Below are 57,671 nucleotides of genomic sequence, written 5' to 3' on the forward strand. Positions count from 1 at the left end.
GTCGATCATGCGACACCACCCTGCTCGAGCTTCTCCAAGCGGGTGCGGATATCGGCGATGGCCTCGACCAGCGTCAGGCCGTCCAGTTGCGGCCACCCCGCGAACTGACCGGCATCGCGTTGCCCAGTCCCGCACAGCTGCTCGCGAACGTCCTTGATATCGCTGCCGATCGGCCCGCAGAACGCGGTGATGAATTCTTGGATCTGACTGACTTCCGCCGCACTCATCGGTGCGCCCCCTTCGATGAAACCTTGTACCGCCCGGCGGAACTCGTCCATGTCGAGTCCCGCTGGGTCGATCTTTCCCTCGCTGCTGTACTCACGATGCGCCACGCAATCGCCCGCGTCCCGGCCGATTCGGCGCAGAATCGCCGCCGTCCCGCGCTGATAGGCGTCGATCTGCCGCGGCGTCCAGTCGAACGGTTCGTGCCCGCACGACACCGCTTCGATCCCGATGGTGTGAAAATTCGCGTCATCGGTGGGCCAGCCGGGCCAGCTTCCGGACCCGGCATGCCAGCACACGCCCGCCGCGATCACCCGGTAGGTGCCGTCCTTCTCCAAGACCAGCTGCGCCAGCGGTCCGGGCAGGCCCGGACGCCCGTGCTGCACGACTTGCCAATCATTCGGCCCGCCACCGGCGGTGTGGTGACACAGCACGCCGCGGATATCCCGGAAGTCACCGTGCCCGCGCTCGCGCCACCCGTCGTGTTCGAGCACGCGCAGGCCCTCGGCACGCAAGACGTCCGCGAGCCAGACCGGATCACCGGTCCAGGACATGAGGCTGCCGGGGTATCAAGCCCTGCAATGGAACTGCTGAATTACATCGACGCATTTGCGTACACATCCCCCCGGAAGACTTCGTGTTCTCTGCGGCGTACCGCATCGGTGCAAGTTGTAGCACGAAATATTCACGCGCACATCTCAGTTCACGCATCCGCCCGGCCTGGGCCTTCGACTCGGCTATAACCGTGCACCCGTGCTATGAGTTGTCCTGTGGCGGAAGCGAACAAGGCGCAAACGGTGGGGGCGCCCGGCAATGACGATCCGGTGTGGGCGCGGCTGAACGATCAGCTGACGTGGTACCGCAACAAGTCCCTGCGCGCCCAAAGGTCCTACAAGACAACGAAAGTAGTGCAGCTGCTGGTCGGCGCGACCGTGCCGGTCGTCGCCGCCATCTCCGCACCGGCTCTGCTGACCGCGAGCCTCGCGGCCGTGGTGGTCGTCGCCGAAGGCGCGGAGCAGCTGTTCCAATGGCATGCGAACTGGATGCGATACCGCGCCACCACCGAATCCCTCAAACAGCAGAAGCACTTGTTCCTAGCCGGCACCGGCCCGTACGCCGCCGACGACCGCCGCCTGGTGCTGGCCGAGCGGGTCGAACGCATCCTCTCGCAGGAAACCAGCGCCTGGCTCACCGACACCGAGCGAAGTTCGCAGGCGCCACAGAAATAGTTTCAGCAGGGGAGGGGCAGGCCGATGACGCGAATTTTCCTCAGTCATTCGAGCAAGGACAACGCGGCGGCAATCGCCCTGCGGCAGTGGCTGATCGAGCAGGACCCGGGCTTGGCCGAGGACATCTTCCTCGACCTGACCCGCGAAAGCGGCATCCCCGCCGGCACCCGCTGGAAAGAGGCCCTGGCGCGCGCCAGCGAACGCTGCGAAGCAGTCATCTGCCTGCTCTCCGCGAACTGGCAGGCCTCCCGCGAATGCGTCGTCGAATACCGCACCGCCGAAAACCTCGGCAAACGCATCTTCAGCGCCCGCCTGGAACGCCTCACCGAAACCGACGTCACCCGGGAATGGCAGCGCTGCGACCTGTTCGGCGACGGTCCGCACATCGAAATCGAGGTCGCCGGTTACGATCCCGTCGTCTTCCGGCTCGAGGGTTTGCACCGGCTGCTGGACGGCCTGCGCACGGCGGGGATCGGCGCACAGCACTTTCCATGGCCCCCGCCGAACGATCCTGGCCGCTCCCCGTACCGAGGCTGGCAGCCTTTCGAATCTGTCGATGCGGCAATCTATTTCGGGCGTGACGCGCAAATCGTGCGCGGAATGGACCTACTGCGCGGCATGCGCACCACGGGCCGGCCCTCAGTGTTCGCGATTCTCGGTCCTTCCGGCACCGGGAAGTCCTCCTTCCTGCGTGCGGGCCTGTTGCCGCGCATGTCCCGCGATGACCGCCAGTTCGCCGTGCTCGACATCGTGCGCCCGGAACGGGCGGCGCTGACCGGAGCGCACGGGCTGGCGGCCGCGATGCATGCCACCCGCGCTCGGCTCGGACTCGGCGGCATCTCCCTCGGGGACATCAAATCCGCCCTGCCGCATCGCGTCGACCTCGTCCGGGGATGGCTCGGGGAGATCGCCGAGGCCGCTCACGCCCGGCTGTTCGACTCCGCCGAGGCGCACCCCTACCTGGTTCTGCCCCTCGATCAAACCGAGGAACTGTTCGGCGCCGACGCCGGTGCCGAGGGTGACCAGCTACTCGATCTGCTCGCCCAGCTTCTGACCGGCCCCGACCGGATCCTCCTGATCGTCGTGCTGACCATCCGCACCGATCGCTACGAACTGTTCCAGACCGCGCCACAGCTCGGCGAGGTCGAAACCTTGGTCTTCGACCACCTGAAACCCTTACCCCGCACCCGATTCCGCGAGGTGATCAGCGGCCCCGCCGTCCGGGCCACCGCCGCGGGCCATCGGCTCGACATCGAACCGGCTCTCCTCGACAAGCTCGTCGCCGACTGCACCGACGGCGCCGACACCCTCCCCCTGCTGGCGCTCACTCTTTCCCGCCTGCACCAGGATTATGGCGACGACGGCGTGCTGAGCCTGGATGAGTACATCGCCATGGGCGCGATGAACCGCGTGGTGCGCACGGAAATCGATGCGCTGCTGGCCGGTGATCCGGCCCAGCGCCGTGCGCAGCTGAAAACCCTTCGAACCGCGTTCATTCCCTGGCTGGCAACGATAAACCCGGAGAACGATCAAGCCCTCCGCCGCATCGCCCGCTGGGATGACCTGCCCGCCGAAAGCCACGCTCTGATCGACCGATTCGTCGATGCGCGCCTGATGGTGAAGGACCACCGCAACGGCGAAACCGTCGTCGAAGTCGCCGTGGAAAGCCTGCTGCGCCAATGGGACGAACTCGCCGCATGGCTGCGTGCGGAGGCCGATGCGCTCAAAGACGCCGACACGCTCGAACAGTCGGCCCTCGCCTGGGAACGCAACGAGCGAGACCACGCCTGGCTGCTTCAGGGCACCCGGCTTGTCGAAGCCGAAACACTGACAGCCGCTCCAGGTTTCAGCGAGCGACTGCTGCCGGTTCGTGCCTATGTCGCCGCGTCTCGGTCGCGAGAGAACGAACGCGCCGAAGCGGAAAAGCAACGGCAGCAGGAGGAATTGCGGGTCGCCAAGGAGCGGCAAGACGCCGCGGAGGCGCTCGCGGCCGCCTCGTCGCGGGCAGAACGCGAAGCACAGCAGTACGCGGAGGCAATTCGCAACAGGTCTCGCGGATTACTGGCGCTAGCAGTGATCTCGCTGGTGATCTCCCTGGTCGCGGTGATCGGGTTCGTACAGGCCCGGCAAGCTCGCGAAGAGGTGGAAGCACGCTCCCGCGAAGCAACCGCGCTGCAACTCATCGCGCACAGCAAAGCCATGTTGAGCCAGACCCGGAGCGGGGGATCTGTGCTGGCTTCGCAACTGATCCTCGCCGCGCTCGAATTGTCCTCGCACGATCGAGTGCGGGCTGCTGGGGTCGATGTGCTGTATTCGAATCGGCATCTGGAATGGATGACGGACCTGGCGCGAGTCCACGCCGTGGGGTTCAGTCCCGACGGCGACCGCGTTGTGGCGGGTCTCGGCCATGGCGCGGTCAGTGTTCTCGACGCTGGTTCCGGTCTAGCCGCCGGTGAACAGTGGACCGCCGCACAGGGCGCGGCGATGGCATTCAGCGGCGACGGGGCCCGGGTCGCCGCGCTGGCTTCGGGGTTACGTGTGCTGGATTCCCGAACAGGTCAAACGCTGGGCGGACCATATGCGGACTCGGGTGGGGTCATGGCTGCCGCGCTCAACTCGGACGGAACACTGCTCGCGTACAGCGACTTGGCTAACGGGATACATGTGGTGGAGGTCGGTTCGGGCCGCCTTCTGGGTGTGGCATCACAGTTTTCCGGCTTGGTCAGTGCGATGGCCTTCAGCCCCGATGGCCGGCGCATCGCGCTCGCCGGCCCTGGCCTCCGGGTGTGGGACGTCGGCACCCAAGAACAGATCGTCGAAACGGAGCTTGCGGATTCGGCCCAAGTCACAAGCGTCGCGTTCAATTCGGACGGAAGCCGGCTCGTCTTCGGCGGGTCGGATGGGTCGGTCCAGGGCTGGGACATCGCCAATCATCAAGCCGAGCAGTGGGCAACGTTCGTGCACAAGGGATCTGTCGATGCCGTTGCCTTCAGTCCGGACGGAAGTCGGGTCGTTTCCGGCGGCGAAGACAAGACAGTTCGAGTGTGGCAATTCGTGCGGGACGGCGACCGGATGAGTGTGCGGAAGGCTTCTGAACCACTGACCGGAAATCTCGGGCCGGTCGGAGCAGTGGCGTTCAGCCCGGATGGCGACCGCATTGTGTCCGGTGGCGAGGACGGAACGGTCCGGGTGTGGAAGCCGCCGTTCGAAATGTTCCATATCGAGGGTACGGATACTCTCGAACGAAATATTTGGTCGCTTGCCTTCAGCAGAAACGGCACTCGGCTGGCCATGGGTGCGACGGTGGGAACAGTGCGGATTTGGGACCCGCGCACCGGCAGGCTCGCAGGTCCACCTGTGGGTATTCGAAACGACGGTTTCGGGGGTCGCGCTTCGCGAATGCTGGCAGTCAGTTCGGAGGGCAGCAAAGTTGCCAGCGTATCTACCGACGGCGCTGTCTCTGTGTGGAGCGCCGATACTGGAATCCCTGTCGCGGCGCCAGTGCGCGTTCCCGGGGGGCAGTTGCTGGCCATTTCATACGGGGCGAACGACAGACTCCTCACGGCGGTGGGAGCGGACAGTTCGATCCAAGTGGTCGCGGTCGACACCGGTCAGCCACTCGGCGACCCACTGACTGACCACGCCAACGGTTACGTCTTCGCGGATTTCAGCACGGATGGCAGGTGGATCGCGACAGTCGATGGCGGCGGCATGGTACGGATCTGGGATGCCGAGACCGGTCGCCGTAAGGGCGAGCCGATCGATTCCGACGAGGGTCCGAGCGCCTTGGCGATCAGTTCCGACGGAGAATTGGTTGCACTGGGAGGCTATGGACGAGTGGGGATTTGGCAGGTCGGCACCGGCCGGATCGCACTGGGCCCGATGACCGATCATGTCGGGTCCGTGCATAAGGCCGCTTTCAGCCTGGACGGCAGGTGGCTCGCCACAGTCGGCTCGGACGCAACGGTGCGACTGTGGGACGCGCGCACCGGGTTGTCCGTGGGTAGTTCGCCGGGTGATCCGTTCGAGGCCTCGAAGGTCGTTGCTTTCAGCCCGGACAGCTCCGCGTTCTGGACGGTAACCGGCGACGGGATCGTTCAGACGTGGCCGATATATGAATCGGTGGCAGCTGAGTTGTGCGGAAAGCTCGCGGGGAACATCAGCAGGCGGAACTGGCGTGAATGGATTCCGCCGGATATCGAATACCGGCAAGCGTGCCCCGACCTCCCGATTTCTCCGGACGGAAGTTGAGCAATCGTGCGATTTGAGTGGTCGGCAGCGTAGCTCGACGGGACCTCAACAGTATTCGACTACTCGCACTGGCCGGTGATTACTCGGGCGAATTCGGGTAGCGGTGATTCGGTTGGGGGCGCCGATACTGGATAGGTGGCTCGGACCTAGCTGTATCGAAACCCCTCGGGGAAGGATGTCTGATGACTCGGACTTCGATTGATCTCGATTCTTTGCGTGCGCGGCTCGATGGTGCGCTGGTGGTACCCGGGGATGCCGGATACGACGAGGCACGGCGGGTGTGGAATGGGGCGATCGATCGGCGGCCGCTGGCTGTCGTGCGGTGTGCGAGTGCTGAGGATGTCAGTGCGGCGGTGATCTTCGCGCGGGAGGTGGGCGTGGAGGTCACGGTGCGCGGGGGCGGGCACCATCCGGCGGGGACGTCGGTAGCCGACGGGGCCTTGTTGATCGATCTGCGCGGGCTCGGTGGGGTTCGGGTGGATCCGGGGGAGCGGAAGGCGTGGGTCGGGGGCGGGGCGTTGCTGGCGGATCTGGATCGGGCGACGCAGGAGTATGGGCTGGCGATTCCGTCGGGGGTCGTCAGCCATACCGGGGTGGGCGGGCTCACGCTCGGGGGCGGGATGGGGTGGCTGACCCGGCGGGCCGGGTTGAGCATCGATCATCTGGTCGCGGCCCAGGTGGTGCTCGCCGACGGGCGGATCGTGCGGGCGGACTCGCAGACGCACACCGAACTGTTGTGGGCGTTGCGGGGCGGCGGCGGAAACTTCGGGGTGGTGACCGAATTCGAGTTCACGCTGCACGAGGCGGGCCCGATCGTGGAGTACGCGATGCTGTTCTTCGGGCTCGACCAGCTCGGCGAGATGCTGCGCGTGGTACGGGAACTCGTGCCCGAACTGCCCACGGACGTGAACGTGATCTTCGGTGCGCTCAACGCGCCGCCGGCCCCGTTCGTGCCGGAAGCTGTTCGGCTGCAACCGGGGTGCGCGCTGATGGTCACCGGATTCGGCGGGGTCGAACAGCATCAGGAAGTGCTGGACCTGTTCCGGAAGCGGCTGACGCCGGTGTTCGAGATGGTGACGCCGATGCCGTATGTGGCGCTGCAGCAGATGATCGACGAGCCCAACGAGCACGGCGTGTACGCCTACGAAAAGGGCACGCGCATCGCCGAACTCAGTGACGCCGTGATCGAGCAGTTCCTCGAGCACGTCCCGCGCAAGCAGTCGCCGCTGTCGCTGGCGCTGTGCTACCGGCTCGACGGCGCGTTCAGCGCGGTCGACGATGACGCCACGGCGTTCGGCGGCCCGCGCGCACCGCACTATCAGCTGTTCCTCGTCGGACTCAGTCCGGTGGCCGAAGGTCTTGCTGCTGAACGGGATTGGGTGCGTGACTTCTGGTTCGGGCTGGAGCCGCACAGCGGGCTGGCCGGTAGCTACGTCAACGGGCAGGTCGAAATCGACGGCTCGGAGCTGCGCGCGATCTACGGTGCGAAGCTCGACCGGCTCGCGGCGGTGAAAGCCACCTACGATCCGTACAACGTCTTCCACTACAACGCGAATATCGTTCCGGCGAGTTGACCCGGGGGCGGGTCGGCCCGCCGCGACCGGACCATCCGGTTGCGGCGGGCCGTTGCGCTGCCGGGCACCGTCTGGGACGCTCAGGCCTGTGCGGATACATCATCTCAACTGCGGCACCATGTCGATGGGCGTGGTCGATCACTGCCTGCTGATCGAAACGGACACCGGACTGGTGCTCGTCGATACCGGATACGGTCTGGGCTGTGTGCACGATCCCGGTCGCATGATCGGACCCGCCCGGTTCGCGCTGGGCGCGAAGCTGATCGAGCGGGAGACCGCGATCCGGCAGATCGAAGCGCTCGGCTACGAACCGGCCGACGTGCGCGACATCATCGTCACCCACCTGGATCTGGATCATGCGGGCGGGCTCGCCGACTTTCCCGACGCGACGGTGCACGTGCACGGGCCGGAGTTGCGCGCGGTCACCAAGCCGAAAACGGTGGCGGAGCGGCTGCGGTACCGCAAGCAGCAGTGGTCGCACGAACCGAAGTGGCTGGTCAACGAAAGCGACGGCGGCACAGACTGGTTCGGATTCCGTGCGGTCCGTGACCTGCCCGGGCTGCCTTCGGAGATCCGGGTCATCCCGCTGCCCGGCCACACCCGCGGACATGTGGGCGTCGCCGTGGACACCGGCGCCGGGTGGCTGCTGCACGCGGGGGACGCGTTCTACCTGGGCAGCGAGATCGATCCGGTGCGCCCGCATGCTCCGCTGATCTGGCGGTTGTACGAGACCGGCTCGATCGTTCCCCGCGCGTATCACGCGAATCGGCGCCGGTTGGTCGAGCTCAACCGGGCGCACGGCGGCGAGATCACCATCTTCTCCTCGCACGACCCCGGCGCTTTCCGGCGTTTGTCCGCCTGAAGTCCGTCGACCGCAGAGGTTGCGCACGCGTCGAGGCAGCGGGCACCGTGGAGCAGATGTCGACGGGTGCGCGGCTCGCGCGGATCGAGGGCGACGGCGCGGTGCTGTTCGTCTACGGGACGCTGCTGTTCCCGGAGGTGCTGACCGTGCTGCTCGGGCGGTGCCCGCGGCGGGCGCCGGCGGAACTGCCCGGATGGCGCGTGGCGGTGCTGCCGGATCGCGTCTATCCGGGGCTGGTCGCGGACCCCGCCGGTGTGGCCGCGGGGATGGTCCTGTCCGGGCTCTCGCCGGCGGAGTGGGCGGTGCTCGACCACTTCGAGGACGACGAATACGACCTGCGCCCAGTCGATCTCGCTACCGGACCGGCATGGACCTACGTCTGGACCGCGGCGGCGCTGCCCGAGCTGTGGTGCTCCGCCGATTTCGCCGCCACGCATCTGGCCGCGTTCCTGCCGCGCTGCGAACAGTGGCGGCTCTGAACTGCGCGTTTGAGTTTTGAGACGACCGGTCGTATATTCATGGCATGGCGCGACCCCGACGCAGCGACGACACGCGGCAGCTCCTCGTAGAAGAGGGCGCTGCCGGGTTCCTCGCCAACGGATACCACGGCACCGGCATCAAGCAGGTGCTGGACGCGGTCGGTGTCCCGAAGGGGTCGTTCTACAACTACTTCGACAGCAAGGAAACCTTCGGCCAAGCCGTCATCGACCACCACTCGCTGTGCATCCAGCGGAACCTCGCCGCGACGCTCGGTCCCGCTCCGGACCCGATCACCGGATTGAAGGCCTTCTTCGGCCGGCAGATGGACGAGTTCATCGAATCCGAGTACACGGGTGGATGTTTGATCGCCAACCTCGGCGCGGAGCTGGAGGGGAGCGAGGTGCTGCGCGAGTCGCTGTCGGTCGCGTTCCGGATCTGGCGGGACGGGGTGGCGGAGGCGCTGCGCGAAGCCCAGGAGCTCGGTACCGTGCGCGCCGACATCGACGCCGTCGAGCTGGCCGACCTGCTGATCGAATCCTGGGAGGGGGCGGTGATCCGGATGAAGATCGATCGCACCCTCGAACCGCTGCACAAGTGCCTGCGGCGACTGCTGGACGACTACTTCCGGCCCTGAGTGTCCGGCTCATGCGGGCCGGCTTTCGATTTGCCCATTCCAAGACGACCGGTCGTATCTACTGATGAAGGAGAAGAACATGTCAGCGAAAACGGTCATCGTGACCGGATCCTCGAGCGGGATCGGCCGCGACATCGCCAGGGCGTTCGCCGCCCGCGGTGACAACGTGGTGCTCAACGGGCGTGACGCCGGCAAGCTCGCCGCCGTCGCCGCCGAACTCGGCGCGCCGGAGCGCGTCGCCCAGGTGGTCGGCGACATCGGTTCCACCGCAACCGGATCCGAACTGGTGCAAACCGCCGTCGAACGGTTCGGCCGCGTCGACGTCTTGGTCAACAACGCCGGTATCTTCGGCGCCAAAGCGTTCGTCGACGTCACCGAAGCCGAGCTCGACAGCTATCTCGACGGCAACCTGAAAGGCACCTACCGCACCACTCAGGCGGTCGTCCGCCAGCTCCTGAGTCAGGGCGACGGCGGCAGCGTCGTGAACATCGGCACCGTCCTGATCAACCACGCCCTCGCCTCCCTGCCCGCCTCGGCGGCCCTGGTCAGCAAGGGTGGCGTGCACGCGTTGACCACCAGCCTCGCCGCCGAACTCGCCGTGCACGGTATCCGCGTCAACGCGGTAGCGCCCGGCATCATCCGCACGCCCCTCTTCGGCGACGGCGACGAAACCGGCTCCGGCCGCCTCGCACTGCTCAACCGCATCGGCGAAGTCTCCGAAACCACCTCGGCCGTCCTCTATCTCGCCGACGCCGAGTTCATCACCGGCCACATCCTCCCCGTCGACGGCGGGTACATCTCCGGAAGGGCAGCGTAATGCCGTACGTCAACATCAAAGTCACCGACGAGGGTGTCACCCGCGAGCAGAAAGCTCAGCTGATCAAAGGTGTCACCGATCTCCTCCAAGATGTGCTGGGCAAGGATCCCGACACCACCTTCGTGCTGATCGATGAAGTCGCCCTGAGTGATTGGGGCGTCGGCGGCGTGGACGTGGAGGAGTGGCGGCGGCGCAAGTCCTGAGGTAGGTAGGCGAGTCGTGCATTCTGGCAGTGCACGACTCGCCTGTCGTCTACCCGCCCTGCTCCGTGAGGAGTACCCAATAGCGGCGCGCCGGACCGAGTTCGGTATCGCGGATCCCTTCGAGCGTCCCGCCCCGGCGCTCAATGGTTTTCGCCGACGCGACATTGTCGGCCGCGCACACGATCAGCACGCGACCCATGCCCCTGGCTCGTGCCTCGTCCAGTATTCGCCGCAGCGCCCAGGTGGCCAGGCCCCGTCGGCGCGCCGAGGGGCGAATGCCGTAACCGATGTGTCCAGCGTTCCGCACGAACTCGGTAAAACTGTGCCGCAACGCAATTCCCCCGACAACACGGTCGCCTTCGACAATCCAGCGGTAGGTGCAGCCCTCCACGCCATTCTCGGCGGTCAGCCTCGCTACCCACCTTGCGAATCCGAGCTCGGAAACAACCTCGTCGGTCGGCAACAGTCCGAAGCCATCCTCATGAACCCCCGGCCCCCACTCCCGATGCGCCTCCAACCATGCCGCATGGAGCCGGGTGCTGGGAGCCATCAGTTCGGGCATGCCCGGACGATATCGGCCCCGGGGCCGATCAGGCCAGGCCCAGACGACAGCCTGTGCCGGGTTGCCGACGACGGAGAGTGCTGGATTCTTCCCGGCCAGGCAGAGACGGGTGGTCAGAGTTGTTCGGCGGTGAGCAGGAGGCGCAGGTGGGTGTCGGCCCAGGTTGCGAGGGTGGGTAGGGGTGGGGAGTCGGGGCTGATCGCGGCTCGCAGGGCGTCGAGAGAGGTTGCGGCGGTGGTGAATCCGGCGCGGCGGAGGGTGGCGGCCGATTCGGCGGCGCGGGTGGACCAGCTGGGTGGGAGGTGGCGGGTGCCGCGGTGGATGAGTTCGGCGGTGCAGGAGAGGGCGGAGGTGAGGGCAGCGGATAGGGGATCCGGTTGCGGGAGAGGGGAAGTCGGGGTTTCCAGGGTGGTGGCTTGGGCGAATGCCGGGACGATCACGGTGGTGCCGGCTACGACGGCGGTGGGGGTGACGGTGAGTTGGCCGGCGTGGCGTTCGAGCGGGCCCGCGATGTAGCGGATCGGGCCGTGGATGCCGGAGAAGGCTTGGGTGAGGGCGTCGATGGCGCCCGCTGCGGCGGTGGAGTGGGTGTAGTGGGCGAGGACGCTGCCGACCGGGCCGTGCAGGCGGGCCAGGAGCCGTTGTTCGGCGGGGAGGTAGTGAACGTCCTCGACCGAGTCGACGACCAGGGCGCGGACGGATTCGCCCCGCACTCGCGGGCGAATGAGTGCGGGCGGAAGGGTTGCGAGGCGGGCGGATTCGGCCGTGAGATCGCCGATCAGCAGTTCGGGCGGCAGGTTCTCCCAGTTTCCGGCCGACGGCAGCACCGAGGTGCGGGCGATCCGGTTGTTCGCCAGGCGCACGGTGCGATTCGCCGACCGGGTGGCGCTTTCGGTGACCACGTTTCCGGCCGCGTACTCGGCCAGCCGGGCCGGGCCGGTGCGGCGAGCGCCCAGAACAGTCGCGTCGGGCAGTTCCTGGCCGTCGGTGGCGGTGATCGTGTGCGGCAGGGTCAACACGATGCGGGCCTCGGTATGCGCGAGATAGACCTCCACACTGCGGGATTCGGCGTCACCGCGAACCTGCGCCCCCAAGCCGGTCAGGCGAAGGTGGCGCAGCGGCGTCTGCGCGGGCTCCTCGGTACCCAACGCGGGCACCCAATCCCGCCTGCTGGCACGGTGGCGCGCAACGAGTTCAGCGACCAGAGCCGCGGTGTGAAGCGGATCGTGGCGGGCGCTGCGTGCGGTGTACGCCGCCAACTGATCGAGCAGATCACCGAGTGCGTCATGCGGCCAGCGAGCCCCCGCACGATCCAGATCACGCTGCGCGGCAGCGAAAATCGCCGGAAGCTGCCCCCCGGAATGCACCACACCATCAGCAAGCAGATCACCGAGCGGCCCCAGCACCGACCCCGCCGCCGTCACCGCCGCCACCCCATCCGCAGCCGCCCCAACCGTCACCTCCACCGATTCAGCCCCGCGATCAACCGAATCCGCGACCTGAAACGCCCAAACCGCCAACGCGATCGCATCCGCCCGAGCACCCCGCGCCGCATCGGCCCGCGCATACCCCAAATCGCGCGGAACCAGGAACCGCACCGTCACCGACGCGAGCTCCACCGAAGGCACCGGATCACCGGCAGTCGCCCGCCGCACCCGCGCTCGATACCCATTACGGCGAGCACGAGTCGCGACACCGAAGGGCCTAGCCCCCAACGCCGTCCGCAACTCGCCATCGGTGAACTCCCCCGGCGACCACTCCCGGCCGTTCGAATGCTGGTCGACCACTGCACCTGAAACAACACCGTCCCCATACGCTGCGACGGATTCGGCCGCGATGATGCCAGGCCGTTCGTCCAGGTCAGTTCCGGCAGCGCGCGGAGTGGCACCAGACCATTGACCGGTCCTCGCACCACCCGAAATCGCCGAGGGATTCCGAAATCCGCCTCCGTCGTCAACGGTCGGCGGACTGGAACGACCGTCGGCGCCACCATCAGATTGTGGCTGTGGGTCGAGTCGCCTGGTGCGCTGAGCATCGATCGTCGAGCTGGATTGGCTGCCGCGGTCGGTTCCGTCAGCGGGCAATGAGGTGCTAGGCCACTGATCGGTTGTCGCACCCGCCGGAATTGTCGAGGGATTCCGGAATCCGGCTCTGTCGTCAGTGGTCGGCGGACTGGAATGACTGTCGGCGCCGTCACCAGATTGTGGTTGTGAGTCGGGCCGCCCTGTGCGATGAGCCGGGATCGCCGAGTCGGACTGACCGTCGCCCCCCGACAATGCCTGCGGACGAGCATGTTTGGCGCTTTGAGGAAAGTCACTGCTCAAGGCACGCGGATCGGCGTGCTCGCTATGGGAGGTCGTGGATGGGCTCGGTTGTTCGCTGAGGTCGCTCTCTGATGTCGTGTGCGGAGCAGGTTGTCCGGCCTGGTTGGGGGCGGGTGGGGTGTGGCCACTCGAATCCGGATTTGTTTCCGGTGCCGGTTCATGCGGTACCGGTGTGTGAGATGGCGTGGTCGGCGGCGGATCGGTGGGGTGGGCGAAATTGCGGTAGGCCAGGACTGCCATGACGCGGTGGCGGCACAGGGTTGTGGCGCCGCAGGTGCAATGGGCGGTGTCGATGGTGGTGCCGGTGGGGAGGGTGGCTTGGGTGCCGTCGGGGAAAGTGGCGTGGAGGGTTCCGTCGGGGGATTCGGTGAGTTCGGGTGGGGTGGTGGCGTTTTCCTTGCGGGCGCGTTTGAGGATGCCGCGGTTGGCGAGGGAGATGAGGGAGTCGTCGGTGAGGGCCAGGAGGTCGGGGCGCATGGTTATCCGATGGTTTCGGCGATGAAGGTGGCCAGTTCGCCGGGGGTCATGGCGCCGACGTGGACGCCCACGTCGGCCAGGCGCTGGGCGGTGGCGCGGTCGAAGGCGGGGTCGGCTTGTTCGTCCAGGGCGGCCAGGCCGAGGACGATGGTGCCATCGGCGACCAGTTCGGCGGCGGTGCGGATGAGCCAGGCGGGGTCGCCGCCTTCGTAGAAGTCGCTGATGACGGCAATGATGGTGCGGCGGGGCTGCTGGACGAGCTGGGCGGCGTAGGCGAGGGCGCGGGCGATGTCGGTGCCGCCGCCGAGCTGGACGCGCAGCAAGAGTTCGACGGGGTCGTCTACCTCGGCGGTGAGGTCGACGATGTTGCTGTCGAAGGCGATCAGGTGGGTGTCGATGCCGGGCAGGCCCCAGAGGCAGGCGGCGGTGACGGCGGAGTGGATGACCGATTCGACCATCGAACCGGATTGGTCGACCAGCAGGATCACCTGCCAGCGATCCAGGTGGCGGCGGGTGCGAGACCGGAAATGCGCGGTTTCGACGTAGAGCTTGCGTTCGGCGGGGCGATAGTGGGCGAGGTTGGTGCGCACCGTTTTCGGGAAGTCGAAGTCGGCGGCGCGGGGCATGCGGCTCGGGCGGCGCGAGCGGGAGCCGTGGAAGCTGGTGCGGATCTCGGCGGCGAGCTTCTCCATCAGTTCGCGCACCACCTGCTCGACGATGCGGCGCGCGAGGCGCAGCACCTCCGGGTTCATCAGGTGTTTGGTGCGCAGGACCGCGCCGAGCAGGTACGCGTTCGGTTCCAGCCGCTCCAGGACACCGGGATCGGTGATGACCTCGTGTAACCCATAGCGCTGCACGGCATCTCGTTCCAGCCGTTCGATGGTGGACTTGGGGAACAGCCGGTGGATGCTGTCGAGCCAGTCGACGGCGGTGACCGGCGAGGGGCCGCTGCCCGCGGAGCGGCGCACATCCCGCTGATCCAGTTCGCCGTCGCGTTCGTACAACCAGTCCAGCGCCGCATCCTGCCGGCCTGCGACGGCACCCACCGCACCGCTGTTCAAACCGGCTGCGGCGGCGCCGAGAACCAGCCGCCACCGCTCCAGTACCGGATCGATCTCGGTCACCCGCGCCTCCTCGAAAGTCTGTGGTGTAAGAGTCGGGGGAAAGTTATGCATCGTCGAGTAGGCCGTGGGCGCTGAGGAGTTCGTCGACGCGGGCTTCGACGGCGTGGGATCTCGCCAGGAGGGCGGGGTCGGCGCGCAGGCGGAGCATGGCGTCGCCGGAGCCGGACAGGCCGCGGTGAGCGAGCAGGCGGGTGGCGATGGCGGCGCGTTCGCGGGGTGGGAACCAGGCGAAGGCCAAGCGCAAAGCAGGTAGGGCGGTGAGGAAGTCGTCGGGGTCGTAGCCGGCCATCAGCTCGTCCAGGACGGTGAGCAGGTTCGGATTGCTCTGGATGGCAGCGGAATCCGAGTGGACCTGTTCGCGGGCCACGGCGAACAGCCCGGTCAGGAAATCACCGAGGAGCGTCGGGGGCGAGGCGGACCGGATCGCGCGGGACAGGTCGGCGGCGTCGTTCGGAGCGAGAACAGTCACCATTCCGACGGCAGCGCCGCGCAATGCCGGTGGGCGGTCGTCGGCGGTGCAGCGATGGAATACGCCGACCAGGTCGACTCGCGGCACGGTCAGCACTCGCTCGGCGTGCAGCATCGAGTCGCGGACCGCGATCAGCGCGTGCAGCTGGCCGTCGTCGGCGGGGGCCGGGCCGCCCCGGATGCCTTCGATCAGCCACAGCAGCCGCACGACCGCCGCATCGATCACGACGGCCAGGGTCGCCGCACCACTGGTACCGAAGACACGGTCGTGCCGCCACAATCCGAGGGCCACGCCCAGCAGCTGACCGAGACCCGTGGTATCGCCGAGAGTTTCGATGGAATCCCGGACCGTGGCGACGAGCTGCTCGGCCAGCCCGGACAATCCGCACAGCACGGCGTCGAACAACGCCGTCGCGAGCGCGGCCGGATCCGCGCCGTCGCCGAACTGGTCACCGAGTCGAGTGGCCGCCGCCTCCGAACAGGAGGCGCCGAGCGCCCCGGCCTCGATCAACGCGGGCAGGCGCTGGGGTGATTCGGTGATCTCCCATGTTTCGGTGAGCTGCGGGGCCTGCCCCGGGCGTGGACCGCCGACCCGCTGGAAACCGGGGATCTCCAGCACCCGAAGCTGATTCAGTACTCGGCTCGCGTCCAGCCCGGCGGGAGTGGTCAGGTCGAGATCGAGCCGCCCGCCGTCCGGAATACCGCAGCGTTCCAACTGTCTTGCGGCGTCGTGCACCAGCGGAGGATGTGGGGTGCGGGGATGCAACCGGCCGACGGTGTCACCCGAGAGTGCCGCGACCATCTCGACTACCACCGGGTCGGTGCCTGGTCGCAGCCGGCCTCGCCCGGTCCACGGCAGCGGTCGATCCAACGCCTCGCTGATCAACGCTCCGGCCAGTCCGTCGAGTACATCGGTGCGGGCGGGTGCGGAATGCCCGCGTAGTCGGCTCAATCCGAGTGTCAACGCGCGCGCGCCGATCAGGTCGGCCGTCGATACGGTCTGGCCTCGGCCGCGCAGCCGGGTGACCACCGCCTCCGTGATGGTGTCGGCGGCATGCTCGGCTCCGTCACTCCAGAGGCGCTGATAGTAGGCGGGCGAGGGCATTCCGGATTGGTAGCCCGCGAAGGCATCCAGTCGGCGGAAGCTGAACGGGACGAGATAGCTTCCGCCGACCGCGTTTTGCGGGAACGCCGGTATGACGGGCCACCGGGTGGGAGCGGCTTCGCGATCGCGGCGGGTCTTATCGATACCTGTGCCGCTGGTGTGCCGGCGGAGTAGAGCGGGGCGGTGGAAGCCACCGGTCACGACGACGACATGGCGCTCACCAGCGTCGGCGACGGCCACGTCGATCCATTGGCTCATGTACTCCTCGCGGGCGAGGTCGCTCGGGGAAGCCTCATCGTCGCCGCGGAGCAGGTCGAAGTAGGTGGTGAGGCGGTCGGTGAGATCGGCGGGGGCGGTTTCGAAGAGGTGGTCCCAGAGGGTGTCGATGTTGTCGACCGCGAATTCGCGGCACAGCCGGTCGAGGGCTTGCTCGTAGCGCCGTTCGGCGTCCGCGTAACGGTTTTCGAGTTCGGCGAAGGCGGGATGCCAGGCGGGGAGGTCGATGAAGCGGACCTCCGCGCCGGCCGCGCGGCCCTCGGTGAGGGCTACCCATTCGGGGGAGTAGTCGCACAGCGGCGCCCAGGACAGCTGGCGGGTGTCGTCGTCGCGGTAGCTGGTGAACACCGCCACCGGAAGCTCGTGACCGAGGAGCAGTTCGTCGAGGCGGTCGTTCATGTCGGCGGGGCCCTCGACGAGTACGTGGGCGGGCCGGAGCGTGCGGATGGTGTCGCGAACCAGCCGGGCGCAGGCCGGGCTGTGATGGCGGACGCCGAGGAAGGTGACGGGCATGGCGGCTCAGCCGGGCAGGCCGAATCTGGCGTCGTGCAACGCTTTCCAGGCTGGGCCGCGCTTGCGGGGAACCTGTTGTTCCAGGTAGCGGCGCACCCGGGCGAGATCGTCGGGGTTGTCCTTGGCGGCGGTGCCCGACAGGCAGGCGACGATATCGGCGGCATCGCCCGGCTCGCCGCGCAGATACCAGCCGCGCAGCCCGACCGCGTGCGCCACCGAAACCGCCTCGGCGGTACTCATCACCGCCGACATGCGGTCCAGCGCGTCACCGGAATCGGTCGCGCCCGATCGGAGTTCGCGGAAGGTGGTGACCAGCACCTCGAGCACCTCGCGCGGCGGAGCCTGCGGCACGCCGGAACGCCGCAGCAGCGCGGTGGCCTCGGCTTCGACCAGCGCGAGCTCGGTGCGCAGATCCGGAATCGGGAAGACGGTCTCGAAGTTGAAGCGGCGCTTGAGCGCGGCACTCATCTCGTTGACCCCGCGGTCACGCGTATTGGCGGTGGCGATCACATTGAAACCCTCGACCGCATAAGCCATTTCGCCGAGCTCCGGCACCGCGAGCACTCGATCCGAGAGCAGCGACAGGATCGAATCCTGCACCTCCAGCGGGCATCGGGTGAGCTCCTCGAAGCGCACGATCTTGCCTGCGCGCATACCCCGCAGCATCGGCGCGGGCACCAGCGATCGTTCCGAGGGCCCCTCCGACACCAGCAGTGCGTAGTTCCAGCCGTAGCGGATCTGGTCCTCGGTGGTGGCGGCCCCGCCCTGAATGGTGAGCGTCGAATCGCCGGAGATTGCGGCCGAAAGCAGCTCGGAAAGCAGCGATTTCGCCGTACCCGGCTCACCGGTCAGCAGCAGGCCGCGGGTCGTGGCCAGCGAGACCAGCGCCCGATCGATCAAGGAGGCGTCACCGACGAACTTGCGCTCGATACCCAGCGCCGGATCGCCGACGATGAACCGCTTGGCGGCATCGACCGACAGCTGCCAGCCCGGCGGACGCGGCGCGGCATCCCGCTCGCGCAGCAACGCCAGATCCGCGGCCCACCGCTGTTCGGCGGGCGGTCGTTGCCGGGTTTCGGTCGCGGTCATCGCTGTCCCCTCTGTCTGCTCGACAGCGAACATAGCCGCAGGCACCGACAAGCGCGACGACCCGGCCAAAGCTCAGGGCCCGCACGGCATTCCGTACGGGCCCTGAGAGATAGAGACAGCGCTACTTGCGCAGTGCGTACGGTTCGATCGACCCGCGCAGCAGCGCCCGCGCGTCCATGGTTTCCGGACGGTACGGCAGCGTCGCCAGTCGCGCGGTCATCTGCGCGACCGGATCCGCGATCGGCTTGGCGACACCGAACAGGAAGGTCCACTCGTGCTCGTCGCTGGCGTAGGGCACCACCGTGTCGAACAGCTTGTGGAACCGATCCCAGGAACGCTTCAGCGTCTCGTTGCGCCACATGGTCTGACAGCCGGCCTGTGCGGCGAGCACGCCGCCCTCGGCCAGCAGCGACTTACAGCGCTGCAGGAACTCGTCCTCGTAGAGCCGGTTGTGCTGCGCGTCCTCGACGCGCTCGTCCGGCAGATCGATGATGATCATGTCGTACTCGGTGCCGGCCGCTTCCGCGCGCGCCAGGAAATCCCAGCCGTCGGCGTAGTGCATCTTGATCGGGCCTTCGTGGGCGACCGCCGCGGCCAGATCGGCCTGGGTGTACCCGTAGGGCAGATGCTCGGCGCACAGCTCGACCTCGAGCTGATCGATGTCGACATGGTCGACCAGCGAGGCGCCCGCCGCCGCCGACAACTGCGAGGCGACACCTTCGCCGGACCCGATGATCAGCACCTTGTCCAGCTTCTCGGCCAGCACATACCCGGGCACGAGCATCGCCTCGTGGTAGGTGAGCTGGGAGAACTCGGTGGACTGGCGATCCTCGTCGGAGAACAAGCTGACGCCCTGGTCGGTCTTGGCGATCACCATGTGCTGGTAGGGCGTATTGGTGTCGACGATGACCTCGTTGAGATCCCAGATCCGCGTCAGGCCTTCGCCGACCGGCTCACGGATCTTCTCGGCGCCGTGCCCGCGCTGGATGACCTGCATCCGGACATCTTTGGGCTCGAGCTTGTCTCGTAGTAGTTCGACGGCCTTCGTCGCGCCCGCGCCGATACTGCCGCAGGTGAAGACATCGACGAAAATGTCGCCGGACTCCGGATAAGTGTGAATCGAGGCGTGGGACTCCGACAACAGCGCGAGGACGGTCACCCCCTGCGGATCGAACTTCTTGTGTACGACTTCGCAGATGGTGACGCCCGCCGCGATCAGAGACTCTTTCAACGCCGATTCGAGTCGTTCGAGGTCGTCGCACAGGGTCGCGTCGACACCACCGAACTCGGCCAGCACGTGCCAGCCGGTGAAATCCGCCGTCATAGTAGGCAAACTCACTCTCGCTCAGCGCCCGAGACATGAACGGTCAAGGGCGGAAAACCATTGAAGGACACCGACGAGTAACTCGCGGTATAGGCGCCGGTATCGAGGATCTGGATACGATCACCGGCACGCAACGAGGTCGGGAGTTGGACCTTCGTGCGCTGATACAGCACATCGTCGCCGTCACAGGTCGGACCGGCTACTACCGCGTCGTCGACGGGGTCGCCGTCTCTTTCGGTGACGAATCGGTAGGCGATGTACTCGTTCTCTGTCTCGGCCATACCGTTGTAGCGGCCGATGTCGAGATACACCCAGCGCCGGGCATCCGGCGCGATGCGAATGCCGATGACCTCGGCATGGATGACGCCCGCGTTGCCGACCAGGGCGCGGCCGGGTTCGACCACGAGGCCGGCGCCGGCGGGCAGGAACTCGGCGACCGCGGTCTGCACCACTGTCGCGATCTCGCCGAGTTCAGGGGCCGGAGTGGCGTACGGAATCGGCAGTCCGCCACCGATATTCACCGATCGAACTTCGATACCCTTGTCCGCCAAGGTATTCGAGATCGTCGCCGCCTCCTCGATGCCGATCCGCCAGGCCCGCGGATCGGTCTGCTGCGAGCCGACATGGAAGTACGGCCCCGCGACGATCAGGCCGAGATCGCGCGCCCGCACCAGCAGCCGCAGCGCCTCACCCGGCGCGCAGCCGAACTTGGTGCCGAACGGGGTGGTGGAGGCCGGCGTCGAGGCCAGGAAGCGGCACTCGACCTCGGTGCCCGGCGCGTGCTCGGCGATGCGCAGCAGGTCGTCCTCGGTATCGAAGGCGTAGCGGCGTACCCCGAGCGCATAGGCGCGGGCGATGTCGGCGGACTTCTTGATCGGATTGCCGTAGCACAGGACGGCCGGATCGACCTCTTGCGCGCGGCAGAGCTCGATCTCCCCGATGCTGGCGACGTCGAACTCGGCGCCCTCGTCGTTCAGGAGCCGGATGATCTCCGGCACCGGACTGGCCTTGACGGCGAAGCGAATTCGCGCCGCGGGTAAGGCGGCTCGCAAGGCGCGATAGTTCGCGCGGACCCGGTTCAGCTCGATAACCAGACGGGGTGATTCGAGCACGTTTCGATCGGCCAATCTAAGGGAACTCTTTTCGGTCAGGCACACAGGGCCGGGGGAAGGCAACAGTGCGCGACACTACACAAGGTTGGCCAGGAAAAACCAACCGGACGGCGGTCGCCTGCGTCACGCTCCGGGAGGCGGCTCGGGCGGTCCGGTCCGCAGGGGCCGAAGGTCAGCCTGCCGAGACCGTGACCTCGTCGAATACCACTTCCCCGGCCGCGTCGGACTCGGCCAGATCGACCACCGCCTCCAGCGCCCAGCCGTGGTCGCCGGCGGGATCGTCCAGGGTCTGCCTGACATGCCAGAACCCCGGTCGCGGTTCGACCTGGAACAGTTGCGGGCCGCGGGCGTCGGGGCCGATGCCGATGCGCTCGTACTCCTCGAAGTACGGCGCGAGGTCGGCTGCCCAGCCCGGCCCGGCGCCCAGCGCCTCCAGGTCGTACCAGCGGCGCAGTGACGCCAGTTCGACGCGGCGGAACATCGCGTTGCGGACCATCACGCGGAAGGCGCGTTCGTTGGCGGTGATCGGGCGCACCGACTCCGCGCCGAAGGCGACCTGGTTCGCGTCGGTCTCCGCACCCGGATTGGTCAGCTGCTCCCATTCGTCGAGCAGGCTCGAATCCACTTGGCGGATCAGCTCGCCGAGCCATTCGGTGATGTCGTCGAGCTCCTCGGTGCGCGCGGAATCCGGGACGGTGCGGCGCAGCGCGCGGTAGGCGTCGGCGAGGTAGCGCAGCACGACGCCTTCGGAGCGGGCCAGCTCGTAGTGCGAGATGAGTTCGGCGAAGGTCATCGAACGGTCGATCATGTCGCGCACCACCGATTTCGGCGACGGCGCGTATTCCGAGATCCACGGGTGGCCCGCGCGGTAGGTCTCATAGGCCGGCTCGATCAGCTCGGCCAGCGGTTTCGGCCAGGTGACCTCTTCGAGCAGCTCCATGCGCTCGTCGTACTCGATGCCGTCGGCCTTCATCTCGTTGATCGCCACACCGCGCGCTTTGTGCTGTTGCGCCATCAGCAGCTGACGCGGATCCTCGAGCGTCGATTCGATGAGCGAAATCACATCGAGGGTGTAGGTGGGTGACTCCTTGTCCAGGAGGTCGAAAGCGGCCAGCGCGAACGGGGACAGCGGTTGGTCGAGCGCGAAATCACGTTGCAGGTCGACGGTGAGCCGGGCCCGGCGGCCTTGCGCGTCGGGTTCCGGAAGCTGTTGCACGACACCGGCATCGCGCAACGCCCGATAGAGGCGGATGGCGCGCAGGATGTGCTTGCGCTGCGCCGGACGCGGTTCGTGATTGTCTTCCAGCAGATGCCGCATAGCGTCGAAACAGTTGCCGGGCCGGGCGATCACGTTGAGCAGCATGGCGTTGGTGACATTGAATCGCGACACCATGGGCTCCGGCTGCGCGGCCACGAGACGGTCGAAAGTCTCCTCGCTCCAGGAGACGAAACCGGCGGGCGGCTTGGTGCGCTGCACGCGCTTCTGCTTGACCGGGTCGTTGCCCGCCTTCGCCATGCGTTTGGTGTTCTCCACCTCGTGCTCCGGCGCCTGCACGACGACGGTACCCATGGTGTCGAAGCCGGCGCGGCCCGCGCGTCCGGCGATCTGATGGAACTCGCGGGCCTTCAGGCGGCGGGTGCGGACGCCGTCGTACTTGGTGAGGCCGGTCAGCAGCACCGTGCGGATCGGGACGTTGATGCCGACGCCGAGCGTGTCGGTGCCGCAGACGACCTTGAGCAGACCCTCCTGGGCGAGCCGCTCCACCAGACGGCGGTACTTCGGCAGCATGCCCGCGTGGTGCACGCCGATGCCGTGGCGGATCAGTCGCGAGAGCGTCTTGCCGAAGCCGGAAGCGAAACGGAAATCTCCCAATGCCGTCGCGATCGCGTCCTTTTCGGCGCGAGAGGAGAAGTTGACGCTGGTCAGTGCCTGCGCGCGTTCCAGCGCCGCGGCCTGGGTGAAGTGCACGACATAGACCGGCGACTGGTTGGTGGTGACCAGGTCTTCCAAAGTCTCGGTGATCGGCGTGCGGGCGTAGGAAAAGCTCAGCGGCACCGGGCGTTCGGTGCCCGCGACGATCGCGGTGGCGTTGCCGGTGCGGCGCTCGAGATCCTTCGCGAAGAAGTCGACTTCGCCCAGAGTGGCCGACATCAGCAGGAATTGGGCGTTCGGCAGCTCGATCAGCGGCACCTGCCAGGCCCAGCCGCGATCGGGATCGGCGTAGAAGTGGAATTCGTCCATCACGACCTGGCCGACCTGCGCGGCCGCGCCTTCGCGCAACGCCAGATTCGCCAGGATCTCGGCCGTGGCGCAGATGATGGGCGCGTCGGCGTTGACGGCGGCGTCGCCGGTCACCATGCCGACCTGGTCGGCGCCGAACACCTCGCACAGGGCGAAGAACTTCTCGCTGACCAGGGCTTTGATCGGGGCGGTGTAGTAGGTGCGCAGGCCCCGGGTCAGCGCGAACAGATGCGCGCCGACGGCGACCAGAGACTTACCGGAACCGGTGGGGGTGGCGAGGATGACGTTGGATCCGGAGGCCAGCTCCATGATCGCTTCTTCCTGCGCGGGATAGAGCGGGGTGCCCTGTTCGTCCGCCCAGAGGGCGAAGGATTCATAGAGGGCGTCGGCGTCGGTCCCCGGTATCTCGAGCAGTTCGGTCAGATCCACTCGTTCCACCCTACGGGCCACCCGGCGGGTGGCCCGATCAGGGACGGATCCAGGTTACTTGGCGCTGTCTCCGTCGTAGCCGCCCTGCTCGGCGAGGAACTTCTCGAACTCCGCACCCAGCTCATCACCGCTGGGCAGTTCCTCGTCGCTGGCCAGCAGCGATGTTTGCTGTTCCTGTGCGGACACGAAGCTGTCGTACTGCCGCTCCAGCGCGTTGACCACGGTCTCGACCTCGGAGTTGCCCGAGACATGCTCGTTGACCTGCTCGCGCACCCGCGCGGCCGCCTCGTCTAGCGCGGCCAGCGGAATCGCCAAGCCGGCATTGCCCGCGACGTTCTCCAGCAAGGTTTGCGCGGCCTCCGGGTAGGCGGTCTGCGCCAAGTAATGCGGCACATGCACCGAGAATCCCACCGATTCGTGCCCGTGCTGCGCCATCCGGTACTCCAGCAGCGAGGACGCGCTGCCCGGCACCTGCAACTCGCCCGGCCAGCGCTGATGATCGCTGATCAGCGAACGATCCGAGGAATGCGCGGTGACGCCCAGCGGACGGGTGTGCGGAATCGCCATCGGGATCGCGGACAGGCCGATGCTGCGGCGCACGCCCAGCTGTTCGGCGAGCAGGCGCACCGCGGTGGTGAACTTCTCCCAGCGCAGATCCGGCTCGATGCCGGCCAGCAGCAGGAACGGGGTGCCGTCGGTGTCCTTGACCGCCCACAGATTCAGCTCGGGTTCGGCGTAATCGCTGAAGTGGTCGGTTTTGAACGTCATCAGGGGACGACGCGAGCGGTAATCGAGCAACTCGTCGACGTCGAAGGAGGCGACCAGCTCGCTTTCCAGGCTTTCGCGCAGATGCGTGGTGGCCAGCCGCACCGCGTGCCCGGCGTCGGTGAAACCCTCCAGCCCGTGCACCAGAACCGGGCCGGAGCCGTCGTCGGACGACAGCTGCGGAGCGGGGAACTCCAGTTCGTACATTCGCGACTCGTGCTCCATCGCGTACTCCTTCCTGCGCGGTCCGCTTTCCGGCTTTCCGAGTAGCTCGGACGTCGGTGTCCCAGCGTTACCCGTTGTTGCACTGCGCGGTGCGTCAACCATGTCCATTGTCCCCCATGCCGGTGACAAGCACCGCGCACGGTAGTGGACACCGACCCGTACGTCGAGGCAACAGCGAATTCGCCTGCGGCATTCCCGCGGCACGCAATTGGCGGTGTGCAAGCTACGCCACAACGTGCCCTGGGCGGGGTTTGACTAGGGGAGTGCCCGATCCGGCGGCGGTTCAAGCCTCTGCCGGTGATTCGGCCGCGATCGGGGGCTGTCGCCTCGGTCACGAGTCGGCGTGGCATCGCGGGGCGGGGTGGGGGATTTGGCACAGTGGGCCGGGTGAGTGTGCCGGAGTCGTCACGCGCGGGGTGGCTGGGGGCAGCCGCGGCCGGCTGCGTGCTGCTCACCGGCTGTGGCGCGACTGTCGCCGGGCATCCGGTCGCGGGGGAGGCGGCGACCGTCCAGGCGCATGTGGCCGCGGGCCTCGAAGACCTACTGCCGACCCAAGCGCAGTTCCCGGCCCGGTACTCGGTGGTGGTGCTGCCGCCCGAGGCCGCCGCGCAGGCCGCCGGCGATCTGACCGGGATCGCGCGCGGAGCCGCGGTGCATCCGGCCGGCTGTGCGCCGCCCGAGCAGCGCTTCGGGCCGGATCAAACCGCGATCGCCGTCGGGACCGACGGGGACGCCCGGGCGACGGTCACCGTCCAGCTGGCGCGGACCAGCCAGCAGTTGTCCGCGCTGCGCGAACAAGTCGCCCGTTGCGGCGAGATCCGGGTCAACCAGGGCGGCGCGATCACCACCGTGGCCACCCAGCTCGATCCGGCGCCGCCGGTCGCCGCGGATGACTCGATCGCGTTGCGCCGCACGGTGATTCCCGATATCGGCGGGGTCGGGCTGACCCAGTCCATGCAGACGCTGGTCGGTCAGGTCGGGGATGTGCGAATCACGGTCACCCATATGACTTTCGGGGCGTCGAAGCCGGATACGGCGGCGTTGGACGAGGTGTTCACGACCACCGTGCACCAGGTCCAACAGGGCTGAGCGGGCAAGGCCGCAGAAGGCGCACCACGGTTATAGCAGGCGGCACTGACAGATTCGACGCTGCGCGAAGTCCGGCGGGCCCGGTTATCCCCACGCTGCGGCTTGTCCCCAGGACGGCCGAAAGCCCAGGTCGCCGCGGCGGCCACGGCGCCGGCTGGGCGCATGCTCAGCCCATGACCACTTCAGCCGAACTTCCCACGACCCTCGGGCACAGCGCCCCGAACCCGTACTGCGCCACCGGGCTTCCGCGGCGCCGCCTCCGGCCACCGCTGGCGAACTGCGCCGATCCGACTCCGTTCTATCGGGGCGGGGACTGGGCGCGGTCGCCACTGCGGATCGCCGACCCCGGTGCGTTGATCGTGGCGTTGCCGCCGATGCTCGGATTCGTCCCGCAGCGGTCGCTTGTCGTCGCCGTGCTGCGGGCCGGCCTGCCGCCCGGAGTGCGCCCGGTGATCGATGCCGTCGCGCGGTTCGATCTGGAACCACCGGGCGGCCGACGGGCGATGGCGGCGGGGATCGCGCAGTGCCTGTCCCAGATCTGTGCCGCCGAACAAGCCGAGGAGGTGCTGGCCGTCGTCGTCGACGATCGGGTGGCCGAGCCAGGGCCGCCCGGTGCGGCGCATCCCCGGCGGGAGGCCCGGGCGGTGTCGCACAGCGCGCTGATCGCAGCGCTCGACAAGCGCCTGGCGACGCACGAGGTGCTGCTGGCGGGTGCGTGGGCGGTGCCGGCGATCGATGGCGGCGAGCACTGGTGGCCACTGCTGGGCGGGCCGGACGGGGGCATCCTGCCCGATCCGGCGGAATCGCCGGTAGCGCTGGCGAGCGTGCTCGACGGGCGGCCGGTCCACGCCTCGCGTACCGCGATGACCGCCGTGCTCGCGCCGGATCGCGCGCTCTGCGAGCAGGTGGCCGCCCACCTCGGCGCCGCGTTGGAGCGCACGCGGGACCGCTATGTCCGGGCCGTGCGGCACGGCGAGCTGGACGGTTTCCACCGCGCCCTGCTGGAGAACGTGCTGTGGCAGATCGCGCACACCGCCGCCGGTGCGTTGCCCGAACCGCCCGATATCGCGGAACTCGTTGGCGCGCTGCGGGAACCAGTGGTGCGCGGTGCGCTGTACGCGCTGGCGTTCACCGATCACGCCGCCGCGGCCGAACGGCTGTGGATCCGGATGGTCCAGGCGCTGCCTGGTCCGGACCGCGCCGACGCCGCGGCTCTGCTGGGCTACGGCGCCTATGTGCGCGGCGACGGGCCGTTCGCGGGGATGGCCCTGGACGTGGCGTTGACGGCGGACCCGTGCCACAGCATGGCAGGGCTGCTGGAATCCGGTCTGCGCTCGGGAATGCGGCCGGAACCGCTGCGCCGGGTAGGGCGCAGCGGTCACACGATGGCCGCCGACCTCGGCATCGATCTCGGACCGCTGGTCCGATGAAGCCGTTACTTCGCGCTGTGCGCTCGTGCACCCAGCGACTGGGTGAACTTCCAAGCGTCGCCGACGATTTCGTCGAGATCGTTGTGCTCCGGGCGCCAGCCGAGCTCGGCGACGGCTCGCTCGCTGGAGGCGATGAGCACCGCCGGGTCACCGGCGCGGCGCGGCGCGTCCACGGCCGCGATGGGCAATCCGGTGACGCGCTCGCAGGCCGAGATCACTTCGCGCACCGAGAAACCGGTGCCACTGCCCAGGTTGTAGATGCGGTGCGCACCGGACTCGGCGGAGGCCAGGGCCAGCACGTGCGCCTGGGCCAGATCGCGGATGTGGATGTAATCGCGCACCGCGGTGCCGTCGTGGGTGGGCCAGTCGGTGCCGAACACCGCGATGGACTCCCGGTGCCCGAGCGCGACCTGCAGCACCAGCGGAATGAGATGGGTTTCCACGACGCGGTTCTCACCGAGCCCGCCGTAGGCGCCGGCGACATTGAAGTAGCGCAGGCTGGTCGCGGCCAGCCCGTGCGCGATGGCGTAGGAGGTGATGGCGTGATCGATGGCCAGCTTGGAGGCGCCGTACGGGTTCGTCGGCCGGGCCGGCGCGTCCTCGGTGATCGGCACCTGCTCGGGCTCGCCGTACACGGCGGCGGTGGAGGAGAACACCAGGCGGCCGGTACCGGTCTCGCGCATCGCCTCCAGCAGTTGCAGCGTCTTCACGACATTGCCGTGCCAGTACTTCTCCGGCTTCTGCACCGACTCGCCGACCAGCGACTGGGCGGCGAAATGCAGGACACCGTCGAAGGATTCGGCGCGCAGCAGCCGTGCGCCGGCCTCGGCGATATCGCCCTCGACGAACCGCGCCTCCGACGGCACGCCGTCGGCGTTGCCGGTGCTCAGATCGTCGAGGACGACCACGTCGTGGCCTTGCTCGAGCAGTACCTGCGCGCAGACGCCACCCACGTATCCGGCTCCGCCGGTTACCAAGAGTTTCACTCGTCAGACCAGCTTCACCTGGACGGCGTGGGCCATTTCATCGGAGAGCTCGAAACCGGCGTGACCGGGCACGGTGATGATCACCGAGCCGGGCCGGGTCTCGACCGTGACGCGCGCGTCCGGCACCACGCCGGCCTCGCGGAGCTGGCTGATTACCTCCGGATCGGTCTGGATGTGCTCGGCGAGCCGGCGCACCACCACCGCGTGGCCTTGGCCGTGCGGCAGGTCCGACAGGCGCACCAGCGTCTCCTCCGTGACCGGGGGAGCGGTGATGCCCAGTTCGTCCAGGCCCGGGATCGGGTTGCCGTAGGGCGAGGTGGTCGGGTGGTTGAGCACCTCGACCAGGCGCCGCTCCACCTCCTCGCTCATCACGTGCTCCCAGCGACAGGCCTCGGCGTGCACGTTCTGCCAGTCCAGGCCGATGATGTCGACGAGCAGGCGTTCGGCCAGGCGATGCTTGCGCATCACCGCGATGGCCATGCCGCGGCCCTTGTCGGTCAGTTCGAGATGGCGGTCACCGGCGACCAGCAGCAAACCGTCGCGCTCCATGCGCGCGACAGTCTGGCTCACCGTCGGACCACTCTGCTCGAGGCGCTCGGCGATGCGGGCGCGCAGGGGCACCACGCCCTCCTCCTCGAGGTCGTAAATGGTACGGAGGTACATCTCCGTGGTGTCGACCAGATCCTTCACCTGTTACCCCTTCGTCGGCACGAATTCTACCCACGCACGGCAGCCGCACCGTGGCCGCCGTCACGTGGTGTGGCACGGACACGATGCGATGCCGGATTTGTGGGAATCGGCTTCGGCGCACGGCGTCTGGCCGTGATCGCACTTGCTTTATTTCTACTGCATAGGAACGTCACACGGGTGCCCCAGCTTCCCGCGTACCGTGGCGATCATGGCCACACCCGTCACTCGGGCATCGGGAACCGTTGTCTGGACCGAGAAGTTCCTGGACTACGCCTGGACGCCGGAGCACCCCATGAAACCGGCGCGCCTGAAGTTCACCATGGCTTTGGCCGAAAGTCTGGGATTGCTCGAAGGTGTCGAACCGGTGCGCCCGGCGCCCGCGGCCACCGGGGACCTGCTGCGGGTGCACACGGCGGCCTACATCGAGGCGGTCGAGCACGCGGTGCAACCGCCGGGCGCGCCGCTCGCCCCGCCGCACGGACTCGGGTCGCCGGACAATCCGGTCTTCCCGCGGATGCATCAGGCGGCGTCGGTGATCGTGGGCGGCACGCTGGCCGCGGCCCAGGCGATCGCCGAGGGGCGGACCCGCCGCGCGGTGAGCATCGGCGGCGGTATGCACCACGCCATGCCGGACGCGGCCTCGGGCTTCTGTATCTACAACGATGCCGCCATCGCCATTTCCTGGTTGCTCGACCATGGCTTCGACCGGATCGCCTATCTGGACGTGGATGTGCACCACGGCGACGGCGTGCAGCGCGCCTTCTACGGCGATCCGCGGGTGCTCACCCTCTCCGTGCACCAGCATCCGGCGACCCTGTGGCCCAACACCGGGTGGCCGGAGGAGACCGGAATGGGTGCGGCCGAGGGCACCTCGATCAATCTCGCGATGCTGCCCGGCACCCGGGACGCGCAGTGGCTGCGCGGGTTCCACGCGGTGGCGCCGGGCGCGCTCGCGGCGTTCCGGCCGCAGATCGTGGTCAGCCAGTGCGGTGTCGACACGCACCGGGAGGATCCGCTGGCGGATCTGGAACTCACCGTCGACGGGCAGCGGGCGGCGTTCCTGGCCATGCGGGAGCTGGCCGACCGCTACGCCGAAGGCCGCTGGCTGGCCGTCGGTGGCGGCGGGTACGGCCTGGTCCGGGTAGTGCCGCGGGCCTGGACACACCTGCTTGCCGCCGCGCTGGACCGGGAGATCGCTCCGGAAACCGCGATTCCGCAGGACTGGATCGACAAGATTCGCGCCGAAGCGCCCACCGCCGAACCGCCCGGCACCATGGGCGATGGGGGCGATGTCACATTCTCGCCGTGGGACGGACCGGGCGGCACGGGGGAGACTGGAGACGCGCACACAGACCGCGCCCAGCGTGCCGTCGACACGGCCGTATTGGCCACGCGCCGGGCTACTTTCGGGTTGCTCGGCCTGGATCCGGAGGACCCCCGTGACTGAGCCGACGCCCCTCCCGGATACACCCAGCACGCCCGCGGTGCCGCCGCCTCCGCCGCAGCACTGGTTCGCCGACGTGCTCGCCGCCGACGGCGGCGTGGTGCGGCTGCGCCCCGTCACGCCCGACGACGCGGAGCGCATGCAGGAGTTCCACGCCGCGCTGTCCGACCGCACCCGCTACCTGCGTTACTTCGGCCCCTACCCGCGCATATCGCCCAAGGACCTGTACCGGACCACACACGTCGACTACCACGATCGGGTCGGACTGGTGGTCGAGCTGGGTGAGGCGATCATCGGGGTGGGACGCTACGAACTGCTCGACCGTTCCGGGCCGCGCGCGGCGGAGGTCGCGTTCGTCGTCGCCGACGAGCATCAGGGCCGCGGGCTCGGCTCGATCCTGCTCGAACACCTGGCAGGGGCCGCCGCCGAGAACAAGATCGAGACATTCGTGGCCGAGGTGCTCGCCGAGAACTCGGCGATGGTCACGGTGTTCCGGGACGCCGGCTATCAGGTCGAGCGCAGCCGCGACGGATCGGTGCTGCACCTGGAATTCGCCATCGACCCCACCGAAGCGCTTGTCTCGGTGCGGGATTCCCGGGAACGCGCCTCCGAGGCGCGCAGCGTGGGCAATCTGCTCGCGCCGCGCTCGGTCGCCGTCATCGGGGCCACGGTGGGTACCCGGGTCGGCGGGGTGGCGCTGGCGAACCTGTTGTCCGGGGGATTCCAGGGCCCGGTGTTCCCGGTGAATCCGAACCGGCAGGCGGTTCGCGGAGTGCGGGCCTATCCGACGGTGCGCGATATCCCGGACGAGGTCGACCTCGCGGTGGTCGCGGTGCCCGCGGCGGCGATCGACTCGGTGCTCGACGACTGTATGGCCAAGGGCGTCAAGGGGTTGGTCGTGCTGACCGCCGGATTCGCGGAGACCGGCGCCGACGGTGTGGCGGCGGAACGCGCGCTCGTCGCGGCGGCGCGTGGGCACGGTATGCGGGTGGTCGGGCCGAGCGCGCTCGGCATCGCCAATACCGACTCGGCGGTGTCGATGAACGCCACCCTGGCCTCGGTGCTGCCCGGGCGGGGACGCATCGGATTCTTCTGTCAGTCCGGGCCTTTGGGCGCGGCGATCCTGGGTGAGGCGGCCGGGCGCAATCTGGGGTTGTCCACTTTCGTCTCGGCCGGCAATCGTGCCGACGTGTCGGGCAACGACCTGCTGCAGTACTGGGACACCGATCCGGCCACCGACGTGATCCTGCTGTACCTGGAGAGTTTCGGTAATCCGCGCAAGTTCTCCCGGATCGCCCGGCGGGTGGCGCGCACCAAACCGATTGTCGCCGTGAGCAGTGGCCGGTTGGCCGCGCGGACCCAGCCCAGCGGCGATATGGACCGCTCCATCGTGCGGGATCTGTTCGCCCAGGCGGGCATCGTTCAGGTCGACTCCATTTCGGAACTGTTCGACTGCGCCGCCCTGCTCGGTTATCAGCCGCTGCCCGCGGGGCGGCGGGTCGCGGTGATCGGCAACAGCGCCGCCTTGAACTGGCTGGCCGTCGACGCGGCCCATGGTGAGGGCCTGGAGGTGCGCCGCCCGGCGGCGATTCCGGTTCCCGGCGTGCGGCAGCCGCGTCCGACCGAGCGTGCGGTGGACGAGCTTCCGGTCGGGGAGCCGGTGGATCTTGGTCCGGAATCGACGCCCGGTGCGTACCTGGACGCTGTCGTCGCGGCGCTGCGGTCGGACGAAATCGACTCGGTCATCGTGATCTTCGCCCCGCCGGTGCCGCTGCCGATGGCCGGTTTCGCCGACGCCATCCGGGAAGCCGCGCTGGCGGTGCCCGACTCCGGCAAACCCATCCTCACCACATTCATTGCCGAACAAGGGATTCCGAACCTGCTGGCGATCCGGGGCGCCGGCGGCACGGCCGCGCGCGGCTCGATCCCGTCCTATCCCGATCCCGAACGGGCCGCGCGGGCGCTGGCCCGGGTGCAGCGGTACGCGCAGTGGCGTACCACGCCGGCTTCGACGGTGGTGCGGCCCGAGGGCATCGATACCGAACGCGCGCGACGCTTGATCGCCGAATGGTCGAGCGCCGGTGACGGGCGCTGGCTGACCGACCTGGAAGCTGTGGAACTACTGGACTGCTACGGCATTCGCGTCGTCGAATTCCGTGAAGTCCGCAGCGCCGACGAAGCCGTCGCCGCCGCCGAGGAACTCGGCTACCCGGTCGCGGCCAAGGCCACCGGTGAAATGTGGCGCCGCCGCCCCGACCTCAGCGGCGTCCGCCTGGACCTGTGGCGGCCGGAGGCCGTCCGTCAGGCCTACACCCACCTGGTGGACCTGTGCGGCGATCCCGCCGTGCATATCCAGAAGATGGCCACCCCCGGCGTCGGCTGCGTCCTGCGCGTCCAGGACGACCCGTCCTTCGGCTCGGTCATCGAATTCGGCCTCTCCGGCATGATCATCGAACTCCTCGGCGATCGCGCCTACCGCGCCCTCCCGCTGACCGCCGCCGAAGCCACCGCCCTGATCGATGCCCCACGCGCCGCCCCGCTGCTCTCCGGCACTCCGGCCAGCCCGCGCGTCGACAAAGCCGCCCTCGCCGAACTGGCCCAGCGTGTCTCGGCCATGTTCGACGATCACACCGAGATCCGCGAACTCACCTGCGACCCGGTCCTGGCCTCACCCACCGCCGCCGCCATCCTCTACGCCCGAGCCCGAATCGGCCCCGAACCCAGCCGCTTCGACATCGGCCCCCGCCGATTGGCTTGACGCCCAGCACAAGCCGACCCCAAGCAACCGCCAAGCCCTCATACCTACCGTCCGGGTATGAAAGCCACACTCGTAGCCGCTGCACCCCTTCTCCTCGTCCTCGCCGCCGGATGCACCTACACCCCGACGATCGAGGAAGCCGACCTGGAGAAGTCGGTCCAGCAAACCTTGTCCGAGAAGGTCGGCCGAACCCCGGACGCCATCGACTGCCCAGGCGACCTGAAAGGCCACATAGGCACCACTATGCGCTGCACCCTGACCTCAGCGGGCACCCAACTGGGCCTGACCGTCAAGGTCACCAACGTCGTCGACAAGAAGGTCGAATACGAGGTCGAAGTAGACCAGGCCTGACCAATCCTGGTTTGTCCCACCGCCGTCACCGGCCGCTACGCTCGAGCCGAATCGGCCGCGAGCCGAGCCGCCCCGACATCGGACTCGCCGATTGCCCGGAGCGGCACAGCGTTTGGAACCAGACCGGGGGCGGCAGTGGCGAGATATGGGCTTGTCGGGGACGACGACAGTGAATCGTGGGGCAACTGCTCGGACGTCGCTGGAATGTTCAGCGGATGGCGGCCGGAAACGGATTGGTATTCGTGCGAGCAGTCGGCGAACTGGTCGTGGTCTGATGAGCACCGCTTGGTCGAGTTCATCGGGCTCTCACCGACAGGCGCATTGACCGACTACGCGGCGAATATGGAAACCGGGCGGGCGTTCGCTGACCGCGCGTCCGTCAATCTCCTGGACGCCACAACCGGCGTGCAGATCGGCTCGTATTTCGTCAACGACCTCAGGCTGCTGACCGCACGGCCGTCCGAAGCCGGGCTGGGCTTGGTGGACCTGACTGCGCAATTGATCACGGATGCGCCGTCCGATGCCGCAGTGCTCTGGGATCTGGTCAGATCCGGGCAGCTCGATCAGCTGGACCTGTGGCGACGCTACGACCACCACGCCTGGCTGGAGGTGGCCCTCAACCGCCGCTGCCACGGTCCTGCACCGCTGCCGGACAAGCCGCCCGGTGCGACCTATGTGCTCGACGCGACCGGTGTCAACGACGAGGGCAGCCTCTACTGCGCACTGGGGGAGGCGGTGAACGGTCCCGGCGGATACTTCGGCTGGAACCTCGATGCCGTAGACGACTGCCTGCGCGGACGATGGGGCGCTGCGGCGCCATTCACGCTGATCCTTCGTAATGTGGACCCGATTCTGTGGGAGCGCCGCGCCTTCCCGATTTTCCTGGAGATCCTCAGCGACCATGGCGTGGGTGTCCGGCTCTAGCCCGGCCCGAGGGGATAAAAAGGCCGACCGGTTCGCGCGAACCCGGAGGGGACAGGACGCGCGTTCACCGGTCGGCGCTACAAGGTGCCCCGTCGACTGGGGTACCCGAGATGGTGCTGCCGAGGCAGCTGTGGGGTGGGTCAGCTGGCGTAGGCGCGCAGGCGATCGGCCCGCTCACCCTTGCGCAGCTTGGACATGACTTCGCGTTCGATCTGGCGGACCCGCTCGCGGGACAGGCCGAACAGCTTGCCGATCTGGTCGAGGGTGCGCGGCTGGCCGTCGTCCAGGCCGAAGCGCAGGCGGATGACCTGTTGTTCGCGTTCGTCCAGGGTGGCGAGCACGCTGCGCACATCGTGATGCAGCAGGCCGGCGATCACCGCGGATTCGGCCGAGGTGGCCTCGGAATCCTCGATGAAATCGCCCAGCGGAGCCTCTTCGTCGTTGCCGACCGGCATATCCAGGCTGACCGGGTCGCGGCTGTGATCGAGCAGATCGGAGATCTTCTCGACCGGGATGCCGGACTCGTTGGCGAGCTCGTCGTCGGTGGCCTCGCGACCCAGCTGCTGGTGCAGTTCCCGCTTGATCCGGGCCAGCTTGTTGACCTGCTCCACCAGATGCACTGGTAGGCGGATCGTGCGGCTCTGATCGGCCATGCCACGAGTGATGGCCTGACGGATCCACCAGGTGGCGTAGGTGGAGAACTTGAATCCCTTGGCGTAGTCGAACTTCTCCATGGCGCGGATGAGTCCGAGGTTGCCTTCCTGGATCAGATCCAGCAGCGGCATGCCGCGGCCGGTGTAGCGCTTGGCGAGGGAGACCACGAGGCGCAGGTTGGCTTCGAGCAGATGCGAGCGGGCGGCTTGGCCTTCGCGAACAATGATGGCCAGATCGCGCTTACGGGTGGCCGACAGACGTTTGCCGGTCTCCAGTAAATGCTGCGCATAGAGGCCCGCCTCGATGCGCTTGGCCAGCTCGACCTCGTCGGCGGCCGTGAGCAGGGCCGTCCGGCCGATGCCGTTCAGGTACACGCGTACCAAGTCGGCGGCGGGGCTCTGGGCGTCGAGGTCGGAATCGCTGGGGCGCACACGAGTGGTGGCGGGGCTGGTCATGACTTGCCTCCTGTCGGTGGTGTCTCATCCCGAACAACGGACCCGACATAGAGAAAGTTCCCGTTTGAGCCTGCGGTAAACCGTTCTGAGCTGCGGTTTTGCCGACCAACGGCTGAGAAGTTCCTGAGAAGGATCCGCGTTCGGAACACCCGTCTTCTGATCCCGCCGCCGACGCCTGCCCGTGGCCGAATGGCTATACGGGCCGCACCAATCCGTGACGCACCAGGCCGGCCACCACGGAAAGCGCCTCGCCCGCGAACTCCGGTGAAACGTCATCGGATCCGTGAGCCAGCGCCAGCAGCTCGATCAGCTCGTACAACGGCAAACCGTCGGCACGCATTCCCGCGACCAGGGAGATCGTGGACTCATCCACCTCGTGCTGCCAGCGCGGACCGTCACCGCGATGCAACCGTGCCACCCGCTGATTCCAGCCCTCCTCGCCGGGCAGATAGACCCGTTCCAGCGCGGTCGCGGGGTCGACGACGAAACGGGCGTTCCAGGCCAGATCGTTATCGGCCGCCGCGGCGCGCAGCCACGCCGAGCGCTCGAAATATTTGGTGGCCTCGTCGCCGAGCGGGTCCTCGAAACCGTGGGTGAGGTCCTCGGCCAGGAGTTCGGTGGGGCCGTCGATCGCGCGCAGATAGACGAAACCGAAACCGATGCCTTCGACCTCCGCGGACTCGAACGCGTCGAGCCACTGCTCGGCGCGAGCTTGCGCGGCCCGATCGCGCGGATCCAATCCGGCGTCGCGCAACCAGGTTCCGACGTAGAGGCCGGGGTCGGCGACGTCGCGCTGGACCACCCACGCGTCGATGCCCTCGGCGGGGAGCCAGGACGAGACGCGCTGCCGCCAGTCGCCGTCGGCGGTGTGGATCCAGGCGGCGAGCATCGCGGCGGTGCCGCCGGGAGCGAGGAGATCGGGAGCCTGTGAGATGACCAGTTCGCTGGCCCCGTCCAGGGCGAGCCCGGAATCGCGGTAGGTGTGTTCGACGCGCGCGGGTCCGACGACGAACGGCGGATTCGCGACGACCTGATCGAAGCGTCGCCCCGCGACCGGTTCGAACCAGGACCCTTCGAGCAGTTCGATATCGAGTCCGTTCAACGCCGCAGTGGCCTCGGCCAGCCACAGGGCGCGGGAGTTCACATCCGTCGCGGTGACGCTGCGCGCGTAGGACGCCGCGTGCACGGCTTGGACGCCGCACCCGGTGCCGAGATCGAGCACGGTGCCGACGGGCCGGGTCGGAGTGGCGCGCAGCAATGACAGCGACGCGTGCCCCACACCGAGCACGTGCTCCTCGGTCAACGTGCGCCGCTGCATCGAATCGTCCAGATCCGACAGGATCCACCGGGTCCCCGCGCCTGCGTCCAACGGACGCAGATCCAGCGCCGCGCGAATATCGCCGCCGTCTCGCGCCAGCAGCCCGGCCGCGATCGCCTGATCGATCCGCACCGGCGCCAACGCCGCCGCGACTTCCCGTTCCGGCATGGCGTCACCGAGCAGCAACAGCCGGACCAGCGTCCCCAACCCGCCGAGATCCCGCGCGGCCCGCCGAACCGGCACAGGCTCCGAACGACCTAGCGCCGCATGCGCATCCACACCCAGCGCATCGATCAGGGTGTCGGCGTCATAACCCACCCGGGTCAGCGCACCCCGCAGCTCAGGGCACAGCGCGGTCAGCAGCGATTCTGTCGTCGTCGGGTTCATAGGCACCCGCATACTCTGCCACCGCATCTCCCCGCCGCCCCACCCACTCCACCGTGTCACCCCGGCCGCATCAAGTGCGCCACAGAGTCGCGACCCCCAAGCCGTACCCGCTGTGTTGCGCCCGCAAGCAGTGCCGGTTCGTGGTGACAGCAAGCTGTGCCTGCTGTGTTGTGGCGGTGAGCTGTGCCTGCTGTGTTGTGGCGGTGAGCTGTGCCTGCTGTGTTGTGGCGGTGAGCTGTGCCTGCTGAGTTGCGCCCGCAAGCTGTGCCGGTTCGTGGTGACAGCGGGCTGTGCCCGTTTAATTGCGCCAGCAGCTATTTCGCCCCGCTGAGTACAGGAGTGCCACAGGTCCGGATTCACTCCGTGGTGGTGTGCTCACGGCGAGACGACAAGGTGCAGTATCGAAATCGTTGAGTGCGGTCCTTCGGGCCGAACAGCCGGGCTGCCACCACACAGCGGTGATCGAGCGGGTGCAGTCACCCTCCGGGCTGTAACCAGCTCCGCCGCAGCGTTGCTCGCGACTATCGAACCGGTGCCAGCGCGGCGTCGCACACTGCGGCACTGGCGCTAGCTGTGCTGACGACGGGACTACTAGTGCGTTGTGGCGACATTTGAGGGCAGCTGTTCGCGGCTGCACTGGCTGGGCTGTCTCGACACAGTGGTGATTGCATGGGTGCAGTCGCGTTTCGAGCTGTGACCAGCTCCGCCGCAGCGCTGTTCGCGACTACCGAACCGGTACCCAGCACCGCATCGCGCACTGCGCACGGGCCGACCTGTGCTGACGACGAGACAACAAGTGGGGGTGTCGGAACATTCGAGGGTGGCTGTTCGCGGCCGCACAGTCGGGCTGTGACCACACGGTGGTGATTGCATGGTTGCAGTCGCTCTTCGAGCTGTGACCAGCTCCGCTACAGCGCTGTTCGCGACTACCGAACCGGTGCCAGCACCGCGTCCGGGGCTTGCGACGCTGGCCTTGGCTGTGCAGGCGACAGGCGGGCTACGGCGTGGTGTGGGCTGGCTGTTCGGTCGGGTGTTCAGGTTGTCGCGCTGTGGGGGTCGCGGGCGGTGACGCAGTAGTAGGCGGCGGCGGGGTCGTTCATGACGATCCAGTGTGGCTGGCGGTCGATGATGGTGGCGCCGAGGGATTCGTGCCAGGTGGCGGTGGCTTCGATGTCGGAGGAGGCCAGGTCGATGTGGGCGGTGGTGGGGCGGTCGTCGCCGAGGTGCTGGAGTAGAAATTGCACGGGGAGTGGCTCTTTGGGGCGCAGGCGGGAGAATTCGGGGCGGGTGCCCTGGGTGTGGTCCCAGCCGGTGAGGGTGGTCCAGAAGCGGGATTCGGTGCTGTGGTCTGAGGCGCCGATGTCGAGGCAGACCTGGTCGAGGCGGGAGAGGGTGCCGTCGGGCGCGGTGTGAGCGGGGGCCGGGTGGCTCTTGGCGGGGCCGGCGGGGGTGAAGCAGAACAATTGACCGGAGGGGGAGCGCAGGACGGCGTAGCCGGGGTGGTTGGCGACGAGCTCGGCGCCGAGGTCGAGGGCGAAACGGACCGCGGACGGGATGTCCTCCACGTCGAAGTCGAGGTGGACGCCGCCGAGGCCGGTGACGGACTGCATCTTGATGCCCGCGGCGGCGAACAGCGCCGGATCCGGGAGCAGGGTGAGGAACTGCCCGTCTTCGCCGCGGCGGGCCGAAGGCTCGGTGCCGGTGATGGTGGACCAGAAGGTCACACACTCGTCGAAACGCGCCGCGGGACGGTCGAGGAACGCCCAGACCCACCTGATCATGTTGTCTCCTGAGTACTGCGGGAAGCGGGCCCCGCATCCCGGCGCGCCGCTCGGGGCGGGTGGTCCGTCCCCGGCCGCGCTTGTCGGTTCCCGGCACACAGTAAGGGGCGCCGGTAAGGCTGTCGAGCATATTCCGGGCCTCCGGAATCAGGGGCCGATCGGCGGGAAATTCGGCCGCGTACTCGGTCTCGGCCGCCGCACGCGATGCGGAACCAGTTGCGGTGATAGGGAATTCAACGCCACTCACAGCTCGGGCTCCACCATTAACGCTGCAATGGGATCCCCCAGCGGAACTCGTGCTCCCGGCCTCGGTGGTGAACCCTGGACCGGGCGTCGGTGTGCCGCCGGACAGCGTCTTAGGCGAGGTCGACGTTCTGAGCGACGCGACCGATATCGGGGACACGCCAGGAATTCGTCCGCCCGGGCACTCAGCGCCTGTGGTGAACCCATGGACAGGCCCCTGCGGTGAACTCGTGCTCCGGGTGTCTGTGGTGAGCGTGGATCGGGCCCTGCGGTGACTCGTGCTCCGGGCATCTGCGGTGAACCGTGCTCCGGGCCTCGGCGGCGGACTCGTGGACCCGGCCTCGATGCTGGTCACGGCCTCGTGGCCGCGGATTGTGTTGGTGGCCATCGCGTTTGGAAGCGGGTCGAGATCGTGGTGGTTCTCAGCCTGCGGAAACCGCTGTGAGAGAGGTTGATTCGGTGGGGCGGGCGCGGAAAGTGCGGCGGTAGGCCGTTGGTGCGATGCCGAGTTCGCCGCGCATGTGGTGGCGTAGGGCGTGGGCGGTGCCGAGGCCGGCGGCGTGGGCGACCGCGTCGACCGGGAGGTCGGTGGTTTCCAGGAGGTGGCGGGCGTGGCGCAGGCGCTGTTGCAGGATCCAGGTGCCCGGGGCTACGCCGGTTTCGGCTTTGAAGCGACGGGTGAAGGTGCGCACGCTCATTCGGGCGTGCGCTGCCAGGGTCGCCAGGTCCAGTTCGGCGTCGAGGTGGTGCAGGGCCCACGCGCGGGTCGGGGCGGTGCCGTCGGAGCCGGGGTCGGGCACCTGGCGGTCGATGAACTGGGATTGCCCACCTTCACGCCACGGCGGGACGACGCAGTAGCGGGCGGCGCGGTTGGCGATCTCGCTGCCGTGATCGGTGCGCAGGATGTGCAGGCACAGGTCGATGCCCGACGCGAGTCCGGCCGCGGTGCAGAGCTTTTCGTCGTCGGCGATGAAGAGCTGGTTGTCGTCGAGGTCGACGCGGGGGTAGAGGGCGCGGAAGTTCTCGGCGAAATGCCAGTGCGTGGTGGCGCGGCGGCCGTCGAGATAGCCGGCGGCGGCGAGGACGAACGCGCCGGTGCAGATCGAGATGATCCTCGTGCCGGGGCGGATCAGCGCGAGCGCGGCCGCGAGCTCGCCGGGCAGGGTGCCTTCGAAGCGCGGGCCGGGGATCTGGGTGCCGGGGATGATCACGGTGTCGGCGACGGCCAGCAGATCCGGGCCGTGCTCCGGCGTGATGGCGAAGCCGCCGGTCGACCGGACCGGATCGGTGGACAACCCGCACACCCGCACGTCGTAGAGCTTGGCGCCGTCCGCGGTTTTCGCGGAGCCCAGCACCATCGTCGGGATGCACATGTCGAACCCGACGACCGGTTCGAGCGCGAGTACGGCGACCAGATGCGGCACGGCCATGAGCCCCTCCAAGCGTTGGCTAGATATTTACGTATTGTGGCATTCAGGCCACTCGTTCGGAACCCGCAGTTCCCGCACTCTGTTCCGGTGACCGAATTACGCACCCCCTCCGACGCGCGAGACCCTGAAATTCCGTCTGCTGCGCGCTCGGCCCGCCAGGCGTCGCCGCTGGGTGTTCCGCCCCGCCGCGGCCTGCACCCGGCCTGGCTGGTCGCCGCGGTGACCTTCTGCACGCTGATCGGCGCGGCCGCCTTCCGGTCGGTCCCGAGCGTGCTGATGACCCCGCTGCACGAGGAGTTCGGCTGGTCACACGGCACGATCGGCACCGCCGTCTCGCTGAATCTGCTGCTGTTCGGCCTGATCTCACCGTTCGCGGCCGCGCTGATGGAGCGGCTCGGCATCCGCAAGGTGGTCGCCTCCGCGCTGGTCCTGGTCGCGGCGGGCAGCGGGCTGACGGTGTTCATGACCCAGGCCTGGCAGCTGGTGGCGACCTGGGGCCTGATGGTCGGCGTCGGCACCGGATCGATGTCGATGGCGCTGGTGGCGACGGTGACCGGGCGCTGGTTCGTGCGCCAGCGCGGCCTGGTCACCGGCGTGCTGACCGCGGCGGGCGCGACCGGGCAACTGATCTTCCTGCCGCTGGTCGCCGCGCTCGCCCATGATCACGGCTGGCGGCTGCCGTCGCTGATCGTGGCCGGCACGGCGCTGCTGGTCGTCCCGCTGGTCCTGCTGTTCCTCCGGGATTTCCCGAGCGATGCCGGGGTCACCGCCTATGGCGCGGAACCGGGCAGCAAGGTGGGCGTGCGTACGCCGCCGGTCGGCGGGGCGTTCCGCGCGCTGACGGTGCTCGGCCAGGTCGCGCGCACCCCCGGATTCTGGCTGCTGGCAGGCGGTTTCGCGGTGTGCGGCATGTCGACGAACGGTTTGGTCGGGACGCACTTCGTCAGCGCCGCCCACGATCACGGGATGCCGCAGACGATGGCAGCGGGCCTGCTCGCGCTGATCGGCATTTTCGACGTGGCGGGCACCATCTTCTCCGGCTGGCTGACCGACCGGGTCGATCCGCGCTACCTGCTGCTGGGCTACTACTCGCTGCGCGGGCTGTCGCTGCTGATCCTGCCCTCGCTGTTCGCGCCCGACACCGAGCCCAGCATGTGGGTGTTCATCATCTTCTACGGCCTGGACTGGATCGCCACGGTCCCGCCGACGGTGATGCTGTGCCGGGAGCTGTTCGGCGACGACGGCCCGATCGCCTTCGGCTGGGTCTTCGCCTCGCACCAGGTCGGCGCCGCGATCGCGGCCACCGGCGCGGGCGTGATCCGGGACGTGCAGGGGACGTACGACCTGGCCTGGTACCTCGCGGGCGGGCTGTGCGGTATCGCGGCGCTCATGTCGTTCGTGATCCGCAGGCCCAAGCCCGCGGTCTAACCGTCGATCACGTTGCGCTGACGTGCTTCCAGGGCGAGCTGATCGCGGCGGCCATCCCAGCGGCTGGGCTCGTCCTTGCGGCGCGGCGGGCGATCGTTGGCGATGAGCACCGCGATCCAGGGCAGCGGAATGGAGACGCCGATGATGAGCAGCGAGATGACCCAGTTCTCCCACATGCTGTAGGCGACCGCGGCCAGCACCAGGCAGGGAATGCGAAAAGCCATGATGATGGTGTAGCGGCGGACCCGGGCGCGATGCTGGTCCTCCAGCGAGGGCGCCGCCTCGGTGATCAGCACCGGGTCGGGTCGATCGCTGCCGGGAAAGAAGCCGCGCGAACCGTTTTCCTGCATAGGAACGAGTCTTCCACTCTCCCGATCCGATCGCACACCCCATGGTCGGCTCGTGATGGAGAAGTCACAGTGCGCGACTCGGCGCCGCCGCCGATCCCGAACCGTGGCAAAATGGACCGGGTGAGTACCGACACCCTGGCTCGTCCGGATACGACGACCGACGAGACGACGGACGACGACACCCCGAAGTTCTTCCACTACGTGAAGAAGAACAAGATCGCGGAAAGCGCCGTCATGGGCACCCACGTGGTCGCCCTGTGTGGCGAGGTCTTCCCGGTGACGCGCTCGGCCAAGCCCGGTTCGCCGGTGTGCCCCGCGTGCGAGGAGATCTACAAAAACCTGCGCAAGGGCGACTGAGCCCCGATATCTGGACCCTGAGCACGGCCCACGCCCGCACCGGCGTGGCCGTGCTCAGTGCTGTGCGGGGACCTCGGGAGCGCGCCACTGCTCGGTGGGCTCGACCTCGCCGTTGGCGCTCGGGCCGGCTTCGCCTTCGGCGTCCTCCGGGTCGTCGTCCCCGCGCACCTGGTTGGAGATCCATTCCTTCATCTGTTCGAGCCGGGTCGCCCGGGCCGGCCAGAACTCCTGCACCGTCGCGTTGAACTCGGCGCCGAGGATCACCGCGAACCCGAGGAAGTACGTGAACAGCAGGAACGCGATCGGCGTCGCGAGCGCGCCGTAGGTGACGCCGGTCGCGTTGATCCAGGACAGGTACCGACGCAGGCCTTCACTGGCGGCCATGAAGAACACGCCCGCTACTACCGCGCCCCAGAACAACCGGTGCCACGGCAGCGTCCGGTGCAGCGCGAGCTTGTAGAGCGTGGCCAGCACGATGACCAGCAGCAGGCCGACGCCGGGGTAATAGAAGCCGTCGAGCAGACGCATGCCGATTTCGGTCCAGGCGTCGGGCAACACCCGGCCGGCCAGTCGCGGGCCCAGCGCGACCAGCGGCAGCAGGAAAACCGAGGCGATCAGAAACCCGACGTAGAGCAGCAGCGCGAAGATGCGCTGCCACACCGGGTGTCGCGCGTCCTGCTGGCCGTGGGCTTCGACGATCGCGTCGACGAAGGTCGCCATCGCCGAGGACCCGGCCCACAGCGACAGCACGAAACCGAACGAGACCACCGCGCCGCGCCCGCGGCCCAGCACGTCGTTGACCGTCGGTTCGATCAGGTCGCTGACCACGGTCGGACTGAACAGTTCCCGGCTGAAGCTGAGGATCTTCGATTCGACGACGGCGACGGTGTCCGGCCCGAACAGGCCGCCGACATAGCCGAGGCTGCCGAGGACACCCAGCAGCAGCGGCGCCAGCGACAGCGTTTGCCAGAAGGCGGCGGCGGCGGACTTGGCGAAGATCGAGTTGTCCCAGGACTTTCGCGCCACCCGGGAGATCAGCCGCCAGCCGTGCCGGGCCGAGCGCTGCAGCCGGCGCGACAGCAAGGTCGTGCGGGACAGACGCGCGCCACCGCCGCCGCTGTGGATCGGCGGCGGTTCACTCTCGTCGGACTGGACGTCGTTCATGGTGCCTACAGCATCGCGCATGAGTCGCCGCAGCACCGCTTTGTCGCGCGCGCCACGCGACCCGCAGGTGTCAGACACGCCGTGCCGACCGGCGGAACAGGGATGTTGTGGCCGGTCGGCATGTGATGCCCGTCGCCCCCGTCGCGTCGGTTTGGCAACACGCCGAGTCGGCCCGCTAGGGTCTTCTGCGTGACTGGGTCGGGTGGCGCTGCGGCGGGAACTGAAGCTTCGCCGGGCGATTCGGGAGCGTCAGGCAGAGGCGGCGCCCAGCTGCGCGCATGGCAGCGACGGGCGCTGACGAAATACCTTGCGACCAAACCGCGGGACTTCCTCGCCGTCGCGACACCCGGCGCGGGTAAGACCACCTTCGCGCTCCGTGTGGCCGCCGAATTGCTGGCCGACCGCACCGTGGATCAGATCACCGTGGTCGCGCCGACCGAGCACCTCAAGCATCAGTGGGCTCAATCCGCGGCCCGGGCCGGGATCGCGCTGGACTCGCGTTTCTCCAACGCCACCGGTGGCACCTCCGGCGACTATCACGGCGTCGTCGTCACCTACGCGCAGATCGCCTCACATCCCTCGCGACATCGGGTACGCACCGAAAACCGGCGCACCCTGGTGATTCTCGACGAGATCCACCACGCGGGCGACGCGAAGAGCTGGGGTGACGCGACCGCCGAGGCGTTCGGCGACGCGACCCGGCGGCTGGCGCTGACCGGTACGCCGTTCCGGTCCGACGACAGCCAGATACCATTCGTCACCTACGAACCCGGCGACGGCGGGCTGCCGCAGTCGCGCGCCGACCACACCTACGGCTACTCCGAAGCGCTCGCCGACGGCGTCGTCCGGCCCGTGGTGTTCCTGGCCTACTCCGGGGAGGCGCACTGGCGGGACAGCGCGGGCGAGGAATACACCGCCCGCCTCGGTGAACCGCTGAGCGCCGAGCACACCGCCCGCGCCTGGCGTACCGCGCTCGACCCGGCCGGGGATTGGATTTCCGCGGTGCTGCGCGCGGCCGACACCCGCCTGCGTCAGCTACGTGCCACCGGTATGCCCGATGCGGGCGGCCTGGTCATCGCCACCGACCAGGAACGCGCCCGCGATTACGCCGAACTGCTGGAACATATTTCGGGGGAGCGGCCCGCGGTGGTGCTCTCCGACGATCCGTCCTCCTCGGACCGGATCGGCGAGTTCGCCAACAGCACCCAGCCGTGGATGGTCGCGGTCCGCATGGTGTCCGAAGGCGTCGACGTGCCGCGTCTCGCGGTCGGTGTGTACGCGACCAGCGCCTCGACGCCGCTGTATTTCGCGCAGGCCATCGGTCGTTTCGTGCGTGCCCGCAAGGCCGGTGAGACGGCGAGCGTGTTCCTGCCCTCGGTGCCGGTGCTGCTGGATCTGGCCGCGCAGCTGGAAGTGCAGCGCGATCACATCATCGGCAAACCGCACCGGGAGAAGAACGCGCTCGACGACGAGCTGCTCATCGACGCGAACAAGCAGAAGGACGAACCCGGCGAAGAGGAACGCGCGTTCGTCGCCCTCGCCGCCGACGCCGAACTCGATCAGCTGATCTACGACGGCAATTCCTTCGGCACCGCCACCATCGCCGGCAGCGCCGAAGAGGCCGACTACCTCGGCATCCCCGGGTTGCTCGACGCCGATCAGATGCGGGCGCTGCTGCGTGAACGCCAGTCCAAGCAGGTCTCCGATCGCAGCGCGGCAGCCGCCGCCGAGCCGTCCGCGCATGTGGCGACCGCGACCGAACGTGTCGCGACCGCGGACAAACTGGGCGAGCTACGCCGGGAACTGAACAGCCTCGTCGCCATGCATCACCACCGCACCGGCAAGCCGCACGGCGTCATCCACGGCGAGCTCCGGCGCGAATGCGGTGGTCCCCCCACCGCACTGGCCACCGCCGACCAGCTCGCCGAGCGCATTACGGCGCTACGTAGCCGCTGAGGTCAATTGTCGTCTGGCGGGTGTGCTGGGCGATCAGCTCGGCCAGGTGTTTCGCGGTCCGTTCCAGCGGGGCCTCGGAGCGTTCCGCGAGTGACAGTACGACCGCGCCCTCGACGGCGGCGATGATGGTGGTCGCCAAGGAGCGGGCGGTATCGGGGTCGACCTGTTCGGCGCGCAGCCGTTCGGCGAGGATTTCCTCCCACTCCGCGAAGGTGCGCTGGGCCGCGTCCGCGGCGGCGGGCGCTTCGGCGCGACTGAGCGCGGCGTGCACGATCGGGCAGCCGGCCGTGAAGTTGCTGGCGAGCATGGTTTCTCGCCACATGGCGGGGTAGGCGGCTACGCAGGTGGCAACGTCGGCGCCGGCGGTGACGGTGCGCATGAGTGCGCTGTACGCCTCGCCCGCGACTCGGGTGGCCTCCGCGACCAATTCGGCTTTGCCGCCCGGAAAGCTCAGGTAGACCGAGCGACGGGAGACGCCGCTGGCCTCGAGCAATTGCGCGATACCCGTGCCCGCGATGCCGTGGCGGCGCATGAGGTCGATAGCGCTGGCCACGAGTTTGTCCCGGGCTCCCATGGCGCACCCCTTTCCCGCGTCGGCTTGATCCGGATCAGTCTACGGTTGTTGTATACCGATCGGTGTACTACCGTCACACTACACCGATCGGTTTACCTGAAACCGACCTCGACGAACGGGGCCCAGCGATGCCGACCCTGCCCGATCAACTGCCGCTCGCCTGCGGCCAGGTGCTACCCAACCGGATCATGAAGTCCGCCCTCAGCGAGGGGCTGGGCAACTCCGAACTCGCGCCCGACGAGCGCCTGGAACGCCTCTACCGCCGCTGGGGCGCGGGCGGCTTCGGGCTCGTCGTCACCGGCAATGTGATGGTGGACAGTCGTCATCTGGGCGAGCCGGGAAACGTCGCCATCGAGGACGAACGCCATCTCGACGCGCTCACCCGGTGGGCGAAGGCCGGCAAGGAGGGCGGTACGCCGGTCTGGGTGCAGCTCAATCATCCAGGCCGCCAAGCCAATCCGATCGCCACCCGGCATCGCCCGGTCGCGCCCTCGGCGATCGCGCTGACCATTCCGGGGCTGCCCGCCCCGCGCGCGCTCACCGAGGACGAGATCCTCGACATCGTCCGGCGTTTCGGCGCCGCGGCCCGGGTGGTGGAAGCCGCCGGGTTCGACGGCGTGCAGATCCACGGCGCCCACGGATACCTGGTGTCGCAGTTCCTCTCGCCGATCTCGAACCAGCGCACCGACGCCTGGGGCGGCGATCCGGAGCGCCGGGCGCGGTTCGTGCTCGAGGTCGTGAAATCCATTCGGGCACAGGTCAGTCCCGGCTTCGCGCTCGGAATCAAGCTGAACTCGGCGGACTTCCAGCGCGGCGGTTTCACCGAGGAGGAGTCGCGGGACGTGGTAGCCCGGCTGGCCGCCGAAGCCGTGGACCTGATCGAGATCAGCGGCGGCAGTTACGAATCGCCCGCCATGATGGGCCGCCCGCGGACGGTCGCGGCCAGCACTCGCGCGCGGGAAGCGTATTTCCTGGACTACGCCGAAACCGTGCGCCGCGTCGCCGGATCCACCCCGCTCGCGGTGACGGGCGGTTTCCGCACCGAAGCGGGCATGTCCGACGCGGTCGGCTCCGGCCTGTGCGACGTGGTCGGCCTCGGCCGCCCGTCCGCCGTGTTCCCCACGGCCGCGGGCGATCTGCTGACCGGCCGCACCGAGGCGCTGCGCCCGCCACACATCTCCCTGGGTCTGCCGCCCCGCCTGGCCGCCAACGGCAATCTGAAGGCCTTCGACGGCGCGCTCGACTTGCAGTGGCACACCGACCAGTTGCATCTGATCGGCGCGGGATCCGATCCGGATCCGGCGCGCGCGCCGTGGCGCACCGCGGTACAGATGGTCCGCCACCACGGCGTGGACGCCTTCCGCGCCAAGCGATCCGCGGCACCGGCCGCCGAGGACAAGGCCGCCCGCAAATTCCGCCGCGAGCGCGTCCTGGGCCGCTATGTCATGAACCCGGCGGTGCGTGCGCTGAGCCGGGTCGGCGTCCGCACCACGCTGGCTACCGAGATCGAGACCATCGGCCGCAAATCCGGTCAGCCGCGCCGGGTTCCGGTCTCGGTGCTGTTCGACGACGACGGCGCGTGGATCATCTGCCAGCACGGCATGCGCTCGGGCTGGGGCCTGAATATCGCCGCGAACCCGAAGGTCGTTGTCCGCCAAGGCGACCGGTGGCGCACGGGCGTCGCCGAGTTCCTTCCAGACGACGACGTGGTCGCCCGCGCCGCCACGTTCGCACCGCATCCCGCGCTCGCGCCCTTCACCCGATCGATGTTCGCCGTCCTGGAGACCGCGCCGGTCACCGTGCGGGTCACCTTCGCCGCGGACTAGCTCGGCAGGTTGCCGTCGCCGCCGAGATTGGCCACCACGCGACGCAGGACGTTGATGGTGGTCACGAAGTCGTCGATATCGATTCCAGCGCGCATCTGGTTGTGCGCCAGCAGGTTCCGGTTCCGGGCGCGTTCGAGTGCGGACTGCCCGGCGTCGGTCAGCGTGAACGCGCCCGCACTCTCGATCATCCACTCGCGCCGGATCAGGTCGTCGAACACCTCGTTGAAGTCCAGGCCCAGGTCTTCGTAGGGTGTCAGGCGTTCGATGAGTGCGGCGCGCTGCCAGTGGTCCGGGTGGCCCGCGACATGGTTGAGGGTCCACCAGTGCGGTTGGGTCAGCCCCTCGACGGCTAGCTGTGCCCGGAGCGCGCCGACCACCAATCGATAGGCCTGGCCGGTCCAGGCCCCGATCGGCTGGGCGGCGAGCTCGTCACGGGGGTATTCCTTGATCGTCATGCGATCACGGTAAAACCTGAATATTACTTCAGGTCAATGATCGTCTGGCGCGTCAAGCCGGTTCGAAGTAGGCGGCTGGGTCGAGGGTGTTGATGGGGGTCCAGCGGGGGGATTCCACGAGGGCGGCCGGATCCTGGTGGGCCGCTTCGAAAAAGCCCTGGAGTTCGAGGGCTACGCGGGGGTTCTCGTCGACCCGGCGGGTCAGGTCGTAGAGGACGGAGAGCAGGTGGACACAGCGCGGGTTGCGGGCCGAGCAGGAGCAATCGGTCGCCGCCAGCACGGGTGTGGGGGTCAGGCCCGCGCCGACGAGGGTTCGGTGCATGTCGTCGGTGAGGACGGTCGCGTCGGGAATCAGCTCGGCGATGGCGGTGACCGCGGAACGAGTCAGCGGGGCCACCTCGATGTGCGTGACCGAGGCCTGGCCGCCGCGATGGATCGCCGCGCGGATATTGCGGCCATCGATGGTGGCCTGCACGCCGTCGTTGCGGGCGATGCTGCGGGCCCGGGGGAGCAGCGGGTCGGGGCGGGTTTGCTTCAGGGGTTCGGCCAGGCGGAGCCAGTCCTTGCCCCAGGCGGTGTATCCGAAGTCGTTGTCCGGCATCAGTTCTCTCGCTTCCGGCGCAGGATTTCCACGAGCTGGTCGTCGTCGAGGCGAGCCAGGGCGGCGATGCCCGCGGTGTCGGACAGGTCGGTGAGGGCGGATTTGCGGTCGTGCATGCCCGCGATGTGTTCCTCCACGGTGGTGCCGGAGGTGAGGGTGGTGACGGTGACGGTGCGGGTTTGGCCGATGCGGTGGGCGCGGTCGGAAGCCTGGGCTTCCACGGCCGGATTCCACCAGCGGTCGAAGTGGATCACATCGGCGGCGCGGGTCAGGGTGAGGCCGGTGCCGGCGGCACGCAGGCTCAGGATCAGCACGGGAGGTCCGTCCGGGGATTGGAAGTCCGAGACGAGCGCGGCGCGCTGGTCCTGATTCAGGCTGCCGTGGAAGAACGGAGCGGTGACGCCGAACTGTTCGGCCAGATGCCGGACCAGCAGTTCACCGGTCTGCCGGTACTGGGTGAAGATCAAGGTGGGGGAGTCGGTTTCGAGGTTGGTGCCGACGATGTCGGTGCACAGATCGAGCTTGCCGGAGCGGCCGGTGAGTTCGCCGAGTTCGCCGGTGATCAGTCCCGGGTGGTTGCAGACCTGCTTGAGTGCGGTGAGTGCGGCCAGCACCCGGGCCTGGCGTTGCACACCGTCGCCGAAGCCGTCGTCGATGGCTCGATCGAGCAACTGGTCGTAGAGCTTCTCCTGCTCGGCGGTGAGGTCGCACAGCAGGTCGGTGTGGATCTTCGCGGGTAGCGACGCGGCGACCTGAATCTTCTTGCGCGCCAGCACGACGGGTTCGGTGGCGGCACGCAACCGGGCCGCGGCGGTAGCCGAACCCGCCTCGATCGGGCGGACGAACCGCCGGCGGAACTGGGTGCGATGCGCGAACAAGGTCGGCGCGACCAGATTGAGCAGCGCGAACAGTTCCTCGAGATGGTTCTCCACCGGTGTACCGGTGAGCGCGACCTTGGCCGCGGCGGGCAGCGCTCGCGCCGCCTTCGACACCTGAGTGCGCGGGTTCTTCAGGGCCTGCGCCTCGTCGAAAACGACCGTCGCCCAGGTGGTCCCGGTCAGGTGCTGCCCGTGCAGGCGCAGCGTCGGGTATCCGGCCACGACGACGGTGCCCGGCTCCGCGGTCACCTCCCCGCCGCGCCACACCACCGGCCGCAGCTCCGGCGCGAACCGCGTGATCTCGTGCGCCCAGTTGCCGACCAGCGAGGTCGGGCACACGACGAGCTGCGGGCCCTCGCCCGCGCGCCCGACCAGGAACCCGATGGTCTGCACCGTCTTGCCGAGACCCATCTCATCGGCCAGCACCGCCCCGCCGAAAGCCTCGACGGTCTCGCGCAGCCAGCTGACGCCGCGGGCCTGGTAGGGCCGCAGATCCGCCTTCAGCGTCGAGGCCAATTCGGTGGAAACCGACAGGGTTTCGCGCAGCACCCGCATCGCACGCTCCGCTGCGACGATCGAGGTGCCGACCGCGTCGGGGACGGCATGCGCGGCTAGCGGCAGCGCGACTTCACCGCCCTCGCGCAGCACGACTTGCCACGTGCGCAGCGATACCGCCGGAAGCTCGACGGAGCGGTCCTGCGATTCCTGCGGCATGTCGCTGTTGGCCGGGTCGCCAGGTCCCGCGCCCACAGCGCCCGGAATGCGCAGTTCGGCAAGTTCTTCCGGAGTGACGAGCGCGCAGTCGACGTTCACGATCTCGAGCGCGTCCAGCGTGCTCACCGGCACGGCCAGCGGCAGCGTTTCCCGCTCACCGACTCCGGTGGGCGCCCGCCCGGTCGTGCGCCCGCTCCATGTCCACAGCGCGAACATGTGCCGGTCGGGTAGGTAGGTGGCCTGGGTGGAAGACAGATCGATCCCCTCACTTGCAATGTGTTGTGCGGCACAAAAATTGTCCAGGGACGCCGACAGCGGGCGACTGGTGTCGCCCGCTGCCGGTGAAGACTGTGTTCTGTTGTTCGATGCTGTTGTGTCGGGACGCGAGGTCTGAACTGGTGCTTACAACGCGGGAGCGGACTCCGTGTCGATCACGGCTTCCAACTCACGCAAGCGATCCATGTGCTCGTTCGCGTGGTGCTGGCAGAAGAGCAACTCTCCACCTGCGGGAAGGGTGGCGCGCACGCGCGCTGCCGCCCCGCAGCGGTCGCAACGATCGACCGCGGTCAGTGGGGTGCTTGTCAGGGTTCCTGGCATGACTCCTCCGTCCTGGCTCCCGGCACTACAGTCCGTTCACCTGGTGTGGGGCCCGTGGTCACTCCGCGGGCTCGCTACCGCTACTTCCCAGCAGTGGTATGACTACTCTGTCAGACGTTCGGGACGGGGGCTTTGTTCCCGTAAACGATTCAGTGTGTTTTCCCTAACATGACCTGGTATTTCGCTACAGGCGAACAGCTCAGCTCAGGTTTCGCACCCGTTCTCGTTCACTTCTCGAACTCGCCTATCCAGTTGTCTACCGGGAGATTACCCGTGATCCACGACACTCACACACTCGTTCACATTTGTGACCTAGCAGACTGGTCGAACGCTCGGCAAATCGGCGAGTATCGCCCGGCGTCGCTGGCCGAGGCGGGATTCATCCACCTGTCCACGCCCCAGCAAGCGCACCTCCCGGCCAACCGGCTGTTCCGGGGCAAGCAGGATCTGGTGCTGCTGTGGATCGACCCGGATCAGGTCGGGTCGGAGGTGAAGTGGGAGCCCGGTGTGCCGTCGGATCCGGAGTCGATGCTCTTCCCGCACCTCTACGGTCCGCTGCCGGTGGCCGCGGTCACTTCGGTGCAGGAGTACCGGCCCGGGGCGGACGGCGGCTTCGCGCCCTTGGCGCGCTGATCACGGCTCCCGGGCTTCGCGGGCCAAGATGGCGGCCTGCACCCGGGAACGCACGCCGAGCTTGGTAAGCACCCGGGAGACATGGGTTTTCACGGTGGTCTCCCCGATGAACAGCCGGCCCGCGATCTGCGCGTTGGACAGGCCGTCGCCCAGGCAGTCCAGGACCTCGCGTTCCCGTTCGGTGAGATCGGCCAGGCCCACCGGAGCCGGCGCCTGGGTCTCGGTGGCCGAGGCGGCGAACGCGGTGATGACCGCCTTGGTCACCTCCGGCGCCAGCACGCCGTCTCCGGCCGCGACCGCGCGCACCGAATCCACAAGCGCCGCACCGGAGGTGGACTTCAGCACGAATCCCGCCGCGCCCGCCCGCAAGGTCCGGAAGACGTACTCGTCCAAGTCGAAGGTGGTCAGGATGAGCACGCGGGCGAGCCCGTCGGCGGTGATCCGCTCGGTCGCGGTGATGCCGTCGACGCCGGGCATGCGCACGTCCATCAGCACCACGTCCGGCCGCAGCGCCTTGGCCTGCGCGACCGCGACGTCGCCGTCGGCGGCCTCGCCGACCACCTCGATGCCGTCGGCGCTGTCCAAGATCATCCGCAGCCCGGCCCGGATGGCGCCGTGGTCGTCGGCGATGAGCACGCGAATCGTCACGGCCTCATCAGAACACAGGCCCGTCGCCGCGCGGATCCGTCGAAGGAAGGACCGGCGCGCCTACGGACTGACCGCGAGAAACACGAACGCCGCGAACAACACCAGGTGCACGCCGCCCTGTAACAAGGTCGCGCGACCGGGCACCACGGTGAGCGCGCCCACCACCACCGTCAGCGCCAGCAGCACCATCTGGGTCGCGCCCAGGCCGAGGGTGAGCGGCCCGGAGATCCAGATCGAGGCCAGGGCGATCGCGGGGATCGTCAGGCCGATGCTGGCCATCGCCGAACCCAGCGCCAGGTTCAGGCTGATCTGGACGCGGTCGCGGCGGGCCACCCGCACGGCGGCCAAGGTCTCCGGCAGCAGCACCAGCATCGCGATGACCACGCCGACCGCCGAGCGGGGCAGCCCGGCCGCGTGCACGCCGTTCTCGATGGCGGGGGACACCATCTTCGCCAGTCCGACCACGCCGACCAGGGCGACGACCAGCAGGGCCAGGCTCAGCACGGTGGACCGGACCGACGGGGGTTCGTGCTGCTCGTCGTCGGCGTCGCCCACCTCGACCGGGAGGAAGTCGTCGGGGTGCCGGATGGTCTGCACGGCCACGAACAAGCCGTAGAGCAGCAGCGAGGCCACGGCCGCGAAGGCCAGCTGCGACCCCGAGAACTCCGGACCGGGCTTGCTCGTGGTGAAGGTCGGCAGTACCAGGCTCAGCGTGGCCAGGGTCGCCACCGTCGCCAGCGCGGCGCCCGTGCCCTCGGCGTTGAACACCGCTACCCGCCGCCGTAGCGCCCCGACCAGCAGCGACAACCCGAAGATGCCGTTGCAGGTGATCATCACCGCCGCGAACACGGTGTCGCGCGCCAGCGACGAGGCGTCCGGGCCGCCGGACGCCATCAACGTCAAGATCAATCCGACTTCGATCACGGTGACGGCCACCGCCAGCACCAGCGACCCGAACGGTTCACCGACCCGATGCGCCACCACCTCGGCATGCTGCACGGCCGAGAGCGTCGCGCCGGCCAGCGCCAGGACCAGCACGATGACGACCGGACCGGAGGGGTGGGTGAACCATGCGATTGCCAAGACCACGATGGCGAGCAGCGGAACAACGGTCGTCCAGTGTCGGGTCAGCAATCGCATCATGCCCTCCATAATTCCAGCGAATCGGCAGCGTCCGGGCATTGGAGACCAGGGTCGCCCTCTGGCGGGGGTGGAATCACTCCGCCGAGTGGCGCGATCGGTGCGGACCCGCGATAATGAAAAGTTAGCGCTCGAGCCGGATTACGGGGGATTCATGTCGAAAAGACTGTTGTGCGTTGTCGCTGTCGCCGCGGCGCTGGTGGCCGCGGGATGCGGGACGTCGAAGGACACGAGCAGCCGCGCGACAACAAGTCCGCAAACCAGCCGGGCGGTGGCCTCGACCACCAAGTCGACGGCCCCGCCGGCGCCGCTGCTGAATCGCCGGGCCGGCAACGGCGAGGTCGTGCAGCAGGCTGGGCTGGTGGGCGCGGGGAATCTGACCGTCATCAACGACGACAAGTCCGATGTCGCGGTGGTGGTGACCAACGGCGACCCCAAGGCCCCGCAGGCGACGATGTACATCCAGGCCAATTCCAGGGCCACGCTCAGCGGCATCGCCGGCACCTACTACGTGTATCTGAAATCCGGCACCGACTGGGATCAGGCGGCTCTCGCCTTCACCCGCGACCGCCAGTTCCAGAAGTTCGACGACTCCTTCGACGAATCCAGTGACTGGGAGGTCACCCTGAAGCCGTCGATCGGCGGGAACGCCAGCACCAGCGACGTACCCGCCTTCTGAGCACCGGGATCAAGTCGCCGAGATAGGCAGCTGGGCAAGGATTTCCCAGCGGCCTTCCTGCGGCTCGGCGGTGAACGTCCCGCCCAGTGCTGCCGCGCGTTCGCGCATGTTCATCAGACCGCGCCCCGCCGCGTCGTCCAGTGGCGCGCCGGGGCGATGGCCGGCCGTCGGGTTGCGCACTGTCAGAACCAGACTCGCTTCCTGCTCGCGCACATCGATGCTGACCGGCTGGCCGGGCGCGTGCTTCATCGCGTTGGTCAGCGCCTCCTGGATGATCCGGTACGCGGCCTGGTCGACGGCGCTCGGCAGCGCCGTTCCATTCAGCGAATCCTGGACGCGCACACTGATTCCGGCGGCGCGGGCGGCGTCGACCAGAATGGGAAGCTGAGCGAGTGTGCGGGGAGCGGCGATGTCCTCCTCGGCGCCGTCGTCGCGGAGCAAGCCGATCATGGTGCGCATTTCCTGTAGGGCGCTGACGCTGTTGGAACGGATCGAGGCGAGGATGCCGGAGACCTTCGGGTCGATATCGGACCTGCTCAGGACGCCCAGGGCGGCTTCGGATTGGATGGCGATGGCGGAGAGGTGGCCGGCGATGACGTCGTGCAGGTCGCGGGCCATGGTTTTGCGTTCGTCGGCGATGGCGGCGCGGCGGTCGAGTTCGGCGACGAGGGTCATGGCTTGGGCGCGGGTGTGTTCGGCGGCGGCGATCTCCTTGTGCTGGCGGACCTGCAAGGCCCACCAGACCGGCGTGCCGATGAAGGCGAAGGCCGCGGCGATGGCGATGGCGAAGGCGTGCCAGTCGCCGACGCCGACCCAGACCGCGATCGCGAGCCCCAGCGACAGCACTCCGCTCGCGATGGCGGTCACTTTGGAGATCCTTCGCGACCCGTATAGGACCGCCGCGTAGACCAGGTCCGAATAGAGCAGCCAGACCGGCACGGTCGAGCCGAGAAGTGTGTCGGCGACCAGCGGTAGCACCCCGACCGCCAGCGCGGTGCCAGGCATCCGGCGGCGCAGCAGGGACGCCCCGCACAAAGCGGCCAGAATCGTGAAGCGCACCGTCAGCGGGGCCTCGGTGCTCGCCTGGCCGCCCAAGGGGTAGAGCCCGGACAGATACAGCACCGCGCCGAGACTGAACAGGAACAGCGCGATCAACACGTCCTGTGTCGTCGCCGACAACGCGTGCCACTGCTTCACCGAACCATCACAGCACACGCCCGCCGGACCGGGGTCCGCCGAAGTGATGACCCGCGATCGATCCGAAGGCCGACGCCGTTCGCGGCCCGGTCGCGCGAGGCTCATCGGGTGATACTGATACCGGCCCTGATCGGATTGGCCCTGGTGGACTCCACCAGCATCGGCACCCTGGTCCTGCCGATCTGGCTGCTGATGGCCCCGGAACGTCCGCCCGTGCGGCGCATGCTCGCCTACCTCGGCGCGATCACCGTCTTCTATTTCCTGGTCGGCGTGGCGCTGCTGACCGTGGTCGGCTCGGCGCTGGACCGCTTCGGCGACCTGGCCCGCAGCCCGATCGTCCTGGTCCCGCAGCTGCTGCTCGGCATCGCGCTGTTCGCGGTGTCCTGGCGGTTCGACTCCAAGAAGCGCCGGGAACGCGGCGAACCCGACCGGACCGCGGCTTGGCGCACCCGCGCCCTGAACTCGCAATCCACCACTACCGGTCTGGCGGTGCTCGCGGTGAGCGCGGGCACCCTGGAATTGTTCACGATGCTGCCGTACCTGGCGGCGATCGGACTGCTGGTGTCCAGTGACCTGTCCACCCTCACCTCGATCGCCCTGCTGGCGGGCTACTGCCTGGTCATGGTCGCGCCCGCGCTGGTGCTCATCGCCGCGCGAAAGCTGTTGCACGCCAGGATCGAACCGCTACTGGCCCGCATCGACGCGTTCCTGTCCCGGCACGCGGACAGCGCGACCGGCTGGGCGCTGGCCATCGCGGGCATTCTGCTGGTGCGCGGCGCCGTTCCCGGGTTGTTCGGAAACTGAGTTCGACTCGATGCAATCCAGAACTCCGATACCGGGGAGTGCGCTCGGTCAAGCGCTAGGGTGTACCGGTGAACATCGATGTCACCGCCCTCCCAGGTATCGGGGTACGCAAGGATTTCCAGGCGCGCTCCGGGCGCCGCATCGGTGTGGTGGACCACCGTGACGGTGGAATCGACCTGATCGTCTCCAAGCTCTCCGATCCGGACGCGTGCGCGGCCCAGGTGCCGCTGAGCACCGACGAGGCGGCCGTGCTGGCCAACCTGCTCGGGGCGCCGCAACTGGTGGCGCAGCTCGAGGAAGACCACCGGGACCTGCCCGGCATCACGACCCGGCAGCTGCCGATCGACGAGGACTCGCCGTACGCGGAGCGCACGCTCGGCGAGACCGCGATGCGCACCCGCACCAAGGTGTCCATCGTCGCGGTGATGCGCGCCGGTCAGCTGCATCCCTCGCCGGGACCGGATTTCACCTTCACGACCGACGATGTGCTCGTGGTCGTCGGCACCCCCGACGGCCTGGACGCGGCCGCGAAGATTCTCTCGCACGGTTGAGGACGTGACGACTACCGCGCTCGCGCTGGTAGAACTCGGAGCGGTGCTGTTCGCCCTGGGGATGCTGGGGCGGGTGGCGGTCCACTTCGGGATGTCACCGATCCCGCTGTATCTGCTGGGCGGGCTGGTTTTCGGGCACGGCGGATTCATCGAACTGCACGCGGCCATCGAATTCGGCCATGTGGCAGGCGAAATCGGCGTCGTGCTGCTGTTGTTGCTGCTCGGCTTGGAGTACACCGCCGCCGAACTGGTGACCGGGCTGCGCCGGTCCTGGGCGGCGGGGCTCTTCGATCTGGTCGCCAACGCCACGCCCGGGGTGGTGGTCGCGTTGCTGCTCGGGTGGGGCGCGGTCGGCGCGGTCACCATGGGCGGCGTCACCTACATCTCCTCCTCCGGGATCGTCGCGAAGGTGCTCAACGATCTCGGCCGCCTGGGTAACCGGGAGACGCCGGTGATCCTGTCCATCCTGGTGTTCGAGGATCTGGCGATGGCGGTGTACCTGCCGATCCTCACCACCATGCTGGCCGGACTGAGCCTGCTGGCCGGAATGAAGGCGCTCGCCATCGCTTTGGTGACGGTCACCGTGGTGCTCGTGGTCGCGCTGCGCTACGGCCGCTACGTCTCGGCGCTGATCGACAGTCCCGACAACGAGGTGTTCCTGCTCAAACTGCTCGGCGCGGCGCTGCTGGTGGCGGGGGCGGCGTCCTCGCTGAACGTGTCGGCGGCGGTCGGCGCGTTCCTGCTCGGCATCGCGATCTCCGGGTCCACCGCGCACGAGGCCGCGAAACTGCTGGAGCCGCTGCGGGATCTGTTCGCCGCGATGTTCTTCGTCGCCTTCGGCCTGAACACCGATCCGACCGCGATTCCGCCGG

50 protein-coding genes and 1 pseudogene (2 of these 51 running past the window's edge) are annotated in these 57,671 nt (G+C 68.3%); 24 read left to right on the forward strand and 27 right to left on the reverse strand.

Going from position 1 to position 57,671, the window contains the following annotated elements:
• A protein-coding gene (locus tag AB0M14_RS12975; RefSeq protein WP_364993214.1) for a PE-PPE domain-containing protein crosses the window boundary here: on the reverse strand, positions 1-9 show its start. Its footprint begins 720 nt before the window's first position; 9 of the gene's 729 nt are visible here — the first part of the coding sequence; its start codon is at positions 7-9; the stop codon falls past the left edge of the window.
• On the reverse strand, positions 6-776 hold the full coding sequence (locus tag AB0M14_RS12980) for an N-acetylmuramoyl-L-alanine amidase (RefSeq protein ID WP_364993216.1): 771 nt from the start codon (positions 774-776) through the stop codon (positions 6-8). The genes AB0M14_RS12975 and AB0M14_RS12980 overlap by 4 nt, the downstream gene beginning before the upstream one ends.
• A gap of 216 nt (positions 777-992) precedes the next feature.
• Between AB0M14_RS12980 and AB0M14_RS12985 the strand changes: the two genes are divergently transcribed.
• From AB0M14_RS12985 to AB0M14_RS13025, 9 genes and pseudogenes are all read left to right on the forward strand, one after another.
• Positions 993-1,451: a DUF4231 domain-containing protein gene (locus tag AB0M14_RS12985; protein WP_364993220.1), complete on the forward strand. Its 459-nt coding sequence runs from the start codon at positions 993-995 to the stop codon at positions 1,449-1,451.
• Between the two features lie 24 nt (positions 1,452-1,475).
• Positions 1,476-1,811, forward strand: a pseudogene (locus tag AB0M14_RS12990) (toll/interleukin-1 receptor domain-containing protein); the annotation flags it as partial.
• A gap of 75 nt (positions 1,812-1,886) precedes the next feature.
• Complete coding sequence (locus tag AB0M14_RS12995) at positions 1,887-5,702, forward strand: hypothetical protein (protein WP_364995723.1); 3,816 nt, start codon at positions 1,887-1,889, stop codon at positions 5,700-5,702.
• 182 nt (positions 5,703-5,884) lie between these two features.
• Entirely contained in the window at positions 5,885-7,276 is a 1,392-nt protein-coding gene (locus AB0M14_RS13000; protein WP_364993224.1) for an FAD-binding oxidoreductase, read from the forward strand.
• A gap of 88 nt (positions 7,277-7,364) precedes the next feature.
• Positions 7,365-8,138: an MBL fold metallo-hydrolase gene (locus AB0M14_RS13005; protein ID WP_364993227.1), complete on the forward strand. Its 774-nt coding sequence runs from the start codon at positions 7,365-7,367 to the stop codon at positions 8,136-8,138.
• 56 nt (positions 8,139-8,194) lie between these two features.
• Complete coding sequence (locus AB0M14_RS13010; protein ID WP_364993231.1) at positions 8,195-8,617, forward strand: gamma-glutamylcyclotransferase family protein; 423 nt, start codon at positions 8,195-8,197, stop codon at positions 8,615-8,617.
• 44 nt (positions 8,618-8,661) lie between these two features.
• A complete protein-coding gene (locus AB0M14_RS13015) occupies positions 8,662-9,252 on the forward strand; it encodes a TetR family transcriptional regulator C-terminal domain-containing protein (RefSeq protein WP_364993234.1) in 591 nt (196 codons plus the stop codon).
• A 79-nt stretch (positions 9,253-9,331) separates the two neighbouring features.
• A complete protein-coding gene (locus AB0M14_RS13020) occupies positions 9,332-10,069 on the forward strand; it encodes an SDR family oxidoreductase (protein WP_364993237.1) in 738 nt (245 codons plus the stop codon).
• Positions 10,069-10,272, forward strand: a complete 204-nt coding sequence (locus AB0M14_RS13025; protein WP_364993240.1) for a 4-oxalocrotonate tautomerase family protein — start codon at positions 10,069-10,071, stop codon at positions 10,270-10,272. The genes AB0M14_RS13020 and AB0M14_RS13025 overlap by 1 nt, the downstream gene beginning before the upstream one ends.
• A 49-nt stretch (positions 10,273-10,321) precedes the next feature.
• On the opposite strand, the gene AB0M14_RS13030 is transcribed toward AB0M14_RS13025, so the two are convergent.
• The 9 genes from AB0M14_RS13030 to AB0M14_RS13070 all read right to left on the reverse strand — a co-directional run bounded on the left by AB0M14_RS13030 (position 10,322) and on the right by AB0M14_RS13070 (position 24,307).
• Complete coding sequence (locus tag AB0M14_RS13030; protein ID WP_364993242.1) at positions 10,322-10,834, reverse strand: GNAT family N-acetyltransferase; 513 nt, start codon at positions 10,832-10,834, stop codon at positions 10,322-10,324.
• 113 nt (positions 10,835-10,947) lie between these two features.
• The gene (locus AB0M14_RS13035) at positions 10,948-12,489 is read right to left on the reverse strand and encodes a hypothetical protein (protein WP_364993246.1); all 1,542 of its coding nucleotides are present in this window, start codon (positions 12,487-12,489) and stop codon (positions 10,948-10,950) included.
• Between the two features lie 1,148 nt (positions 12,490-13,637).
• On the reverse strand, positions 13,638-14,759 hold the full coding sequence (locus AB0M14_RS13040) for a VWA domain-containing protein (protein WP_364993249.1): 1,122 nt from the start codon (positions 14,757-14,759) through the stop codon (positions 13,638-13,640).
• Positions 14,760-14,802: 43 nt separating this feature from the next.
• Complete coding sequence (locus AB0M14_RS13045; RefSeq protein ID WP_364993252.1) at positions 14,803-17,121, reverse strand: DUF5682 family protein; 2,319 nt, start codon at positions 17,119-17,121, stop codon at positions 14,803-14,805.
• 6 nt (positions 17,122-17,127) lie between these two features.
• Positions 17,128-18,210, reverse strand: coding sequence for an AAA family ATPase (locus tag AB0M14_RS13050; protein ID WP_364993255.1), 1,083 nt, complete (start codon positions 18,208-18,210; stop codon positions 17,128-17,130).
• 121 nt (positions 18,211-18,331) lie between these two features.
• Positions 18,332-19,534, reverse strand: a complete 1,203-nt coding sequence (speD, locus tag AB0M14_RS13055; protein ID WP_364995725.1) for an adenosylmethionine decarboxylase — start codon at positions 19,532-19,534, stop codon at positions 18,332-18,334.
• An 11-nt stretch (positions 19,535-19,545) separates the two neighbouring features.
• Positions 19,546-20,646, reverse strand: a complete 1,101-nt coding sequence (locus tag AB0M14_RS13060) for a type III PLP-dependent enzyme (RefSeq protein WP_364993257.1) — start codon at positions 20,644-20,646, stop codon at positions 19,546-19,548.
• Between the two features lie 172 nt (positions 20,647-20,818).
• Complete coding sequence (locus AB0M14_RS13065; protein WP_364993260.1) at positions 20,819-23,317, reverse strand: DUF3516 domain-containing protein; 2,499 nt, start codon at positions 23,315-23,317, stop codon at positions 20,819-20,821.
• A 54-nt stretch (positions 23,318-23,371) separates the two neighbouring features.
• Positions 23,372-24,307, reverse strand: a complete 936-nt coding sequence (locus AB0M14_RS13070; RefSeq protein ID WP_364993262.1) for a PAC2 family protein — start codon at positions 24,305-24,307, stop codon at positions 23,372-23,374.
• A 387-nt stretch (positions 24,308-24,694) separates the two neighbouring features.
• On the opposite strand from AB0M14_RS13070, the gene AB0M14_RS13075 reads away from it, so the two are divergent.
• Positions 24,695-25,396 carry a sensor domain-containing protein gene (locus AB0M14_RS13075; protein ID WP_364993266.1) on the forward strand — a complete coding sequence of 234 codons (702 nt, stop codon included), beginning with the start codon at positions 24,695-24,697 and terminating at the stop codon, positions 25,394-25,396.
• Between the two features lie 173 nt (positions 25,397-25,569).
• Entirely contained in the window at positions 25,570-26,826 is a 1,257-nt protein-coding gene (locus tag AB0M14_RS13080; RefSeq protein ID WP_364993268.1) for a DUF4192 domain-containing protein, read from the forward strand.
• Between the two features lie 5 nt (positions 26,827-26,831).
• On the opposite strand, the gene galE is transcribed toward AB0M14_RS13080, so the two are convergent.
• Positions 26,832-27,812, reverse strand: coding sequence for a UDP-glucose 4-epimerase GalE (gene galE, locus AB0M14_RS13085; RefSeq protein WP_364993271.1), 981 nt, complete (start codon positions 27,810-27,812; stop codon positions 26,832-26,834).
• A gap of 3 nt (positions 27,813-27,815) precedes the next feature.
• On the reverse strand, positions 27,816-28,502 hold the full coding sequence (locus AB0M14_RS13090; RefSeq protein WP_364993274.1) for an iron dependent repressor, metal binding and dimerization domain protein: 687 nt from the start codon (positions 28,500-28,502) through the stop codon (positions 27,816-27,818).
• A 208-nt stretch (positions 28,503-28,710) separates the two neighbouring features.
• On the opposite strand from AB0M14_RS13090, the gene AB0M14_RS13095 reads away from it, so the two are divergent.
• The 4 genes from AB0M14_RS13095 to AB0M14_RS13110 all read left to right on the forward strand — a co-directional run bounded on the left by AB0M14_RS13095 (position 28,711) and on the right by AB0M14_RS13110 (position 33,979).
• Entirely contained in the window at positions 28,711-29,949 is a 1,239-nt protein-coding gene (locus AB0M14_RS13095) for an acetoin utilization protein AcuC (RefSeq protein WP_364993276.1), read from the forward strand.
• A complete protein-coding gene (locus AB0M14_RS13100; protein WP_364993280.1) occupies positions 29,942-32,704 on the forward strand; it encodes a GNAT family N-acetyltransferase in 2,763 nt (920 codons plus the stop codon). Before AB0M14_RS13095 ends, AB0M14_RS13100 begins: the two co-directional genes overlap by 8 nt.
• Before the next feature lie 57 nt (positions 32,705-32,761).
• Positions 32,762-33,055 carry a DUF4333 domain-containing protein gene (locus AB0M14_RS13105; protein ID WP_364993283.1) on the forward strand — a complete coding sequence of 98 codons (294 nt, stop codon included), beginning with the start codon at positions 32,762-32,764 and terminating at the stop codon, positions 33,053-33,055.
• A 342-nt stretch (positions 33,056-33,397) separates the two neighbouring features.
• Positions 33,398-33,979 (forward strand): barstar family protein, encoded by a 582-nt coding sequence (locus AB0M14_RS13110; RefSeq protein ID WP_364995728.1) that lies wholly within the window; start codon positions 33,398-33,400, stop codon positions 33,977-33,979.
• Between the two features lie 140 nt (positions 33,980-34,119).
• Here AB0M14_RS13110 and AB0M14_RS13115 read toward each other — a convergent pair whose 3' ends face one another.
• The 4 genes from AB0M14_RS13115 to AB0M14_RS13130 form a co-directional block, all read right to left on the reverse strand.
• Positions 34,120-35,088 carry a sigma-70 family RNA polymerase sigma factor gene (locus AB0M14_RS13115; protein WP_364993286.1) on the reverse strand — a complete coding sequence of 323 codons (969 nt, stop codon included), beginning with the start codon at positions 35,086-35,088 and terminating at the stop codon, positions 34,120-34,122.
• A 193-nt stretch (positions 35,089-35,281) separates the two neighbouring features.
• A complete protein-coding gene (locus AB0M14_RS13120; RefSeq protein ID WP_364993289.1) occupies positions 35,282-36,793 on the reverse strand; it encodes a methyltransferase in 1,512 nt (503 codons plus the stop codon).
• A 1,034-nt stretch (positions 36,794-37,827) separates the two neighbouring features.
• On the reverse strand, positions 37,828-38,574 hold the full coding sequence (locus AB0M14_RS13125; protein ID WP_364993292.1) for a VOC family protein: 747 nt from the start codon (positions 38,572-38,574) through the stop codon (positions 37,828-37,830).
• Between the two features lie 665 nt (positions 38,575-39,239).
• Entirely contained in the window at positions 39,240-40,247 is a 1,008-nt protein-coding gene (locus AB0M14_RS13130; protein ID WP_364993296.1) for a helix-turn-helix domain-containing protein, read from the reverse strand.
• A 168-nt stretch (positions 40,248-40,415) separates the two neighbouring features.
• Between AB0M14_RS13130 and AB0M14_RS13135 the strand changes: the two genes are divergently transcribed.
• Positions 40,416-41,675: an MFS transporter gene (locus tag AB0M14_RS13135; RefSeq protein ID WP_364995731.1), complete on the forward strand. Its 1,260-nt coding sequence runs from the start codon at positions 40,416-40,418 to the stop codon at positions 41,673-41,675.
• On the opposite strand, the gene AB0M14_RS13140 is transcribed toward AB0M14_RS13135, so the two are convergent.
• A complete protein-coding gene (locus AB0M14_RS13140) occupies positions 41,672-42,025 on the reverse strand; it encodes a DUF3099 domain-containing protein (RefSeq protein ID WP_364993299.1) in 354 nt (117 codons plus the stop codon). The genes AB0M14_RS13135 and AB0M14_RS13140 overlap by 4 nt on opposite strands.
• Before the next feature lie 120 nt (positions 42,026-42,145).
• On the opposite strand from AB0M14_RS13140, the gene AB0M14_RS13145 reads away from it, so the two are divergent.
• On the forward strand, positions 42,146-42,382 hold the full coding sequence (locus AB0M14_RS13145; RefSeq protein ID WP_364993301.1) for a DUF3039 domain-containing protein: 237 nt from the start codon (positions 42,146-42,148) through the stop codon (positions 42,380-42,382).
• A 54-nt stretch (positions 42,383-42,436) separates the two neighbouring features.
• Here the strand turns inward: AB0M14_RS13145 and AB0M14_RS13150 are convergent, their stop codons facing one another.
• Positions 42,437-43,546 carry a YihY/virulence factor BrkB family protein gene (locus AB0M14_RS13150; protein ID WP_364993304.1) on the reverse strand — a complete coding sequence of 370 codons (1,110 nt, stop codon included), beginning with the start codon at positions 43,544-43,546 and terminating at the stop codon, positions 42,437-42,439.
• A 270-nt stretch (positions 43,547-43,816) separates the two neighbouring features.
• On the opposite strand from AB0M14_RS13150, the gene AB0M14_RS13155 reads away from it, so the two are divergent.
• On the forward strand, positions 43,817-45,502 hold the full coding sequence (locus tag AB0M14_RS13155) for a DEAD/DEAH box helicase (protein ID WP_364995734.1): 1,686 nt from the start codon (positions 43,817-43,819) through the stop codon (positions 45,500-45,502).
• On the opposite strand, the gene AB0M14_RS13160 is transcribed toward AB0M14_RS13155, so the two are convergent.
• A complete protein-coding gene (locus AB0M14_RS13160; RefSeq protein WP_364993308.1) occupies positions 45,480-46,076 on the reverse strand; it encodes a TetR/AcrR family transcriptional regulator in 597 nt (198 codons plus the stop codon). The two genes, AB0M14_RS13155 and AB0M14_RS13160, sit on opposite strands and share 23 nt — an antisense overlap.
• 128 nt (positions 46,077-46,204) lie before the next feature.
• On the opposite strand from AB0M14_RS13160, the gene AB0M14_RS13165 reads away from it, so the two are divergent.
• Positions 46,205-47,902, forward strand: a complete 1,698-nt coding sequence (locus AB0M14_RS13165; protein WP_364993311.1) for a nitroreductase family deazaflavin-dependent oxidoreductase — start codon at positions 46,205-46,207, stop codon at positions 47,900-47,902.
• Here the strand turns inward: AB0M14_RS13165 and AB0M14_RS13170 are convergent.
• The 4 genes from AB0M14_RS13170 to AB0M14_RS13185 all read right to left on the reverse strand — a co-directional run bounded on the left by AB0M14_RS13170 (position 47,899) and on the right by AB0M14_RS13185 (position 51,147).
• Complete coding sequence (locus tag AB0M14_RS13170) at positions 47,899-48,357, reverse strand: hypothetical protein (protein WP_364993313.1); 459 nt, start codon at positions 48,355-48,357, stop codon at positions 47,899-47,901. The genes AB0M14_RS13165 and AB0M14_RS13170 overlap by 4 nt on opposite strands.
• Positions 48,358-48,409: 52 nt before the next feature.
• Positions 48,410-48,958, reverse strand: coding sequence for a hypothetical protein (locus AB0M14_RS13175; protein ID WP_364993316.1), 549 nt, complete (start codon positions 48,956-48,958; stop codon positions 48,410-48,412).
• On the reverse strand, positions 48,958-50,766 hold the full coding sequence (locus AB0M14_RS13180) for a DEAD/DEAH box helicase (protein WP_364993319.1): 1,809 nt from the start codon (positions 50,764-50,766) through the stop codon (positions 48,958-48,960). Before AB0M14_RS13180 ends, AB0M14_RS13175 begins: the two co-directional genes overlap by 1 nt.
• A gap of 186 nt (positions 50,767-50,952) precedes the next feature.
• Entirely contained in the window at positions 50,953-51,147 is a 195-nt protein-coding gene (locus AB0M14_RS13185; protein WP_033087939.1) for a hypothetical protein, read from the reverse strand.
• A gap of 273 nt (positions 51,148-51,420) precedes the next feature.
• Here AB0M14_RS13185 and AB0M14_RS13190 point away from each other — a divergent pair, with 273 nt between their 5' ends.
• Positions 51,421-51,780, forward strand: coding sequence for a DUF952 domain-containing protein (locus AB0M14_RS13190; RefSeq protein WP_364993322.1), 360 nt, complete (start codon positions 51,421-51,423; stop codon positions 51,778-51,780).
• Here AB0M14_RS13190 and AB0M14_RS13195 read toward each other — a convergent pair whose 3' ends face one another.
• On the reverse strand, positions 51,781-52,428 hold the full coding sequence (locus AB0M14_RS13195; RefSeq protein WP_364993325.1) for a response regulator transcription factor: 648 nt from the start codon (positions 52,426-52,428) through the stop codon (positions 51,781-51,783). It abuts the gene before it with no gap.
• Between the two features lie 60 nt (positions 52,429-52,488).
• Positions 52,489-53,562 carry an ionic transporter y4hA gene (locus AB0M14_RS13200; RefSeq protein WP_364995737.1) on the reverse strand — a complete coding sequence of 358 codons (1,074 nt, stop codon included), beginning with the start codon at positions 53,560-53,562 and terminating at the stop codon, positions 52,489-52,491.
• 160 nt (positions 53,563-53,722) lie between these two features.
• Between AB0M14_RS13200 and AB0M14_RS13205 the strand changes: the two genes are divergently transcribed.
• The gene (locus AB0M14_RS13205; RefSeq protein WP_364993328.1) at positions 53,723-54,247 is read left to right on the forward strand and encodes a hypothetical protein; all 525 of its coding nucleotides are present in this window, start codon (positions 53,723-53,725) and stop codon (positions 54,245-54,247) included.
• A gap of 9 nt (positions 54,248-54,256) precedes the next feature.
• On the opposite strand, the gene AB0M14_RS13210 is transcribed toward AB0M14_RS13205, so the two are convergent.
• Positions 54,257-55,444 carry a histidine kinase gene (locus AB0M14_RS13210; RefSeq protein WP_364993332.1) on the reverse strand — a complete coding sequence of 396 codons (1,188 nt, stop codon included), beginning with the start codon at positions 55,442-55,444 and terminating at the stop codon, positions 54,257-54,259.
• 108 nt (positions 55,445-55,552) lie between these two features.
• On the opposite strand from AB0M14_RS13210, the gene AB0M14_RS13215 reads away from it, so the two are divergent.
• The 3 genes from AB0M14_RS13215 to AB0M14_RS13225 form a co-directional block, all read left to right on the forward strand.
• Positions 55,553-56,248, forward strand: a complete 696-nt coding sequence (locus AB0M14_RS13215) for a GAP family protein (protein ID WP_364993335.1) — start codon at positions 55,553-55,555, stop codon at positions 56,246-56,248.
• 68 nt (positions 56,249-56,316) lie between these two features.
• Positions 56,317-56,799 (forward strand): cation:proton antiporter regulatory subunit, encoded by a 483-nt coding sequence (locus AB0M14_RS13220; RefSeq protein ID WP_364993338.1) that lies wholly within the window; start codon positions 56,317-56,319, stop codon positions 56,797-56,799.
• A 4-nt stretch (positions 56,800-56,803) separates the two neighbouring features.
• On the forward strand, positions 56,804-57,671 hold the 5' portion of the coding sequence (locus tag AB0M14_RS13225) for a cation:proton antiporter (RefSeq protein ID WP_364993342.1). It continues 311 nt past the right edge of the window; only the first 868 of its 1,179 coding nucleotides appear in the window; it begins with the start codon at positions 56,804-56,806; the stop codon falls past the right edge of the window.

Source organism: Nocardia sp. NPDC051832, from assembly GCF_040681285.1.
In the GTDB taxonomy this organism is placed as follows: domain Bacteria; phylum Actinomycetota; class Actinomycetes; order Mycobacteriales; family Mycobacteriaceae; genus Nocardia.

Excerpts from the sequence above, each read along its gene's own strand:
- AB0M14_RS12980 (WP_364993216.1), bottom strand. The coding sequence starts at position 776 with ATGTCCTGGACCGGTGATCCGGTCTGGCTCGCGGACGTCTTGCGTGCC.
- AB0M14_RS13000 (WP_364993224.1), top strand. The coding sequence starts at position 5,885 with ATGACTCGGACTTCGATTGATCTCGATTCTTTGCGTGCGCGGCTCGAT.
- AB0M14_RS13010 (WP_364993231.1), top strand. The coding sequence starts at position 8,195 with ATGTCGACGGGTGCGCGGCTCGCGCGGATCGAGGGCGACGGCGCGGTG.
- AB0M14_RS13015 (WP_364993234.1), top strand. The coding sequence starts at position 8,662 with ATGGCGCGACCCCGACGCAGCGACGACACGCGGCAGCTCCTCGTAGAA.
- AB0M14_RS13020 (WP_364993237.1), top strand. The coding sequence starts at position 9,332 with ATGTCAGCGAAAACGGTCATCGTGACCGGATCCTCGAGCGGGATCGGC.
- AB0M14_RS13025 (WP_364993240.1), top strand. The coding sequence starts at position 10,069 with ATGCCGTACGTCAACATCAAAGTCACCGACGAGGGTGTCACCCGCGAG.
- AB0M14_RS13030 (WP_364993242.1), bottom strand. The coding sequence starts at position 10,834 with ATGCCCGAACTGATGGCTCCCAGCACCCGGCTCCATGCGGCATGGTTG.
- AB0M14_RS13045 (WP_364993252.1), bottom strand. The coding sequence starts at position 17,121 with ATGCCCGTCACCTTCCTCGGCGTCCGCCATCACAGCCCGGCCTGCGCC.
- AB0M14_RS13050 (WP_364993255.1), bottom strand. The coding sequence starts at position 18,210 with ATGACCGCGACCGAAACCCGGCAACGACCGCCCGCCGAACAGCGGTGG.
- speD (WP_364995725.1), bottom strand. The coding sequence starts at position 19,534 with ATGACGGCGGATTTCACCGGCTGGCACGTGCTGGCCGAGTTCGGTGGT.
- AB0M14_RS13070 (WP_364993262.1), bottom strand. The coding sequence starts at position 24,307 with ATGGAGCACGAGTCGCGAATGTACGAACTGGAGTTCCCCGCTCCGCAG.
- AB0M14_RS13080 (WP_364993268.1), top strand. The coding sequence starts at position 25,570 with ATGACCACTTCAGCCGAACTTCCCACGACCCTCGGGCACAGCGCCCCG.
- AB0M14_RS13095 (WP_364993276.1), top strand. The coding sequence starts at position 28,711 with ATGGCCACACCCGTCACTCGGGCATCGGGAACCGTTGTCTGGACCGAG.
- AB0M14_RS13105 (WP_364993283.1), top strand. The coding sequence starts at position 32,762 with ATGAAAGCCACACTCGTAGCCGCTGCACCCCTTCTCCTCGTCCTCGCC.
- AB0M14_RS13110 (WP_364995728.1), top strand. The coding sequence starts at position 33,398 with ATGGAAACCGGGCGGGCGTTCGCTGACCGCGCGTCCGTCAATCTCCTG.
- AB0M14_RS13115 (WP_364993286.1), bottom strand. The coding sequence starts at position 35,088 with ATGACCAGCCCCGCCACCACTCGTGTGCGCCCCAGCGATTCCGACCTC.
- AB0M14_RS13120 (WP_364993289.1), bottom strand. The coding sequence starts at position 36,793 with ATGAACCCGACGACGACAGAATCGCTGCTGACCGCGCTGTGCCCTGAG.
- AB0M14_RS13125 (WP_364993292.1), bottom strand. The coding sequence starts at position 38,574 with ATGATCAGGTGGGTCTGGGCGTTCCTCGACCGTCCCGCGGCGCGTTTC.
- AB0M14_RS13130 (WP_364993296.1), bottom strand. The coding sequence starts at position 40,247 with ATGGCCGTGCCGCATCTGGTCGCCGTACTCGCGCTCGAACCGGTCGTC.
- AB0M14_RS13140 (WP_364993299.1), bottom strand. The coding sequence starts at position 42,025 with ATGCAGGAAAACGGTTCGCGCGGCTTCTTTCCCGGCAGCGATCGACCC.
- AB0M14_RS13150 (WP_364993304.1), bottom strand. The coding sequence starts at position 43,546 with ATGAACGACGTCCAGTCCGACGAGAGTGAACCGCCGCCGATCCACAGC.
- AB0M14_RS13160 (WP_364993308.1), bottom strand. The coding sequence starts at position 46,076 with ATGGGAGCCCGGGACAAACTCGTGGCCAGCGCTATCGACCTCATGCGC.
- AB0M14_RS13165 (WP_364993311.1), top strand. The coding sequence starts at position 46,205 with ATGCCGACCCTGCCCGATCAACTGCCGCTCGCCTGCGGCCAGGTGCTA.
- AB0M14_RS13170 (WP_364993313.1), bottom strand. The coding sequence starts at position 48,357 with ATGACGATCAAGGAATACCCCCGTGACGAGCTCGCCGCCCAGCCGATC.
- AB0M14_RS13175 (WP_364993316.1), bottom strand. The coding sequence starts at position 48,958 with ATGCCGGACAACGACTTCGGATACACCGCCTGGGGCAAGGACTGGCTC.
- AB0M14_RS13180 (WP_364993319.1), bottom strand. The coding sequence starts at position 50,766 with ATGTTCGCGCTGTGGACATGGAGCGGGCGCACGACCGGGCGGGCGCCC.
- AB0M14_RS13185 (WP_033087939.1), bottom strand. The coding sequence starts at position 51,147 with ATGCCAGGAACCCTGACAAGCACCCCACTGACCGCGGTCGATCGTTGC.
- AB0M14_RS13205 (WP_364993328.1), top strand. The coding sequence starts at position 53,723 with ATGTCGAAAAGACTGTTGTGCGTTGTCGCTGTCGCCGCGGCGCTGGTG.